Source organism: Erythrobacter sp. HA7-11, assembly GCF_055693605.1.
Map to the genome: position 1 here is coordinate 1,919,327 of NZ_JBVFUF010000002.1, position 54,392 is coordinate 1,973,718.

61 protein-coding genes, 1 other RNA gene and 4 pseudogenes (2 of these 66 running past the window's edge) are annotated in these 54,392 nt (G+C 58.6%); 41 read left to right on the forward strand and 25 right to left on the reverse strand.

The features are described 5' to 3' along the window. A protein-coding gene (locus ACZ1GU_RS09905) for a fatty acid desaturase (RefSeq protein ID WP_472647834.1) crosses the window boundary here: on the forward strand, window positions 1-9 show its final stretch. Its footprint begins 1,026 nt before the window's first position; only the last 9 of its 1,035 coding nucleotides appear in the window; its start codon lies off the left edge, out of view; the stop codon is at window positions 7-9. Here ACZ1GU_RS09905 and ACZ1GU_RS09910 read toward each other — a convergent pair. Next, the gene (locus ACZ1GU_RS09910) at window positions 6-989 is read right to left on the reverse strand and encodes a hypothetical protein (protein WP_472647835.1); all 984 of its coding nucleotides are present in this window, start codon (window positions 987-989) and stop codon (window positions 6-8) included. The two genes, ACZ1GU_RS09905 and ACZ1GU_RS09910, sit on opposite strands and share 4 nt — an antisense overlap. 422 nt (window positions 990-1,411) lie before the next feature. Between ACZ1GU_RS09910 and ACZ1GU_RS09915 the strand changes: the two genes are divergently transcribed. Further along, window positions 1,412-2,302 carry an OmpA family protein gene (locus ACZ1GU_RS09915; RefSeq protein ID WP_472647836.1) on the forward strand — a complete coding sequence of 297 codons (891 nt, stop codon included), beginning with the start codon at window positions 1,412-1,414 and terminating at the stop codon, window positions 2,300-2,302. A 57-nt stretch (window positions 2,303-2,359) separates the two neighbouring features. Here ACZ1GU_RS09915 and ACZ1GU_RS09920 read toward each other — a convergent pair whose 3' ends face one another. Together ACZ1GU_RS09920 and ACZ1GU_RS09925 are read right to left on the reverse strand one after the other, a co-directional pair. After that, window positions 2,360-3,109, reverse strand: a complete 750-nt coding sequence (locus ACZ1GU_RS09920; protein WP_472647837.1) for an isocitrate lyase/PEP mutase family protein — start codon at window positions 3,107-3,109, stop codon at window positions 2,360-2,362. A gap of 1 nt (window position 3,110) precedes the next feature. Further along, window positions 3,111-4,176: pseudogene (locus tag ACZ1GU_RS09925) on the reverse strand (bifunctional transcriptional activator/DNA repair enzyme AdaA). Between the two features lie 80 nt (window positions 4,177-4,256). On the opposite strand from ACZ1GU_RS09925, the gene ACZ1GU_RS09930 reads away from it, so the two are divergent. Next, window positions 4,257-5,843, forward strand: coding sequence for a trypsin-like peptidase domain-containing protein (locus ACZ1GU_RS09930; RefSeq protein WP_472647838.1), 1,587 nt, complete (start codon window positions 4,257-4,259; stop codon window positions 5,841-5,843). Window positions 5,844-5,951: 108 nt separating this feature from the next. Here ACZ1GU_RS09930 and ACZ1GU_RS09935 read toward each other — a convergent pair whose 3' ends face one another. Then, entirely contained in the window at window positions 5,952-6,779 is an 828-nt protein-coding gene (locus ACZ1GU_RS09935) for a TauD/TfdA dioxygenase family protein (RefSeq protein ID WP_472647839.1), read from the reverse strand. A gap of 207 nt (window positions 6,780-6,986) precedes the next feature. On the opposite strand from ACZ1GU_RS09935, the gene ACZ1GU_RS09940 reads away from it, so the two are divergent. Genes ACZ1GU_RS09940 through ACZ1GU_RS09970 form a run of 7 tightly spaced genes read left to right on the forward strand, consistent with a single transcriptional unit; the run spans window position 6,987 to window position 12,323 of the window. Then, window positions 6,987-7,541: a F0F1 ATP synthase subunit delta gene (locus ACZ1GU_RS09940; RefSeq protein ID WP_472647840.1), complete on the forward strand. Its 555-nt coding sequence runs from the start codon at window positions 6,987-6,989 to the stop codon at window positions 7,539-7,541. Between the two features lie 13 nt (window positions 7,542-7,554). Then, window positions 7,555-9,084 (forward strand): F0F1 ATP synthase subunit alpha, encoded by a 1,530-nt coding sequence (atpA, locus tag ACZ1GU_RS09945; RefSeq protein WP_472647841.1) that lies wholly within the window; start codon window positions 7,555-7,557, stop codon window positions 9,082-9,084. Between the two features lies 1 nt (window position 9,085). After that, complete coding sequence (locus tag ACZ1GU_RS09950) at window positions 9,086-9,316, forward strand: hypothetical protein (RefSeq protein ID WP_472647842.1); 231 nt, start codon at window positions 9,086-9,088, stop codon at window positions 9,314-9,316. Between the two features lie 5 nt (window positions 9,317-9,321). Beyond that, the gene (locus tag ACZ1GU_RS09955; RefSeq protein WP_472647843.1) at window positions 9,322-10,191 is read left to right on the forward strand and encodes a F0F1 ATP synthase subunit gamma; all 870 of its coding nucleotides are present in this window, start codon (window positions 9,322-9,324) and stop codon (window positions 10,189-10,191) included. Then, window positions 10,191-10,559, forward strand: a complete 369-nt coding sequence (locus ACZ1GU_RS09960; protein WP_472647844.1) for a hypothetical protein — start codon at window positions 10,191-10,193, stop codon at window positions 10,557-10,559. Before ACZ1GU_RS09955 ends, ACZ1GU_RS09960 begins: the two co-directional genes overlap by 1 nt. A gap of 23 nt (window positions 10,560-10,582) precedes the next feature. Further along, complete coding sequence (atpD, locus tag ACZ1GU_RS09965; protein ID WP_472647845.1) at window positions 10,583-12,040, forward strand: F0F1 ATP synthase subunit beta; 1,458 nt, start codon at window positions 10,583-10,585, stop codon at window positions 12,038-12,040. 25 nt (window positions 12,041-12,065) lie between these two features. Then, window positions 12,066-12,323, forward strand: a complete 258-nt coding sequence (locus ACZ1GU_RS09970) for an ATP synthase F1 subunit epsilon (RefSeq protein WP_472647846.1) — start codon at window positions 12,066-12,068, stop codon at window positions 12,321-12,323. A gap of 209 nt (window positions 12,324-12,532) precedes the next feature. Here ACZ1GU_RS09970 and ACZ1GU_RS09975 read toward each other — a convergent pair whose 3' ends face one another. Both ACZ1GU_RS09975 and ACZ1GU_RS09980 read right to left on the reverse strand, forming a co-directional pair. Beyond that, window positions 12,533-12,997 (reverse strand): hypothetical protein, encoded by a 465-nt coding sequence (locus ACZ1GU_RS09975; protein WP_472647847.1) that lies wholly within the window; start codon window positions 12,995-12,997, stop codon window positions 12,533-12,535. Between the two features lie 136 nt (window positions 12,998-13,133). Next, window positions 13,134-13,625 carry an RrF2 family transcriptional regulator gene (locus ACZ1GU_RS09980; protein WP_472647848.1) on the reverse strand — a complete coding sequence of 164 codons (492 nt, stop codon included), beginning with the start codon at window positions 13,623-13,625 and terminating at the stop codon, window positions 13,134-13,136. A gap of 62 nt (window positions 13,626-13,687) precedes the next feature. Between ACZ1GU_RS09980 and ACZ1GU_RS09985 the strand changes: the two genes are divergently transcribed. From ACZ1GU_RS09985 to ACZ1GU_RS10000, 4 genes are all read left to right on the forward strand, one after another. Continuing rightward, entirely contained in the window at window positions 13,688-14,314 is a 627-nt protein-coding gene (locus ACZ1GU_RS09985; protein WP_472647849.1) for a hypothetical protein, read from the forward strand. 73 nt (window positions 14,315-14,387) lie between these two features. Beyond that, a complete protein-coding gene (locus ACZ1GU_RS09990; RefSeq protein ID WP_472647850.1) occupies window positions 14,388-15,725 on the forward strand; it encodes a prolyl oligopeptidase family protein in 1,338 nt (445 codons plus the stop codon). A gap of 1 nt (window position 15,726) precedes the next feature. Then, a complete protein-coding gene (locus ACZ1GU_RS09995; protein ID WP_472647851.1) occupies window positions 15,727-16,587 on the forward strand; it encodes a prolyl oligopeptidase family serine peptidase in 861 nt (286 codons plus the stop codon). Window positions 16,588-16,818: 231 nt separating this feature from the next. Then, entirely contained in the window at window positions 16,819-17,058 is a 240-nt protein-coding gene (locus tag ACZ1GU_RS10000) for a DUF1153 domain-containing protein (RefSeq protein WP_472647852.1), read from the forward strand. A 45-nt stretch (window positions 17,059-17,103) separates the two neighbouring features. Here ACZ1GU_RS10000 and ACZ1GU_RS10005 read toward each other — a convergent pair whose 3' ends face one another. The 4 genes from ACZ1GU_RS10005 to glmU form a co-directional block, all read right to left on the reverse strand. Beyond that, window positions 17,104-17,757: an SOUL family heme-binding protein gene (locus tag ACZ1GU_RS10005; RefSeq protein ID WP_472647853.1), complete on the reverse strand. Its 654-nt coding sequence runs from the start codon at window positions 17,755-17,757 to the stop codon at window positions 17,104-17,106. A 62-nt stretch (window positions 17,758-17,819) separates the two neighbouring features. Then, complete coding sequence (locus tag ACZ1GU_RS10010) at window positions 17,820-18,095, reverse strand: HNH endonuclease (protein ID WP_472647854.1); 276 nt, start codon at window positions 18,093-18,095, stop codon at window positions 17,820-17,822. After that, entirely contained in the window at window positions 18,092-18,457 is a 366-nt protein-coding gene (locus ACZ1GU_RS10015) for a VOC family protein (protein WP_472647855.1), read from the reverse strand. The genes ACZ1GU_RS10010 and ACZ1GU_RS10015 overlap by 4 nt, the downstream gene beginning before the upstream one ends. After that, a complete protein-coding gene (gene glmU, locus ACZ1GU_RS10020) occupies window positions 18,454-19,815 on the reverse strand; it encodes a bifunctional UDP-N-acetylglucosamine diphosphorylase/glucosamine-1-phosphate N-acetyltransferase GlmU (protein ID WP_472647856.1) in 1,362 nt (453 codons plus the stop codon). Before glmU ends, ACZ1GU_RS10015 begins: the two co-directional genes overlap by 4 nt. Window positions 19,816-19,893: 78 nt before the next feature. Between glmU and ACZ1GU_RS10025 the strand changes: the two genes are divergently transcribed. From ACZ1GU_RS10025 to ACZ1GU_RS10040, 4 genes are all read left to right on the forward strand, one after another. Next, window positions 19,894-20,577 carry an HAD hydrolase-like protein gene (locus tag ACZ1GU_RS10025; protein WP_472647857.1) on the forward strand — a complete coding sequence of 228 codons (684 nt, stop codon included), beginning with the start codon at window positions 19,894-19,896 and terminating at the stop codon, window positions 20,575-20,577. A 137-nt stretch (window positions 20,578-20,714) separates the two neighbouring features. Then, window positions 20,715-21,644: an SDR family NAD(P)-dependent oxidoreductase gene (locus ACZ1GU_RS10030; protein WP_472647858.1), complete on the forward strand. Its 930-nt coding sequence runs from the start codon at window positions 20,715-20,717 to the stop codon at window positions 21,642-21,644. Window positions 21,645-21,734: 90 nt separating this feature from the next. Next, window positions 21,735-21,929, forward strand: a complete 195-nt coding sequence (locus tag ACZ1GU_RS10035) for a hypothetical protein (protein WP_472647859.1) — start codon at window positions 21,735-21,737, stop codon at window positions 21,927-21,929. Next, the gene (locus ACZ1GU_RS10040; protein WP_472647860.1) at window positions 21,930-22,367 is read left to right on the forward strand and encodes a DUF4328 domain-containing protein; all 438 of its coding nucleotides are present in this window, start codon (window positions 21,930-21,932) and stop codon (window positions 22,365-22,367) included. It begins immediately after the preceding gene. Between the two features lie 16 nt (window positions 22,368-22,383). Here ACZ1GU_RS10040 and ACZ1GU_RS10045 read toward each other — a convergent pair whose 3' ends face one another. Genes ACZ1GU_RS10045 through ACZ1GU_RS10065 form a run of 5 tightly spaced genes read right to left on the reverse strand, consistent with a single transcriptional unit; the run spans window position 22,384 to window position 25,431 of the window. Next, window positions 22,384-22,725 (reverse strand): DUF2794 domain-containing protein, encoded by a 342-nt coding sequence (locus tag ACZ1GU_RS10045; protein WP_472647861.1) that lies wholly within the window; start codon window positions 22,723-22,725, stop codon window positions 22,384-22,386. 17 nt (window positions 22,726-22,742) lie between these two features. Next, window positions 22,743-23,465, reverse strand: a complete 723-nt coding sequence (gene epsC, locus ACZ1GU_RS10050) for a serine O-acetyltransferase EpsC (protein ID WP_472647862.1) — start codon at window positions 23,463-23,465, stop codon at window positions 22,743-22,745. A gap of 41 nt (window positions 23,466-23,506) precedes the next feature. Next, complete coding sequence (locus ACZ1GU_RS10055) at window positions 23,507-24,115, reverse strand: P-loop NTPase family protein (protein WP_472647863.1); 609 nt, start codon at window positions 24,113-24,115, stop codon at window positions 23,507-23,509. Window positions 24,116-24,131: 16 nt separating this feature from the next. After that, on the reverse strand, window positions 24,132-24,776 hold the full coding sequence (locus ACZ1GU_RS10060; protein WP_472647864.1) for an RNA-dependent RNA polymerase family protein: 645 nt from the start codon (window positions 24,774-24,776) through the stop codon (window positions 24,132-24,134). Next, window positions 24,667-25,431 carry a hypothetical protein gene (locus ACZ1GU_RS10065; protein ID WP_472647865.1) on the reverse strand — a complete coding sequence of 255 codons (765 nt, stop codon included), beginning with the start codon at window positions 25,429-25,431 and terminating at the stop codon, window positions 24,667-24,669. The genes ACZ1GU_RS10060 and ACZ1GU_RS10065 overlap by 110 nt, the downstream gene beginning before the upstream one ends. 69 nt (window positions 25,432-25,500) lie before the next feature. On the opposite strand from ACZ1GU_RS10065, the gene purM reads away from it, so the two are divergent. The 3 genes from purM to ACZ1GU_RS10080 are packed head-to-tail and all read left to right on the forward strand — an operon-like array spanning window position 25,501 to window position 28,777. Beyond that, the gene (gene purM / locus ACZ1GU_RS10070; protein WP_472647866.1) at window positions 25,501-26,598 is read left to right on the forward strand and encodes a phosphoribosylformylglycinamidine cyclo-ligase; all 1,098 of its coding nucleotides are present in this window, start codon (window positions 25,501-25,503) and stop codon (window positions 26,596-26,598) included. Continuing rightward, window positions 26,591-27,556 (forward strand): phosphoribosylglycinamide formyltransferase, encoded by a 966-nt coding sequence (gene purN, locus ACZ1GU_RS10075; RefSeq protein WP_472647867.1) that lies wholly within the window; start codon window positions 26,591-26,593, stop codon window positions 27,554-27,556. The genes purM and purN overlap by 8 nt, the downstream gene beginning before the upstream one ends. A gap of 18 nt (window positions 27,557-27,574) precedes the next feature. Next, the gene (locus ACZ1GU_RS10080; RefSeq protein ID WP_472647868.1) at window positions 27,575-28,777 is read left to right on the forward strand and encodes a sulfotransferase; all 1,203 of its coding nucleotides are present in this window, start codon (window positions 27,575-27,577) and stop codon (window positions 28,775-28,777) included. Window positions 28,778-28,837: 60 nt separating this feature from the next. Here the strand turns inward: ACZ1GU_RS10080 and ndk are convergent, their stop codons facing one another. The 4 genes from ndk to ACZ1GU_RS10100 all read right to left on the reverse strand — a co-directional run bounded on the left by ndk (window position 28,838) and on the right by ACZ1GU_RS10100 (window position 31,497). Continuing rightward, window positions 28,838-29,260, reverse strand: coding sequence for a nucleoside-diphosphate kinase (gene ndk, locus ACZ1GU_RS10085; protein ID WP_472647869.1), 423 nt, complete (start codon window positions 29,258-29,260; stop codon window positions 28,838-28,840). A 181-nt stretch (window positions 29,261-29,441) separates the two neighbouring features. Next, a complete protein-coding gene (locus ACZ1GU_RS10090) occupies window positions 29,442-29,876 on the reverse strand; it encodes a DNA polymerase III subunit chi (protein ID WP_472647870.1) in 435 nt (144 codons plus the stop codon). Beyond that, on the reverse strand, window positions 29,873-30,016 hold the full coding sequence (locus tag ACZ1GU_RS10095) for a DUF2256 domain-containing protein (RefSeq protein WP_472647871.1): 144 nt from the start codon (window positions 30,014-30,016) through the stop codon (window positions 29,873-29,875). The genes ACZ1GU_RS10090 and ACZ1GU_RS10095 overlap by 4 nt, the downstream gene beginning before the upstream one ends. A gap of 20 nt (window positions 30,017-30,036) precedes the next feature. Further along, window positions 30,037-31,497: a leucyl aminopeptidase gene (locus ACZ1GU_RS10100; protein ID WP_472647872.1), complete on the reverse strand. Its 1,461-nt coding sequence runs from the start codon at window positions 31,495-31,497 to the stop codon at window positions 30,037-30,039. A 105-nt stretch (window positions 31,498-31,602) separates the two neighbouring features. Between ACZ1GU_RS10100 and ACZ1GU_RS10105 the strand changes: the two genes are divergently transcribed. The 6 genes from ACZ1GU_RS10105 to ACZ1GU_RS10130 all read left to right on the forward strand — a co-directional run bounded on the left by ACZ1GU_RS10105 (window position 31,603) and on the right by ACZ1GU_RS10130 (window position 37,943). After that, window positions 31,603-33,351 (forward strand): LPS-assembly protein LptD, encoded by a 1,749-nt coding sequence (locus ACZ1GU_RS10105; RefSeq protein WP_472647873.1) that lies wholly within the window; start codon window positions 31,603-31,605, stop codon window positions 33,349-33,351. Then, entirely contained in the window at window positions 33,314-34,039 is a 726-nt protein-coding gene (locus ACZ1GU_RS10110) for an LPS-assembly protein LptD (RefSeq protein ID WP_472647874.1), read from the forward strand. The genes ACZ1GU_RS10105 and ACZ1GU_RS10110 overlap by 38 nt, the downstream gene beginning before the upstream one ends. A gap of 221 nt (window positions 34,040-34,260) precedes the next feature. Further along, entirely contained in the window at window positions 34,261-35,601 is a 1,341-nt protein-coding gene (locus tag ACZ1GU_RS10115) for a peptidylprolyl isomerase (RefSeq protein ID WP_472647875.1), read from the forward strand. Window positions 35,602-35,612: 11 nt separating this feature from the next. Beyond that, window positions 35,613-36,635: a 4-hydroxythreonine-4-phosphate dehydrogenase PdxA gene (gene pdxA, locus ACZ1GU_RS10120; RefSeq protein WP_472647876.1), complete on the forward strand. Its 1,023-nt coding sequence runs from the start codon at window positions 35,613-35,615 to the stop codon at window positions 36,633-36,635. Next, the gene (gene rsmA, locus ACZ1GU_RS10125) at window positions 36,628-37,449 is read left to right on the forward strand and encodes a 16S rRNA (adenine(1518)-N(6)/adenine(1519)-N(6))-dimethyltransferase RsmA (protein ID WP_472647877.1); all 822 of its coding nucleotides are present in this window, start codon (window positions 36,628-36,630) and stop codon (window positions 37,447-37,449) included. The genes pdxA and rsmA overlap by 8 nt, the downstream gene beginning before the upstream one ends. A gap of 107 nt (window positions 37,450-37,556) precedes the next feature. Continuing rightward, window positions 37,557-37,943: a PilZ domain-containing protein gene (locus ACZ1GU_RS10130; RefSeq protein ID WP_472647878.1), complete on the forward strand. Its 387-nt coding sequence runs from the start codon at window positions 37,557-37,559 to the stop codon at window positions 37,941-37,943. 10 nt (window positions 37,944-37,953) lie between these two features. Here the strand turns inward: ACZ1GU_RS10130 and ACZ1GU_RS10135 are convergent. Further along, a pseudogene (locus ACZ1GU_RS10135) lies at window positions 37,954-40,052 on the reverse strand (malate synthase G). A 150-nt stretch (window positions 40,053-40,202) separates the two neighbouring features. Between ACZ1GU_RS10135 and ACZ1GU_RS10140 the strand changes: the two are divergent. The 5 genes and pseudogenes from ACZ1GU_RS10140 (at window position 40,203) to ACZ1GU_RS10160 (ending at window position 44,457) form a co-directional block, all read left to right on the forward strand. Next, complete coding sequence (locus tag ACZ1GU_RS10140; protein ID WP_472647879.1) at window positions 40,203-41,396, forward strand: hydrolase; 1,194 nt, start codon at window positions 40,203-40,205, stop codon at window positions 41,394-41,396. Continuing rightward, window positions 41,393-42,409 carry an arginine N-succinyltransferase gene (locus ACZ1GU_RS10145; RefSeq protein WP_472647880.1) on the forward strand — a complete coding sequence of 339 codons (1,017 nt, stop codon included), beginning with the start codon at window positions 41,393-41,395 and terminating at the stop codon, window positions 42,407-42,409. Before ACZ1GU_RS10140 ends, ACZ1GU_RS10145 begins: the two co-directional genes overlap by 4 nt. Beyond that, window positions 42,406-43,660 (forward strand): annotated as a pseudogene (locus ACZ1GU_RS10150) (N-succinylarginine dihydrolase). Before ACZ1GU_RS10145 ends, ACZ1GU_RS10150 begins: the two are co-directional and overlap by 4 nt. A gap of 128 nt (window positions 43,661-43,788) precedes the next feature. Then, a complete protein-coding gene (locus ACZ1GU_RS10155; RefSeq protein ID WP_472647881.1) occupies window positions 43,789-44,061 on the forward strand; it encodes a hypothetical protein in 273 nt (90 codons plus the stop codon). Next, window positions 44,062-44,457: a TonB family protein gene (locus ACZ1GU_RS10160; RefSeq protein WP_472647882.1), complete on the forward strand. Its 396-nt coding sequence runs from the start codon at window positions 44,062-44,064 to the stop codon at window positions 44,455-44,457. 39 nt (window positions 44,458-44,496) lie between these two features. On the opposite strand, the gene ssrA is transcribed toward ACZ1GU_RS10160, so the two are convergent. After that, window positions 44,497-44,854, reverse strand: a transfer-messenger RNA (tmRNA) gene (gene ssrA / locus ACZ1GU_RS10165). After that, window positions 44,841-45,377: a large conductance mechanosensitive channel protein MscL gene (mscL, locus tag ACZ1GU_RS10170; protein WP_472647883.1), complete on the reverse strand. Its 537-nt coding sequence runs from the start codon at window positions 45,375-45,377 to the stop codon at window positions 44,841-44,843. Before mscL ends, ssrA begins: the two co-directional genes overlap by 14 nt. A gap of 177 nt (window positions 45,378-45,554) precedes the next feature. Here mscL and ACZ1GU_RS10175 point away from each other — a divergent pair, with 177 nt between their 5' ends. The 6 genes and pseudogenes from ACZ1GU_RS10175 to ACZ1GU_RS10200 all read left to right on the forward strand — a co-directional run bounded on the left by ACZ1GU_RS10175 (window position 45,555) and on the right by ACZ1GU_RS10200 (window position 49,607). Next, window positions 45,555-46,157: a LemA family protein gene (locus tag ACZ1GU_RS10175; protein ID WP_472647884.1), complete on the forward strand. Its 603-nt coding sequence runs from the start codon at window positions 45,555-45,557 to the stop codon at window positions 46,155-46,157. Window positions 46,158-46,162: 5 nt separating this feature from the next. After that, window positions 46,163-46,675 carry a TPM domain-containing protein gene (locus tag ACZ1GU_RS10180; protein WP_472647885.1) on the forward strand — a complete coding sequence of 171 codons (513 nt, stop codon included), beginning with the start codon at window positions 46,163-46,165 and terminating at the stop codon, window positions 46,673-46,675. Then, a complete protein-coding gene (locus ACZ1GU_RS10185) occupies window positions 46,672-47,529 on the forward strand; it encodes a TPM domain-containing protein (RefSeq protein WP_472647886.1) in 858 nt (285 codons plus the stop codon). Before ACZ1GU_RS10180 ends, ACZ1GU_RS10185 begins: the two co-directional genes overlap by 4 nt. After that, complete coding sequence (locus ACZ1GU_RS10190; RefSeq protein ID WP_472647887.1) at window positions 47,530-48,204, forward strand: TPM domain-containing protein; 675 nt, start codon at window positions 47,530-47,532, stop codon at window positions 48,202-48,204. Window positions 48,205-48,215: 11 nt separating this feature from the next. Continuing rightward, window positions 48,216-48,828, forward strand: a pseudogene (locus tag ACZ1GU_RS10195) (NUDIX hydrolase). Beyond that, entirely contained in the window at window positions 48,825-49,607 is a 783-nt protein-coding gene (locus ACZ1GU_RS10200) for an SDR family oxidoreductase (protein WP_472647888.1), read from the forward strand. Before ACZ1GU_RS10195 ends, ACZ1GU_RS10200 begins: the two are co-directional and overlap by 4 nt. 212 nt (window positions 49,608-49,819) lie before the next feature. On the opposite strand, the gene ACZ1GU_RS10205 is transcribed toward ACZ1GU_RS10200, so the two are convergent. Together ACZ1GU_RS10205 and ACZ1GU_RS10210 are read right to left on the reverse strand one after the other, a co-directional pair. Next, window positions 49,820-50,035 carry a PspC domain-containing protein gene (locus ACZ1GU_RS10205; protein WP_472647889.1) on the reverse strand — a complete coding sequence of 72 codons (216 nt, stop codon included), beginning with the start codon at window positions 50,033-50,035 and terminating at the stop codon, window positions 49,820-49,822. Between the two features lie 306 nt (window positions 50,036-50,341). Next, a complete protein-coding gene (locus tag ACZ1GU_RS10210; protein ID WP_472647890.1) occupies window positions 50,342-50,455 on the reverse strand; it encodes a recombination protein F in 114 nt (37 codons plus the stop codon). Between the two features lie 242 nt (window positions 50,456-50,697). Here ACZ1GU_RS10210 and recF point away from each other — a divergent pair, with 242 nt between their 5' ends. Then, window positions 50,698-51,774 carry a DNA replication/repair protein RecF gene (gene recF, locus ACZ1GU_RS10215; protein ID WP_472648757.1) on the forward strand — a complete coding sequence of 359 codons (1,077 nt, stop codon included), beginning with the start codon at window positions 50,698-50,700 and terminating at the stop codon, window positions 51,772-51,774. 6 nt (window positions 51,775-51,780) lie between these two features. Here the strand turns inward: recF and ACZ1GU_RS10220 are convergent, their stop codons facing one another. Next, a complete protein-coding gene (locus ACZ1GU_RS10220; RefSeq protein ID WP_472647891.1) occupies window positions 51,781-52,521 on the reverse strand; it encodes an arylesterase in 741 nt (246 codons plus the stop codon). A 59-nt stretch (window positions 52,522-52,580) separates the two neighbouring features. On the opposite strand from ACZ1GU_RS10220, the gene ACZ1GU_RS10225 reads away from it, so the two are divergent. Beyond that, window positions 52,581-53,294 (forward strand): ABC transporter ATP-binding protein, encoded by a 714-nt coding sequence (locus ACZ1GU_RS10225; protein ID WP_472647892.1) that lies wholly within the window; start codon window positions 52,581-52,583, stop codon window positions 53,292-53,294. Beyond that, window positions 53,291-54,392 carry the start of an ABC transporter permease gene (locus ACZ1GU_RS10230; protein ID WP_472647893.1) on the forward strand. 1,445 nt of this gene lie beyond the right edge of the window, so the window shows 1,102 of its 2,547 coding nt (coding positions 1-1,102); its start codon is at window positions 53,291-53,293; its stop codon lies beyond the right edge, outside the window. The genes ACZ1GU_RS10225 and ACZ1GU_RS10230 overlap by 4 nt, the downstream gene beginning before the upstream one ends.

Below are 54,392 nucleotides of genomic sequence, written 5' to 3' on the forward strand. Positions count from 1 at the left end.
GCTGCTTAGCGGCGGTCACTCAACGCGGCGATGAATGCCGCGCTGTCATCGAGCCGCAAACCGACGCCGGTCAATTCGCGGGTCCCACCGAAGAAGGTTGGGATCACCACCGGCGAGGCGAAACGCAGGCTCACATTCGGAGCCGACAAGATCGCGAGGTTGAGCACTGATTTCGCGTCCAGTTCTTCGCTGGTAAAGCCGCGCTCATAATCAGCGATCCGATCAAGCGGAACTTCGAAGTCGTAGATCATCCCGCTGCGCACCCGCACGCTGGTGTCGTCAAGCAGCACGGGATAGATGCGGAAACTCTTGATCAGAGCGATGGTCCAGATCACGCCCCAGACACTGAGTGCAAGCAGCACCCATGCGACAGTCGGGTTCCATAACATCAAGAGGAAATGCACAACGCTCAGCTCGATCAGCTGCAACACGACAAAGGTGATCAGCATCGGGGTAAGATAGGTGTGATAGATAAAAAGGCGCGTCCCGTGAGGCACGTCTGCCGGAGCGCCCCAACGCAGCAGTGCAAGGTGCAGCATGCGCGCCTCCTTGATCGCCGGACGCACGAGTTTTGGCGGCAAGACGTCTTCAAGCGCCTGAGCAATTGATCCGTTCTCGCGAGCAAGTTTGGTCACGCGCAAGGTGGTCCAACCAGCAAAGAGCGCGAGCGTCCCTGCCGCAGCGACCAAGACCGGCGGCATGCTCAGGTAAATATCGCGCACAGGGGAGGCGGCTCCGACGATAATGACAATGCTGGCTAAAGCGAGCACGCCAACCACGTCGAATAAGGGCGGCTTGTGATCGGCGGCTTTGAACATCAAAGCAAGCATCAGCGCATCTGCCACGATCCAAGCGAACAGCAAAGCGGCCCATCCCGGATGCGCCTCAGCCCAAGAGGAATAAGTCAGCAGCCTCGCCAACCCAATCGCGGCGAGCGGAAGCATGATCGGCAATGCTTTGAACAAGGGAGCAGTCAGCGAACGGGTCATAGTCTTACCTCTTGTTGGCTCGCCGATAATACAAAATGTGCAACGCCACAAACGCACCCGTCGCACCCATTGTTGCAAAACGCGCTGCGTTTCGCGCGACCGATTCTCTCAGCCGCGCCAAACGTAATCGCGGCCACTATCGCCAATTCTCCTCGAACTATGATTTTGATGCAACAACGGTTCGCCGCAACGTGCGCTCCGATTACCCGCTCAAACTAACATGCTGTCGATCTTGTTCATCTGGCAGAAAGGTTGTTCTGAAAGGTCGGGCGCGGAAATCGCGAATGTCCGCATCGCAACCGGACTATGATCGCCTACACATTTGGGGGTTCCCACAGCCATACACGCCATTGAACAGGGGCGGAGAAGATTAAAGACCGAATGGGCGCACGGTCGGCTGATGAATTTTGAAGGAGTATATAATGACTATCATTTCTAAACGGCAGAGTGTCTTCGCTGTGCTCGCCAGTGCGGCAATCGCTGCTCCGGCCAGCCTGTTCGCACAGCCTGTGCCGGTTCCAGAAACTGACGCACCTTTAACCACCGTTTATGGTGAGAGCGTTGCACCGACAGACCTGTCCAGCCTCCCCGAAGGCCCGGAAATCGAAGGATTCATCTCTGCGCGCAAAGGTGACCGGATGAAAGTATCGACGGCCAATGGTGAAGCGACCACCGTTTGGATCAGCGATACGACTGATATCCGCGCAAAAAGCGGCTTTCTCGGCATCAACCGCAAGGCTCTGACCAAAGCATCGCTGCTCAACGGTCTGCCCGTGACCGTGCGCACTGTGCAGTGGGATGGCGGCCTGATCGCAAGCCGCGTAAATCTAAGCGGCAACGACCTTGAGACGGCTCAGATGATCCAAACCGGTACAGCACAAGGCTTTGCCGAGCAGACCGCTGCCACCGATGCGCTTCGCAGCCGCGTTGCCAACATCGACGAATACAACATCAAGGGCACGACGAACGTGTTCTTCGACACCGGCAAGCACAACCTCTCCGGTCAAGCCCAGGCCGAGCTGTGTCAAACTGCTTCACAAGCCGAGGCAACCGACAACGCATTGTTGCTGGTCGTGGGCTACACCGACTCCGTGGGTGACTATGATTACAACCAGGTGCTGAGCGAAAAGCGCGCCAGCCGGGTTGTGAATTATCTGCAGCAGCAGTGCGGCTGGAAGCCTTATCGTATGCTGACCCCAACCGGCATGGCTGAAGCCGACCCGCTGGCTGATAACGAGACCGAAGCTGGCAAAGCGCAGAACCGCCGCGTCGCGGTGAACATTCTGGTGAGCAAGAGCGTCGAAGGCCTTTGAGGCTGCGCTCTCTCAATTAGACAGAAACGGGGTGGGCTTAGCGGCCTGCCCCGTTTTTTATGCGTCGAAGGCCTCCGCAGCTGCAGCCTCTACGCTTGCCATCGCATCGCGCCAGGGTCCGGGTCCATAGCTGATCCTGGCGACGCCGAGTGAGGCGAGTTCAGCGTTGGTTATCATGTGCGGCAATCGCATAATGTTGATCGCAATCTCGACGCTCCCACACAGCCGTTGGATCAATGCAGGATCGCTTAGGCCCGGGACGAAGAAACACCCTGCTCCCGCCTCGTGATAGGCAGCCGCGCGATCCAGCGCGGCATCGACCAGTTCGGAGCGGTTTGGGTCTTCGCCTCGCATGAGAGGTCCAAGGAAGATGTCAGTACGCGCGTTCACGAACAGCCCGGCCTCGGCGACTGCGGAAATGCGTTCAGCCTGTGCGGCCACCTCGCGAAGGGCACTTTGGCCAATCAATTGATCTTCAAGATTGCAACCCACCGCGCCGGCGGTCCGCAATTCTCTCGCATTGCTCGCAAGCGCGCTTGCATCATCGGCAAAACCGCTCTCAATATCTACCGACAGCGGCACATCACCGGTCGCTTCGGCGATTTGCCGCGTTGTGAGCAAAAGCTGGTCAAAAGGTATAGCCTCGCCATCTTCGAAGCCCTGCGCTCCAGCGAGCGCTAAACTTCCGGTCGCAACCGCCTTTGCCCCCGCGCTAACGACGGCGCGAGCGCTCGCCGCATCCCAGATGTTGAACAGCACCAACGGCTCGCCGCCGACATGCAGCGACGCGAAATCATCTCGTGTCATCTTAAAGTAAGTCCTTCTGCTCGGGCTGCGTAGCCGCACCTTCGCGCTTCAAAAGTTCGGATTTGATTGTCGTGCCATAGGCGTAGCCGCCCAACCCGCCATCGTACCGCGATCACCCGGTGGCATGGGATGAGCACGGCGATGTTGTTCGCTCCATTTGCGCTGCCAACCGCGCGGCTGGCCTTAGGGTTGCCAAGCATGGCCGCCTGCTCGCCATAGCTGCGCGTCTCGCCAGCCGGAATTTCGCGCAAGGCCTGCCAACAGCGCTGCTGAAAGGCGGTGCCCTTCACATCCAACGGGATATGCGCATTGTCGAGGGTCGGATCTTCGACCACCTTCACCACGTCATCGAACAGCGCCCGAAAATCTTCACCTGCCTCGACCAAATCCGCCTTAGGAAAGCGCGCGCGCAGCTCTGCTTCGCCCTCGTCAAAGGAAAGGCAGCACACGCCTCTCTCCGTTGCCGCGACGAGCATCTCGCCAAGGCTGGTCGCAATCACAGCCCAATGCACCACGCGGCCTTCGCCGCCATTCGACCAATCGCTTGGCGTCATTCCCATCCTGTTCCTTGTCCCCTCATAGAAGCGCGAAGGCGTGGAATAGCCTGCGTCATAAATTGCCTCGGTCACCGATGCGGCCTCAACCAACGCCAGCTTGGCACGTTCTTCCTTAAGCGCGCGGGCATAGGCAGCAGGCGACAGACCCAGCGCGCGCTTGAATACGCGCTGGAAATGCGTGGGCGAATAGCCGGTTAATCGCGCAAGCTCGTCCAAAGTAGGTGCGCTCTCGCTCGATTTGATTTCGTCGATCGCCGCCAGCACCGCCGCTTCATCGCGCCCGACATCATCAGGCAAGCACCTTTTGCACGCGCGCAGGCCAGCGGCCCGCGCCTCTTCTCCAGTCGCGAAAAAGCGCACATTGCGGCGATCCGGGTGGCGCGCCGCGCAAGATGGCCTGCAGTAAATGCCCGTCGTCAGCACGCCGGTCACAAAGCGCCCGTCAAAGCTGCGATCGCGCCGCTGCACAGCATTCCACGCTTCATCAGAGGTGAGGGTCAGTTGGTTCATGGGTGCATCACTAGCCATAGGCGGGGTTTGTCGCATCCCGAAGCTTGCGGTCAAAGCGATTGCTCGTCAAACACGCATTTATGACACGTCTTGTTGCTGCGCTGGCGAGCCTCTTGGCTCTGCTCGTCCCAAACCTCGCCCATGCCGATTCCGGCGATGTCGATGCCGCTGCGCGCGGCGTAGTGCGCGTCGTAATAGTGGGCAGCAATGGCGAGGAAGTCTTCCCTGTCAGCCACGGCACGGGGTTCGCCGTAACACCGACCAAGATTGTCACCAACGCCCATGTCGTGCGCGAAGCATTGCAGGATGACACTTTGCGGATCGGCATCGTGCCCAGCGAGGGCGAGGAAGGCGGATTCGGCAAAGCAATAGCCGTCAGCCCCCGCAATGATTTGGCTTTGATCGAACTCACAGAAGGCAATCTGCGTCTGCCCCCGCTCACAATGGCTGGACAGGTCAATGGCGATATGGGCGAGGTTTCCGCGGTCGGCTATCCGATGAATGTCGATCTCGCGCAGGGCCTGGAGTTCAGCGATATTTTCCGCGCGCAGCCGCCAGTGAAAAGTCGCGGCTTTCTTTCGGGCCAACGACCAAGCCGCCAATTCGACACAATCCTGCACACCGCGCCGATCGCACGCGGCAATTCGGGCGGACCTTTGCTCGATGGTTGCGGAAGGGTGCTGGGGGTTAACAGTTTTGGCGCCGACTCGAACGGATCGGATGCGGAATTTTACTTCGCAGTCTCGCTGCGCGAACTGCTCCCCTTTCTGCGCGAAAACAATGTGGAGCCGCGCACCAACGCGCTGCCCTGCCGCTCGATCGACGAATTGAACGCCGCTGAGCGCGCCAGGTTTGAAGCCGAGCGCGCCGAGGCACGCGAACTGGTCGCCGCGCGCGAGGCTGAAATCGCGGCCAAGCGTAGCGAGACGCGGATGAAGGCTCAGCTCGAAGTCCTGCAAGAACGCGAGAATGCGATGATGCTCACTCTCGTCCTGCTACTCATCGCGCTCGGCGGCATGTATGTCGCCTATCAGACCCGCCGCGATGGCGAGACGGGCAAAGTGCTGATGATTGCCGCCGGCATGGCGGGATCAGCGTTGTTCGGCGCTCTGCTCGTCTGGCTAACGCGGCCATCCTTTGCCGAAATCGATGACCGGGTTGCCGCTGCACTGGAAGAGACCGAAGCGCCATCGGGCGAGACCCCCTCAACTCTGGCTGGCGATGGCACTCTCGTGTGCACCTTTGTGCCGGAGCGCAGCCGGGTGACAGGCGCACGCACCGATGATGTGGAGTTTGACTGGGCAGCGGATGGATGCGTCAATGGCCGCACGCAATATGGCCTGTCGGGCGGTAAATGGTCGCGTGTGTTCGTGCCAAATGATGAGGCAGCAGTCGCGGTCAATTCCTACGATCCTGAGACACGCATTTTCCAGACCGACCGCTATCTGCTTGGCCGAAGCGCGATGCAGGAAGCGCGGCAGGCGCGCGGCAAATATTCCCCGCCAGCTTGCGGCGTGACCGACGCGGCAAACCAGCTGGGTGACCAGCAATCGAGCGTGCTCGGCCTCCTGCCAGACCGCCCGAATGAGCGACTGGTCTACACGTGCGAAACGAAGCAAACGACTCCGCTTGAAGCGGCGTTCGATGCTGAATTTGGTGGAGAGTAGCACCTGATTCACTCGAACCGTATCGCGGTTCGCAAGGCCGACCGTACCGTCGCGGCTACCGCCGCACCTCTCGGAGCGAACAGCAATGCCGCTTCGCGCGGGAGAATATCAAGCCGCCAGTGCCTCTCCGCTCAGCGTGATGCGGTGCATTTCGCGGCGGTGGCCTTGGTAGTCGTTGATCGCGTTATGCCACGTCGTGCGGTTGTCCCAGATCGCGATCGTGCCTGGCTTCCACTGCAAGCGGCACTGATTGTCCTCAGTCAAAGCAGCATCGCACAGGCGCTGGAGCAGCGGCAGGCTCTCTTCGCGCGTTTTACCTGCGAAGTGGATTGTGAAAGCTGTGTTGACATAAAGCAGTTTGCGCCCGGTATGCGGATGACGGATCACGACAGGATGGATCGCGCCCGTCTTGAGGTCCTGCCCGCGCAAGCTGTCGCCCATATCGGTCTGTGCATAGAGCCCGCCTTCCTCATAGACGTGGTCAGCTGTGTGATAGGCCTCAAGCCCTTCGATCTCAGCTTTTAGATCATCAGGCAGCGCATCATAGGCCGCGCCCATATGCGCCCATTCGGTGTCACCGCCACTCGGCGGAAGCTCGCGAGCCACCAACACCGATCCCATCGCAGGGATCTGGTCATAGGAATGGTCGGTGTGCCACGCGCCGCCAATATTGGTTTGCTGGTCTGCCTCTTTCTTGACGACTGCGATTTCGTTGAAGTCTTCCTGAAGCGGGAAATAGTTGTTCACATCAATCCCGCCCCAACGACGTCCGAACTTGATGTGATCTTCCGGCGAGAACTCCTGATCGCGGAAAACTGCAACGCCGTGTTCGTAGATCGCCTGCTTGATCTGCTCCATTTCCGCGTCGCTGCACGAAGCGAGTGAAACACCTGAAATCTCCACCCCGCATTTGGGGGCCATTGGCGTAAGTAGCATCTATTCCTCTCCCGTAGGTGTTTGCACCTATCACCGCGTGTTCTGCCCTAAGCAACGAATGATGTCCATAATTCACGCCGCACTCGCTTGCGGAATCAGAAAGACATTGCTAGGCGCGCGCCAGCTTTGACACGGACCCTCTCCAGGGCCCGGAACTCATAAAGCGATGCATCGTTATCTCGTCAGATCCAGAAGGACGTCAAACGCGTGGAAATTTCCGCCGGTATTCAGGCTAGCCTAGCAGGGCGCTACGCTTCGGCATTGTTCGAGCTGGCCGCCGAAAATGGCACCGTCACAGCGGTAGAGAGCGACCTCGACGGGCTCTCCGCCGCGCTTTCTGATTCGCCGGAACTGCGCGAAGTCACCACCAACCCGCAATTGTCGCGCAGCCAACAGGCCGACGCGATCAAGGGCGTGGGCGCGCATCTCGGCCTTAGCCAGTTGACCCAGAACTTCCTCGGCGTGCTGGCGAGCAATCGCCGCCTCTCGGCCCTGCCCGACATGATCCGCGCTTTCCGCATGATCGCTGCCGCCCAGCGCGGCGAAGTTACCGCTGATGTCACGAGCGCTCACGCGCTCTCCGACGCCCAGCTCTCCGCTCTTAAAGATAAGCTGACCGCACGCGAAGGTCGCACTGTCAAGGTGAACCCAAGCGTCGACCCCGACCTGCTCGGTGGGCTTGTCGTCACCATTGGATCGCAGCGCATTGATGGCTCGATCCGCACCCGCCTCAATTCACTTGCCCAGGCCATGAAGGCTTAAAGGACTGCAAAACATGGAAATCCGCGCAGCAGAAATCTCCAAGGTCATCAAAGACCAGATCGCCAATTTCGGCACCGAAGCTGAAGTCAGCGAAGTCGGCTCAGTTTTGAGCGTTGGTGACGGTATCGCCCGTATTCACGGCCTCGACAAAGTTCAGGCCGGTGAGATGGTCGAATTCGCCAACGGTGTTCAGGGCATGGCCTTGAACCTCGAAGCCGACAATGTCGGTGTCGTGATCTTCGGCTCCGACGCTGAGATCAAGGAAGGCGACAGCGTCAAGCGGACCGGCACGATTGTGGACGTTCCGGTTGGCAAAGGTCTGCTGGGCCGCGTTGTAGACGCTCTGGGTAACCCGATCGACGGCAAAGGCCCGATCGAAGGTGCTGAGCGCAAGCGCGTCGAAGTGAAAGCGCCGGGCATTATTCCGCGCGAATCTGTTTCCGAGCCGGTACAAACCGGTCTGAAAGCCGTGGACGCTCTAGTTCCGGTTGGCCGCGGCCAGCGCGAGCTGATCATTGGTGACCGTCAGACCGGTAAAACCGCTGTCGCAATTGACACTTTCATCAACCAGAAGACCGTCAACGAAGGCGACGACGAAAAGAAGAAGCTTTACTGCGTCTATGTCGCGGTTGGTCAGAAGCGTTCGACTGTCGCTCAAATTGTGAAGCAGCTCGAAGAAAACGGCGCGATGGAATATTCCATCGTTGTCGCCGCGACCGCTTCGGAGCCTGCCCCGTTGCAGTATCTTGCACCTTACACCGGCTGTGCAATGGGTGAGTTCTTCCGCGACAACGGCATGCACGCCGTGATTGTTTACGACGACCTTTCCAAGCAAGCTGTTGCCTATCGTCAGATGTCGCTGCTGCTGCGTCGTCCTCCAGGCCGTGAAGCTTATCCGGGTGACGTTTTCTATCTCCACAGCCGCCTGCTTGAGCGTGCGGCCAAGATGAGCGAGTCTGAAGGTCACGGTTCGCTTACCGCACTGCCGATCATTGAAACGCAGGCTGGCGACGTGTCGGCATACATCCCGACCAACGTGATTTCGATTACCGACGGTCAGATCTTCCTTGAGACCGACCTGTTCTACCAAGGCATCCGTCCCGCAATTAACGTGGGCCTTTCGGTTAGCCGTGTGGGCGGCGCCGCTCAGACCAAGGCGATGAAGAAGGTTTCGGGCTCGATGAAGCTGGACCTCGCACAGTACCGCGAGATGGCGGCCTTCGCTCAATTTGGTTCGGATCTCGATGCCTCGACGCAAAAGCTGCTTAACCGCGGTGCGCGCCTGACTGAGCTGCTAAAGCAAGCTCAGTTCTCGCCAATGCCGTTCGAAGAGCAGACCGTGTCGATCTTCGCCGGCACCAACGGTTATCTCGAAGATGTGCCGGTTGATCGCGTGACCGAATATGAAGAGCAAATGCTTGCCTTCATCCGGTCTGAGCACGCCGACATCCTCAGTGAAATCCGCGAGAGCAAGAAGTTCGAGGACAATGTGAAAGACAAAACTGTCGCAGCACTCGACACCTTCGCCAAGCAGTTCGCTTGATATGAGCCAGCGTGTTCTTCGGATTGCCAATGACGCATCGCTGAAATTGGATGACGAAGATATCACGCTGAGCGAGTTTGAAGCCGTTCTTTCAGAGGAAAAAACACAAGGAATTACCGAACCGTTCAAAGTCTATGCACCGATGATGGCCGATCCGAATTTGATGACTGCCATCCTCGAATTGAGTGACAAGTATCGGACATCGGAAATTGTGATGGGAAATGTTGAGTAAGCGAAATGCCTAGCCTCAAAGAACTCAAGGATCGGATCGGGTCGGTTAAGTCGACTCAGAAGATCACCAAGGCCAAGCAGATGGTCGCCGCAGCGAAGCTTCGCCGTGCGCAGGCTGCTGCTGAAGCCGCTCGCCCCTATGCAGAGCGTTTGTCTGCCGTCATGGCGTCACTCGCCAGCAAGGTCTCAGGCGATGGCGCTCCAAAGCTGCTCGCTGGCAACGGCAAGAACCAGCGTCACATGCTGGTGCTGGTCAACACCGATAAGGGTCTGTGTGGCGGTCTCAATTCAAACCTCGTGAAAGAGGCGAAGGCTCAGGCGCAAAAGCTGATTGCCGAAGGTAAGGATGTCTCGTTCTATCTTGTCGGTAAGAAAGGCCGCGCGCCGATCAAGCGCGAATATCCGAACGACATTGCCAAACACTTCGATACATCCACGGTGCGCACGCCCGGTTTTGAAGAGGCCGATGCGATCGCGGCTGAACTGATTGAAATGTTCGACGCTGACCAGTTCGACGTCGCGCATTTGATCCGCCCGGAATTCCAATCCGCGCTCGTTCAGAACCCGATCACCACTCAGCTAATCCCCGTCCCCTCACCAGAGGTAAGCGAGGATAACGGCGCAATGGTCGAATATGAGCCGGGCGAAGAAGAAATCCTCGAAGAGCTGCTTCCGCGCTATGTGAAGACGCAGCTGTTCGGCGCGCTGCTGGAGCGCGAAGCGTCTGAACAAGGCGCGTCGATGACCGCGATGGACAATGCGACCCGCAATGCCGGCGATCTCATCAATAAGCTGACCATCCAGTACAACCGCAGCCGTCAGGCCGCGATCACCACCGAACTCATTGAAATTATAGCAGGCGCCGAGGCACTCTAATGAAATTTGCAGCCCCCCTTATCCCCGCTCTCCTTCTCACGCTCGCCGCATGCGGCGAAGAAGCTGCTCCAGAAGTGGTTGAAGAGACACCTTCAGTTGAAGAAAGTCTGGCTGCCGAAGCTGAGGACAAGCGTGAACCGGCAGACCGTGACGCATTTGCAGCTGCCTATGCCGCTGCTTGCCCAAGCTCAAAGCCAGTCAACAATGCCAGCTGCACAGCACTTGGCATGGGAAGCCCAAGCTTCCTGTGCGAGTATGGCCTCGGCGATGACGAATATCTCCGCCACGAAGGCGTAGTCACTCAGAGCGATGGCGAACTCGCCTACACGCTCGACGATCCAGAAAAAGTTTGCGCGCAAGGCGCTTAATTACACCTAGCAGGAAACCAATCATGGCCACCGCACCAGTACTCAATCAGACCACAAACGGCACCATCGCCCAGGTCATCGGCGCTGTCGTCGACGTGCAATTCCCCGGTGAACTGCCCGCCATTCTGACCGCGCTCGAAACCAAGAATGGAGACAATACGCTCGTTCTTGAAGTTGCCCAGCACCTTGGTGAGAACACCGTTCGCACTATCGCTATGGACGGCACTGACGGTCTCACCCGCGGCCAGGAAGTGATCAATACCGGCGCGCAGATCTCTGTGCCGGTTGGCCCAAAAACGCTTGGCCGGATCATGAACGTCGTTGGTGAAGCGATTGACGAGCGCGGCCCTATCGGTGCCGATCAAACCGCTCCGATCCACGCAGAGGCGCCTGCGTTCATTGATCAGTCGACTGAAGCGGCAATTCTGGTCACCGGCATTAAAGTGATCGACTTGCTTGCACCTTACGCAAAGGGCGGCAAGATCGGCCTGTTCGGCGGTGCCGGAGTGGGCAAGACCGTTCTCATTCAAGAACTCATCAACAACATCGCAAAGGGCCACGGCGGCGTGTCCGTGTTCGCTGGTGTTGGTGAGCGTACCCGCGAAGGTAACGATCTCTACCACGAATTCCTCGACGCCGGCGTTATAGCGAAGAACGACGCTGGTGAAGCCATCAGCGAAGGTTCGAAAGTGGCTCTCGTCTTCGGTCAGATGAACGAGCCTCCCGGCGCGCGTGCCCGCGTTGCTCTGTCGGGTCTGACCATGGCGGAATACTTCCGTGACCAAGAAGGTCAGGACGTGCTGTTCTTCGTCGACAACATCTTCCGATTCACTCAAGCGGGTTCGGAAGTGTCGGCGCTGCTCTACCGTATTCCTTCGGCTGTGGGCTATCAGCCAACCCTGTCGACTGACATGGGCAACCTGCAAGAGCGCATCACCTCGACCACCAAGGGTTCGATCACCTCGGTTCAGGCCATCTATGTGCCTGCCGATGACCTTACCGACCCTGCGCCAGCGACCTCGTTTGCTCACCTTGACGCGACGACAACGCTGAACCGCGCAATCTCTGAGCTGGGCATTTACCCGGCGGTTGACCCGCTCGACTCCACTTCGCGCGTTCTTGAACCACGCGTTGTTGGCCAAGAGCACTATGAGACCGCGCGTAAGGTTCAAGAGACCCTTCAGAAGTACAAGTCGCTTCAGGACATCATCGCAATTCTCGGCATGGACGAGCTTTCCGAAGAAGATAAGCTCACCGTTGCCCGCGCGCGTAAGATCCAGAAGTTCCTCTCGCAGCCGTTCCACGTGGCTGAGGTCTTCACCGGTATCCCAGGCTGCTTCGTGCAGCTCGAAGACACCGTGGCTTCGTTCAAAGCAGTTGTCGAAGGCGAATACGATCACCTCCCAGAGCAAGCCTTCTACATGGTCGGCGGCATCGAAGACGTGGTCAAAAAAGCCTCTGACATGGCAGACGACGCGTAAGCGCGGGTTCCAAGGGTAAGCAGACATGCCACTTCACTTTGAACTCGTAACGCCGGCCAAACAGGTTCGCTCTGAGGAGGTCCACATGGTGGTTGTCCCCGGAACCGAAGGTGAATTTGGCGTGCTCGAGGGCCACGCGCCTTTCATGTCGACCATCCGCGACGGCGCTGTGCAGGTCTACAAGAGCGAAGGCGCAGAGCCGGAGTTAATCGAAGTGCGCGGCGGATTTGCCGAAGTGGGCGATACGGGCCTCACGGTCCTGGCGGAACACGTCGAGGCGTAACTTCGTCAGCATACCGAGATTGAAAAGGGCGATCCTTGCTGGTCGCCCTTTTGCGTTGGCGGTGGTCGAAAAGTGGCGGCACTCCCATCCACCCGCATGGTTCGGGAGGGGCGGGTGGAGGGAGCACCAGCGGGGAGAGAGAACGTGGGATCCCCGCATATTTGAGCCGGCATGCAGCGTCAGCCGCGCTCAAGAATGTCTATTTGCGATCAGGCCGCTTCGAGCACGCAGTCGCAGTTCAAGCTGCCACAGCAATCGATTTGACCGCTCATTCCCAGATCGGCGTCATCGTCGCTGTTCTCTCGGAGCCAGGCTTCCATCTCGGCAAGCCGGTTGCCCGGCATCGCGCGCTCTTCGAGGTGCTCGATCATGCCCATGATGCCTGCGCCCGGCATTTGGCGCATAATCATCTGCATAACTGATCGGTGGATCATGTTGTCAAATTGGACGCTGACATGCTGGCGACAGGTGCTTCTGACGCGCAAGGGGAGCGTCACGAAGTCTGCAATCACCAGCATAAGCTTCTGCCCCTCGCCAAGCGACACGCCTTGCTCGACCAGCAGTTCAGCGTCGGTTTGCGAGAGCCAGATAACGCTAGCTCCAATGCTCCTCCCATCTGCCCAAAGGGAGATCGCGTTTGCCGGCCCGGATTTAGCTTTTGCATCTGCGATCATTGTTATTCCTTTTTATTCGCAGCCTCTCGCGACGAACCCGCGATAGCGCGCAAAAAATTAACGCCGATTCACTTTCACCCGTAAAATGCTGTAAATTCGCCAAGGCCGCTCACGCGGAGGCGTATCTGTGGCAAGGCTATTTTTGCGTCTGATCAGTCACCCAAGAAGCAATGTGAGTGAGATGCTCGGGCAAGGAATTGAGCGCCGCTTCTTGCATGATCAATGCGAGTGAGTGTTCCGCCAATGCATCGCGATAAATCTGCTCCGCCTGCGCGAACGCAGCCGCCACTTCGCAGGGGCGCTTGCAGTCTTTTCGTCGCAAACCACACGGGCCGTTTTGGCGGATTTCGGTGCAGCGAAATGCAGGCATCGGACCCTCAATCGCAAGGACAATGTCGAGCAAGCTGATTTGCTCAACCGTTCGCGCGAGTCGATACCCGCCGCCCTTCCCGCGCACTGATTGGACAATCCCGGCGCGTCTCAAGAGCTGCATTTGCTTGGAGAGATAGGCCGCCGGCACTTCAAAGAATTCAGCTAGAGCATCGACGCTCAGCCCACGCTCAGCAGGCACAATCGCCAGCATAGTGCAGATATGCGTGGTCCATTCGACACCTTTACCGAGCTGCATGCTTGACTCCTTAATTGGACATCTTTTATCCGGATAAAGAATATCCGCTTTAGGAGCATGACATGACGAGGATCGCCAAACAAGCGCATCGCAACCTCGCTGCGTTTCTCGGACTGTTCCTGGTGATTCATTTCGCGACACACTTTTCAGCTCTGCTGGGTCTCGAAGCTCATCAAAGCGTCCTGAATGCAGGTCGCCAGATCTATCAATTCCCACTGATCGAGATCGTGTTGGTGACGGCATTCGCCGTGCAGGTGTTCCTTGGCATCGCGCTGCTGCGCATGATCGGAAAGCGCAAACGCAAGGACGGTTGGCACTGGGTCCAATTTGCGAGCGGCTGCTACCTCGCATTCTTTGTCGTCATGCACACCGGAGCCGCGCTCAGCACGCGGCTGCTCATCGGGCTCGATACGAACTTTTATTGGGCAGCTGGCACGTTGACGCTTACGCCGCTAAAATACGGTTTCGCTCCTTACTATGTGCTTGCCGTTACCGCGCTGTTCGCGCATTTGATGGCGGCGCTACACTTCAGGAAGCCGAGTGCTTGGCATTCGCGCGCGCTGATCGCCGGACCTATCGTCGGTGTAGTCCTCGTGCTAGTATATGGAGGCGCATTCTTCCCCGTCGAACTGCCCGGCGATCACCTTCAATATTTCTCCGAGTTTCCCGGAGTAGCACTGCAGAAATAAGGTGCTTTTCCTCTTCACAAATGCGCGGGTGCACGGCACATTCTTCGTACGAAATCCCCCAAGGAGAGGACCTTTGAAACTTGTTTCCACACTTGCACTTGGCGCTGCAATCGCGATGACAGCGACTACTCCTGCAGCAGCTGACGGCCACGGCGAACACACTCAAACCACTGAGACCGTCGCAGACGGCGTTCCCGGCCCCGAACAAGATCCATACATCTGGCTCGAAGATGCGCGCAGCGATCGCGCGCTCGAATGGGTGCGCGCCGAAAACGAGCGGACCCTTGCTCATATGGAAGCAGACCCCCGATTTGACGAGCTCAAAGCCGAGGCTCTGGCGATTTTCGACAGCGAAGACCGCATCCCTTACGTCAGCTTCCGCCCGGATGGCCTCTACAATTTCTGGCAGGATAAGGAGAACCCGAAGGGCCTTCTCCGCCGCACGACCCTTGAAAGCTATCAGACCGATGAGCCGGATTGGGAAGTCATCCTTGATGTCGATGCGCTTGCAGCGGCTGAGGGCAAGGAATGGGTCTATAAGGGTTCGACCTGCCTGCCACCGGACTTGAGAAAATGCATGATCGCGCTGTCAGACGGCGGCGAAGATGCGACGATCCTGCGCGAATTTGACATGACGACCAAGAGCTTTGTCGAAGGCGGCTTTGCCATCGAAGAGAAGAGCCAAGGCGGCATTCAGTGGGTTGATGAGGACACGCTGATGGTAGGCCGTGACTTTGGCGAAGGCACGCTTACTGAAAGCGAATATCCCTTCACCACGCGCGTTTGGAAACGCGGAACTGACTTGGCGGATGCCAAGGAAATCTTCCGCGGTGAAGCGAGCGACGTTTGGGCAGGCGCCAGCCTGCTACGCGACAGCACTGGTACAATTCATGCGACCACCGCGTTTCGCGGCGTCAGCTTTCACGAGACGGAGTACTTCTGGCTCAATCCGGCGAACGACGAATGGGTCAAACTCGACATTCCCAAAAAGGCCTCGCCCTACGGGATTGTCGATGGTCATTTGCTCTACTCGACCGATGTCGATTGGGAGACGGATGGGCAAACATTCCCCGCAGACAGCCTGATCGCGGTCGATCTGGAAGAGTGGAAGAAAGACCCGAACGCAGCAGCAAAGACGTTGGTTTGGGCTCCTATGGAGCGTCAGACCAAGCGTGGCGGCGCGATCACCGCCAATGCGCTTTATGTTGGCCTGCTCGACAATGTCGTCGGCAAAATGCTCAAATTCAACTTTGCCGACGGCGCTTGGACAAGCGAAGAGGTTGCGCTTCCTGACAATGCGACGGTCGGGATTGCAGCCAGCTCAAGCGAGAGCGACCAGGTGATGTTTACAGTCACCGACTTCCTCAATCCCACCACGCTTTATTACACAGATGGCTCAGTACGAGCCTGAGGTGCTCAAGACCTCTCCCAGCCGTTTTGACAAAGCAGGTATGGAGGTTGAGCAGCACGAGGCGACGAGCAAGGATGGGACCAAGATCCCCTACTTCATCGTCAAACCTGTCGGCATGGAGATGGATGGCAGCACAGCCACTTTGATGACCGGCTATGGCGGCTTCCAAATCCCGCGCCTACCAGGCTATCTCGGAACGACAGGCAAGCTTTGGCTGGAAAATGGCGGTGCCTATGTCGTCGCAAACCTGCGCGGTGGCGGTGAGTTTGGCCCCGGCTGGCACCAGACCGCGATCCGCGAAAACAAGCAACGGACCTGGGATGACTTTATCGCGGTAGGTCAGGACCTTGTCGACAAAGGTTTCACTTCGCCGCAGCATCTCGGCATCCAAGGTGGATCGCAAGGTGGCTTGCTGGTCGGCACCGCCTTTACGCAGCGCCCCGACCTGTTCGGCGGTGCAATTGTGCAGATCCCGCTGTTCGACATGCTGCGCTATCACCTGATCGGTCGCGGAGCTTCATGGATCGGTGAATATGGCGATCCGCGTATCCCCGAACAGCGCGAATGGATTGAAGGGTACTCGCCTTATCAGAAGATCGTCGAAGGCGTGGACTACCCTACACCGTTCCTGTGGGCTTCGACCGCGGATGACCGAACGCACCCGGCTCATGCTCGCAAAGGTGCCGCGCGCCTCAAGGAATTGGGCCAGCCCTACTTCTATTTCGAAGATATGACCGGCGGGCATTCGGGCGGCGTCGATAACGAGCAACGCGCGAAGCTTCAGGCGCTGCAATACGTCTATCTGATGCAGCAATTGATGGGCGAAGCGAAGGCAGATGGAGAGCCCCAATCTGGCGGGTGAACTAACTGAAAACTAACCCGATTTACGAATGGGCGGGAGGCGTGATTCGCGCTTCTCGCCTACTTTATTGAGCGCGTTGTAAACAGTTCCGACACTTTACCATCCATTCGTCGCAGGGTCAGCACGTATGGGGTGGTTAGGTCTATCTTAACCGCGTTTCTTAGGTCGGTGTTAACCTTCTGAGCCAAAATTCCATTTCACCGGGGGCGGAAAGAAATGGAGATTTATCAAATGGCTTATCCCCGCGACATATCCATCGCCGAAGCAATCAAGCGCGCAGGCTTGCCGCATTCGCACCGCGTTCACTGGTCAAAGGCCCGCAAGGCCGACGTTGTTCGCGCTGTGCGCGAGGACGTGATCAGCTTCAATGAAGCGCGAGAACGCTATCTGCTGAGCCGCGCAGAGTTTGAGGAGTGGGAACGCGAAACCGGCGGCAACGTCTATCGCATCCAACAGCTTGAAGACGCGTAATCACGCCTGCTGAGACCCGGTAAAGAGTTAGCGGCGGAGACACCCTCACTCCGCCGCGACCTCGATCATCACTTCGTTGCGCCGCAAGGGGCCGGGAACCAGCGGCGCGTCGTAAAATGCATATTCGGCATCGGCGACCGCAATCAGGCCTTGCTCTTCGATCCAGCCGCGCAAGGCGCTCTCTTGTTTTGACAATTCGCTCGCTGGCGCTGTTCCACTGAACCTTACGGCTGCGATTTTCCGGCTTGGAACTGTTGTCAGCGTGATGTCTTCAGGAGCCGGCGGCAAAGTATCTAACGTGTACTTCGACGGCATGACAAAGCGCATGCGCCACTCGCCCTCACCAGCCTGATCCTGCAAAACTGGAGCCGTCATAGCGATCTCTTCGTTCGCTTGGCTCGGTTGATCCATCATGACCGGTGCTGTCATGGCGATTTCTTCGCCACCAGCCGGGCGGTCCTGGGCGAAAATGTACGCAGCTAGACGGCGAAAGCTTTTGCCTGACGCAGCATTGCGATCACCCGAATGCGTGACCTCGGCGACCATGATTTCGGGATAGTCGCGCAGCTCAAAATCGCCTTCGCTCTTTACGAGAGCATAGCTGGTCTCTTCGATGTTGCGATATTGCGCCCATGCCACCGCGCCGCCGAGGGCAATGACACCGACGCCAAGACCAATCCATTTTTTCGTGCCCATCATCGCACCTCGCTGCTGTCATTGACTACCAAGCAGTTACGCAGGCGCTTTGTTCCCGGATGTGATCAGGTGCGCGTCGGGGCGTGGAAATCGGGCGGCTTATTGGCCACCCAGCTCACGAATTTCGCGATGGGCGGATTTTCACGCAGACGATCTGGATCATCACCGATGCGAGCAAGCTCGGCATTGGTAAAATTGGTGTGGATCGCTTTGTGACAAATGGGATGGACCGGGACGGTTTCGCGCCCCTTCTTCGATTTAGGCACGGGATGATGCCATTGGATCAAAGTTTCAAACGGGCGACCGCAAAGCCAACAGGAGAGTGGTTCTTCCTTGCTCACTCAGGCCACTGTGTTAGCGACAGCGTGTTGCCATCCGGGTCCTTGAACCAGCAGACTTTTGCGCCGTCGGGCGCGGTCCAGATGTCATCCTCATCCTGCTCCAGACCCTCGAAATGAAGGAAAACCGCGCCGCGCGCTGCGAGCCTTTCGCGCTCCATAGCAATGTCCGGGACCCGCCAGCCAAGCTGAGTGAAGGCGTGCGGTTGCAGCTGCTCAACCTTCTGGATGCGCAACATCGTCCCAGCCGCGTCAAATTCGAGCGAGAAGAGATTATCGTCCGTGAGCCTGAACTCCATCACCTTTTCGTAGAACATACGTGCTTCGCCAGGCCGCGTCGTTGCTGTGAAGAGGATCGGGGTCATTTCTTGTCTTTCGCCGCTGCCTTTTTCTTTTTCATTGTATCGTGGAAGCGGTCGGCCCAGCCCGGTTTCACCAGCTGCTCACCGCGAACCATCCGCAGCTCGCCATCGCCGACATCGCGACTGACCGCGCTGCCCGCAGCGACGATCGCATCTGCGCCAACCTTTACAGGGGCAATCAGCGCGCTGTTCGATCCGATGAAGGCACGCTCGCCAATGACGGTCTGATATTTGAAATAGCCATCGTAATTGCATGTGATCGTGCCGGCGCCGATATTGGCGTTCGCACCAACGGTCGCATCGCCGAGATAGGTGAGATGGCTCGCCTTTGCCCCCGGCCCGAGAACCGCCTTTTTCATCTCGACGAAATTGCCAACAAACGCGCCCTCTTCGAGCACTGCGCCAGGGCGGAGCCGCGCGAATGGCCCAGCTTGCGCACTCATGCCAATCGTCGCGCCTTCGACATGACTGAACGCTTTGATATGTGCGCCATCGGCAACTGTCACGCCGGGGCCGAAGACCACGTTTGGCTCGATCGTGACATCGCGGCCAATCTTGGTATCCCAGCTGAAGAACACCGTTTCAGGAGCGCGCAAAGACGCACCATCCGCCATCGCCTGTTCGCGGCGCACGGCTTGCCAACGCGCCTCGGCCTGCGCCAGCTCGCTGCGCGAATTGATGCCTGCCACCTCGCCTGGATCATCGGTGCTGACGACGGCACACACGCGCCCATCTGCAATCGCGATATTGACGATATCGGGCAGGTAATACTCACCTTGCGCGTTATCATTGCCGACCCGTCCGAGCAGCGCGAACATATCCTTTGAGCTTGCTGCCATTAGACCGGAATTGCACATGCGGCAGGCGCGTTCCTCCTCGCTCGCATCCTTGAATTCGACCATTTTGCTGATCGCGCCATTTTCATCAGCAATGACGCGGCCATATTGGAGCGCATCTTCTGGTTCAAAGCCGAGCACGACCACCGCAGGCGCATCATCCGCATGCAGCCGATCGAGCATGGCCCGCATAGTCTCAGCACGCACAAACGGCACATCGCCGTAGAGCACAAGCACGTCGCCTTCGAAGCCCGTGAGCGGAGCCTCGGCCTGCTGCACAGCATGCCCAGTGCCGTGCTGCGGATCTTGCAAAGCGGTGTCGGCGCGGCCCTCTACTGCCGCTTCGATCTGATCGCGGCCAGCGCCAACCACAACAACACGCCGTGCTGGCTTCAATTCATCAACCGACGCCATAAGGTGATCGAGCATCGGACGCCCCGCAATCGGATGCAGCACTTTGTGCGTGTCGGACTTCATCCGAGTGCCCTTGCCCGCAGCAAGGATAATGGCAGCAAAATCAGTCATGCGTATCTCTCATAGTCTTTTGCGCGCCTTGCCAGCAAATGCTTGCGATTTGAAGAGCGCTGCGCCACCGCCATGCGCATGGCTGACTTTCCATTCGATGCCATCGGTTTCGACCTTGATGGCACCTTGCTCGATACGTTCCGCGACCTCGGTGCAGCAGTGAACTATGCGCTTGAACAAGGCGGTTTCGACCCTGTACCCGTCGGCACTTCGAAAGACTCGATCGGCGGTGGTGCCAAGATCATGCTCAGCCGCGCGGTCGAGGCGCAAGGCGGCATGCCACCCGAAGACTTCCGTAAGCTCTACAAAGTCATGCTGCGTTACTACGCAGAGCACAATGCGGTGCACTCCGCGCCCTACCCTGGCGTCATAGAGAGCTTGGATGCTTTGGCCGCTCGCGACGTGAAAATGGCGGTCGTAACCAACAAGTTTGAAGAGTTTGCGACGCAAATCCTCACCACGCTAGGCCTTGCAGACCGTTTTGTCGCGATCATCGGCGGCGACAGCATGGGCAAAGGAGCAGACGGCAAATACCTTTCGAAGCCGAACCCCGAGCCAGTCCTCGCCGCGCAGGAAGCCTGCGGCGGCGGCAGCTTCGCGTTTGTTGGTGACAGCTCTTACGATGTGAACGCAGCCAAAGCCTCAGGCGTGCCGGTGGTGGTCGCAGCCTATGGCTATTGCGACAAACCTCCGCATGAGCTCGGCGGTGATGCTGTCATCGATTCGTTCGACGGCCTGATTTCCGCCCTAGAATCGCTGTAAGAAGCCCCACTGCCGTTACGACGCCCTGCGTCACGCACTCCCCCTGTTGCAGCGCAGCACGAAAGCTGCCAAGCAGCGCCGGTCATAACTTTACGCGCGCGTAAACCGCGCCAATTCATTTGCAGGAGACACAATCCATGAGCATCGATTTCAAAGACAAGGTCGCCATCGTCACCGGCGCAGGCGGCGGTCTGGGCCGCGAATATGCGCTGGAGCTGGCGCGGCGCGGCGCGAAGGTCGTCGTGAATGACCTTGGGGGTGCGCGCGACGGCACTGGTCATTCTGACATGGCGCTCAAAGTCGTTGAAGAAATCGAAGCGATGGGCGGCGAAGCCATGTCCAACGGCGGTTCGGTTACCGAATACGAGCAAATGGAAAAGATGATCGCCGATGCCAAGCAGAAATGGGGCGGCGTCCATGTTCTGATCAACAATGCGGGCGTCCTGCGCGACAAAACCTTCCACAAAATGAGCCCGGAAGACTTTGAGTTTGTTCTCAAAGTCCACCTCACCGGCTCGGCATTTGTGACCAAGGCGTGCTGGGAAACCTTCCGCGAGCAAGCCTATGGCCGCGTTTTGATGACCGCATCTTCAACCGGCCTGTTCGGCAACTTTGGCCAGGCAAACTATGGCGCGGCCAAGCTGGGTCTCGCTGGCCTGACCAAGACGCTGCAGCTCGAAGGCGCAAAGTACAACATCCGCGTCAACACGCTGTCGCCTGTTGCCGGCACGCGCATGACCGAAGACCTCTTCCCTGAAGAAGCGTTCAAGCTTTTCGATCCGGTAAACGTGGTTCCTGCCGCGCTCTTCCTCGTGAGCGAAGACTCACCGAGCAACGCTATCGTCGGTGCTGGTGCTGGCGGCTTCCACTCGTCGTGGACAGTGATGAACGACGCTGTTTGGCTGCCCGATGGCGAGCGTACCGTTGAAGGTTTCGCTGCTAACTGGGACAAGATCAGCGAATTCTCAAACCTTAAAGCCCCGCAAAGTGGATCTGAGCAGTCAGGCGCGATCCTTACCGCGATGCAAAAGGTAACCGGCACCGGTCCCGACAGCGCACGCAGGTAATCACCAAGTCAGTTGATTGATTGGCTTGAAAAGAATGAAGGTCCCTGCCCTTATGGGCGGGGATTTTCTTTTTGGGGGTATAGTTTAGTCGTGCAAACAGAACAACCGATCGACGGACGTCGCAAGTTTGCCACGAGTATGGCTTGGATCGTGTTTGCCTTGGCGCTCGCAAGCGCAGTGTTCGAGCTTTTGGAAGCGCAAGGCACCATCAGTCTTGAAGAGATGGAGTTGGCGCCGCTCGCGGCTCTCGCAGCCATCGTCTATCTCTTGCTTGCTGGCGCATAAGTGGTTTCAATTGTTGCAGTTGCCATGTGGATTCACCGCTCTCACGCAAAAATCTCGGCTTCGGGCATGGAAGGGCTTGAATTTACTCCGGGGTGGGCCGTGGGGTGGTACTTCATTCCTTTCGCCAACCTCGTCAAACCGTTTCAGGCTATGAAGGAGCTCTGGAATGCAGTGATGCATGGCGACGAGCATTTGAATGAAAGCGCACCATCTCTACTTGCAATCTGGTGGACGACCTGGCTCGTCGGAAACTTCGCGAGCAACATCAGTGCTAGACTGGTTCTGTCCGAGACGGGCAGCACAGTTACGGCAGGCCTGTATCTCGGCGTTGCCGGATCGATTGTGACCGCAGCCTGTGCGTTTGTACTGGTCCAAATCATCCGGCAAGTGAGCCACGCTTTGGAGGCTGGCCACATCAATTCAAACGTGTTCACCTAGGCCGGGGTTGCGCAACCTAATCGTCCACGGCCTTCACCAGTCGCCGTTCGACCGGTGCGAGGACACCCGCGAGATCATGGCCGCGCTTAAGCGTCTGCCCGTGCTCTCCGAATAGCGTCCACATGCCTTGCTTGTTGCGCATGGCTGGCCGTTTCTCGATCCGCGTTTGCGGGCGTTCTGCCGCGCGGCGAAAGGCCGAGAAGGTCGCGGTGTGTTTGTCAAAATCCATCGCATAATCGCGCCACTCACCGGCGGCGACCATTCGGCCATATAGATCGAGAATACGCTGAAGCTCGTCGCGCTCAAATCCGACCTGCCCGACCGCGCGACCGGGAAACTGCACAATAGAACCGGACATGCCGGGGTCTGATCGCATCAGTCGCTGGTTCCGCTACGTTTGGGATTTGGGCCGCCGAACAGATCGCCAGTTGGCGCTTGAGCGGCCTTTAAAGCTTCGATTTCCGCCTTCATCGCAACCAGCTCGCCTTCAAGCTTTTCAATGCAGTCGATCCTGTTGCCATCAGCATCTTCACATTCGGGCGAAGTTCCATACGGGATGAATTCCTTGATCCATTCTTCTGCCGGGACGAGCGTCGAACGCGCCTTGAAGCCGACCATGGTCGCCCCATCCGGCACATCTTCCATGACCACCGCGCTCGCGCCGACACGGGCCCTTTCGCCGACGGTGATCGGCCCAAGAATTTGCGCACCTGAACCGATAATCACGTTGTCGCGCAGGGTCGGGTGACGCTTCCCGCCCTTGCCATTGGTGGGATTTGTCCCGCCCAAGGTGACGCACTGATAGATCGTCACGTTGTCGCCGATTTCGGCGGTCTCGCCAATGACAGTAAAGCCATGATCGATGAAGAAGTTTCGCCCGATCCGCGCGCCGGGATGAATGTCGATAGCGGTCGCGAAACGAGAAAAATGGTTCACGAAACGAGCGAGAAAATACAGCTTTGCTTCAAACAGCCAATGCGCGATCCGGTGGAAGAATACCGCCCAAACCCCTGGATACAAGAGGATTTCCCAGCGCGAACGCGGTGACGGGTCGCGCGCACGGATCGAATCCAAATAGGATTTCAGCCGATCAAACATGGCACCTTCCTTCCACCAAATGCGCGCCAATGCAAATCACCTCACAAGAGGTTATGTTGCTCTGGACCAAGAATTGCTTCCAAGGCGTCGCGCCAAACCGACATGGTGGCAGGGACTTTTCGTTCAAGGCTGATCCGATCGATTGCGACCACAAGTCGCTCAATGGCAGCAAAGCTGCGCTCCATCCGCGGGACAAGATAGTCGGTTGCGCCCATGCCCAACGAAAGGCCTCGCTGGACTGCAATAGCCTCGATCAATTGTGCGACCATCTCATCGTCCGGCTCGCCAATTTCCAACTGTAGCGAACCACCCATGCGCGAGCGCAAATCGGGCAGAGTGATCTCCCAAGGCTGTTTATCAGAGATCAGGAGCAGCGGTTCCCCGCTCTCTTGCGAAGCATTCCAGCGATGGAACACTGTAGTTTCATCCAGAGCATCAACCCCGTCGATCACTTGCACGCCTTGGCCTTTCATCCAGCGGCCAAGGAGCGATTTGCCCGATCGCGCCGCGCCGGTAAGCACAGCTGTCCGAAACGGCCAGCTTAATGGGTCGCTCAGCGCCTCTACCACTTGCGCATTGGCGTTCCCGACGATGATACGCGAAGGGTCACCATCACTGTGAGTTTCGAGCGGAAGTGCAATTTGCGACATAAGCGCCAAGGCCTGGCTAGCGGCTGATTGCGAGTGCGTTTGCGCCTTGGCGTACGTTAAAGCCGCGCGCCCGCAATGCTGCGGCCAACTGGCTCAGATCTCCGCCATAGCTGACGCTCATCACCGATGTTCCGCCAATTGCAGTGCTGGTGACAGCCGCACCGCGAACACCACCTGTTCCGCGCACCGCGCCAAGCGCCGCGTCAAAGCTGGCCGCATCAGGCGTGGCAAATTGGACAACAAAGCTATTGATCACCGCTGGCGCTTCAGTCGCGGTCGCGACGGGAGTCGATGGATCGCTGCTGGTCCGAGCGCCACCGCCCCTTGCCGCGGCTTCGCGTGCCTGGATCGCGCGGCCAATCTGGATCAGGCGCTGGATCGCAGGATCGGCATCGCCGCTGCCGACATTGAGCGTTGGATCCGGGCGCAATTTGCCGTCGACCAGAGCCTGCTCAAAAATGCCGTCCATGCGTTCAACCGCTCGATTGAGCATCGTAGGCAATTCGCGCGGGTTGTCCGCAGTCAACTCAAAGCTCTCGAGAAACGTGCTATCAGGACCATAACGCGCGGTAAACGTGCCTGTGACGGGCCCGCCAGGATACTGGTAGGTTAGGCTCGCGATCGGCACGATAACATCGGCGGCACTGTATTGATCGAGCACTGTGCGCCACCATGTGCGGCTGCGACGACTGATCTGTCCGTAATTGAGCAGCAGGGAATCGCCCCCTGCCCCGCTCGTACCGCACATAATCGATCCTGCTGGTGCCCGGGTTGTATTCCGCCCAGGCGCGCTGCCACGGATTGCGCACCTCGAAGATAGTGTAAGCACCGCCGCTTTCCGACACCGGCATCAACAGCATCGGCGCGGAGGCGCGTTTGCGCGCCTGCCCACCCAGATAACGCCCAGCACGTTGGCGATCGAAGACGACACCCAAGGTCGCGATATAGCGCTTGGGCCCGATCCGCTCGCGCTCGATCACAATAGCCGACACCATGCTCGCCAGTTGTCCGTCCGATACCGGAGGCCCGTTGACCTGTGCCCAAGCCTTGCGCTGCGCCTCGCGCCACGCCTTGTCGCGCGCTTCCTCTCCGGTCTCCGCGCTCACGTCGACCTCAATTCCGCGCACATCGACATCGCTGCTAGACGCCGTTGGAGCAATTCCTCGCTCGCCGCCTACCTGAGCAATGGCGATCGCCAAACCGATGCCGAGCGATGCGAACACGCCAATTACCGCTGCGGCGCGCGCAAATGCGCGGTTCCAGCGCGGTAGCTGCAGGGTCGGCATAGGGCCGGTCGAGGCAAAAACATCGCTCATCGGGGAAAACGATGTGCCTTTTGCCTAAAGGCGAGTGGAATTCCAAGCGCGAAAGGCTAAACGTGGCGCATGAGTGGCAAGAATTCCCCATATACCTACGAACAAGCGGGCGTTTCGATCGCTGAGGGCAATGCTTTGGTCAAAGCCATCGCTCCTTTGGCCAAGGCAACCGCGCGCCCGGGCGCCACTAGCGAGCTCGGAGGATTCGGCGGTTTCTTCGACCCCAAGGCGGCAGGCTATGAGGATCCCCTGCTGGTTGCAGCCAATGATGGCGTCGGAACCAAGCTCAAGCTCGCAATCGAGCATGACCGCCACGACACCGTGGGGATCGACCTTGTCGCAATGTGCGTCAACGATTTGATCGTGCAAGGCGCAGAGCCGCTGTTCTTCCTCGACTATTTCGCGACCGGGAAGCTCGACAATGGCGTCGCAGAACGCGTCGTCGCAGGCATTGCAGATGGCTGCAAGCAAGCAGGCTGCGCGCTAATAGGCGGCGAGACGGCTGAAATGCCGGGAATGTATTCGCAAGGCGACTATGACCTGGCAGGCTTTTGCGTAGGCGCAGTCGAACGCGGCGAGCAACTGACCGGAGAAGCGGTCGCTCCCGGCGACGTGCTGTTGGGCCTTGCCAGCTCGGGAGTTCACTCCAACGGTTATTCGCTGGTCCGGCGCCTGGCCGACGATTTCGGCTGGAAGCTTGACCGGCCTGCGGTGTTTGATCAGGAACGGCTTTTGATCGACGCTCTGATCGAGCCAACCCGCATCTATGTTGCGAGCCTCTTGCCGCTCGTACGCGAGCGCAAGATCAACGCATTGGCGCATATCACAGGCGGCGGCTTGCTCGAAAACATCCCGCGCATTTTGCCCGAAGGCGCGCACGCGATGGTCAATGCCGATCAGTGGGATCAGCCTCGCCTAATGGCTTTCCTACAAGCGCAGGGAAGTATTGAGCCGGAAGAGATGGCTCGTACGTTCAATTGCGGCGTGGGCATGGTGCTTGCAGTCGATGCCGACGAAGCGGCGGATGTGACCACGAGGCTGGAAGCGGCAGGCGAAACCGTGCTTCCAGTTGGCGAGATTGCAGGCGGCCCGCGCGGCTGCACTGTGATCGGATCGCAAGGCACCTGGTCTGCAACAAGCGATTGGGAAGTGACCCATAGTGGCTAACAAAGCCAAAGTTGCGATCTTTATCTCCGGCGGCGGGACCAACATGGCTGCGTTGCTCTATGCCAGCAGGCTCGTGGGCAGTCCTTATGAAGTGGTGCTAGTAGCCAGCAATAAAGAGGATGCGGGCGGGCTCGAGATGGCAGCGCTCGAAGGCGTTTCGACATTCGCCCACTCGCACAAAGGCATGTCGCGCGAGGACCACGACGCGGTGATGGAAAGGGCAGTACTTGATTCGGGCGCTGAGATTATCGTGCTCGCTGGCTATATGCGCATCTTGTCCGAGGCGTTCGTGATCCGTTGGGAGGGTAAGCTCATCAACATCCACCCCTCGCTGCTGCCAAAGTACAAAGGGCTTGAAACCCATGCCCGCGCGATTCAGGCTGGTGACAGCCATGCGGGCGCGAGCGTACATTTGGTCGAGCCCGAACTGGACGCGGGCGAAGTGCTGGCACAAGCCAAAGTCGCGATCGCGCCGAACGATACGCCCGACACGCTCGCGGAGCGGGTGAAGATCGCCGAACATCAACTCTACCCGCGCGCGCTCGCAGACTATGTCTCGCGCGACTATGACCCACAGCATCTGCTTGCAAAGGTGCGCGAGCTCGCACTCGCGCTTCCCGAAAGCTCCGAACGCGAAAGCCACGGATCACCTGGATTTCGCGTCGGGCCAGAGAAAAGCGGCAAGTTCTTCGCTCATTTCAACGACCAACATCACGGCATTAAGCATATCGCTGTTCTGGTAAAAACTGGCAGCATGGATGAGTTGATGAACCTCATCGAAGCGCAGCCCGAGAAATACTTTAAACCAGCCTATTATGGCGCAAGCGGATGGGTTGGCGTAATCCTTAACCGTCCGGGTGTAGATTGGGACGACGTGGGCGATTGGCTCACACGCAGTTGGCGCAGCGTCGCGCCAAAACGACTGACCAAGCTGCAGGATGCAGCCGAAATGTTTTGAAGGTAAGCTAAAGGTTCAATGCAACCACGCCCTCACCCCCTCGCCCGCAGTTCTCTGGTCGATCGGTCCAGCGCGTTTCTGGGCCAGGCATGGGGCAAGGGCTGGCTTCCTGATCCTGATTTGAGCGCTGATGCGCTTTGGGAAAAGGCTGCGAAACCCTTCGGAACACAGGCAAATGCGTTTGAAATCGCCGGGCGTCAGCCGCAGGACGTCGATGATTTCCGCCTGCGCCTAACCAAGCTCACTGAGAGCATTGTGAGCGAGGCAAATCTCAATCCGCTCGGCACCGCCATGGCTTATGGCCAGCTGGTCCGCGTGATCCGCAATCGCTTGAAGTTCGGCGCGCTCTGGACGCGCAAGCCGCATGTTCTCGCCACAAAGCTTGCACCTCCAATTATAGTGATTGGGCATATGCGCAGCGGCACGACTCGGATTCACAAGCTGCTCGCCGCTGACCCTGCACATTCGCACACGCGATACTGCGATGCCTATCATCCCGTCCCTACACGCTTTGGCTTGAATCGGGTACGAAGCGCGTTCGATCTTGCGATGCTGGGCGCGCTCAATCCTTGGCTTCAGTCGATCCATCCAATGGCCCCGGCAGAGGTCGAAGAGGAACTGGCCTGGATCGCAGCATCTCTCAACCACTCGATTTACGAATCGCAGTGGCACATCCCGAGTTTTTCGGCGTGGAGCGAGGCGCGCGACCCCGATCCGATCTATCGTGAGTTCGCGCGGATCCTGAAAACCGACGCAGCGCACCGCGACAATGCCGACAAGCCGCGCGTGCTTAAGGTGCCCGCCTTTTCCGAAGATCTACAAACTTTGCTCAAGCAATTCCCGGACGCTCGGCTGGTGCTGGCCGAGCGCGAACACGAAGCCGTGTTGCGCAGCGCTGTCTCACTCGCCGCCAACCAGATGGCAATCCAGTGTGACGACTGTGACCTGACCACCATCAAAGCGATGTGGCAGCGCAAGATTGAGCTTCGTGAAACGAGAATTGCGGACGCACTGAAGGACTGGTCAGGACCGGTTTCGCGGCTGAATTTTGACGCGCTTAATGCCGATTGGGAGCGGGAGATTACGCGCACCTACGAAGACCTCGGCATCGAACTTACGCCAGCAGCGTTGGCCGTTATGCGCGCGAAGATGGCACACAGCGAGACCGGCCATCACCGCGCCCATTCTGAACAATTGCAGCGGTTCGCCGCGCAAGCCTGAGCCGCGAACGAAAAAGGCCGCCCAAGCGGACGGCCCTTTCCAAGTCAGATTTAGGCCGGATTACCCGACGATTTCGTCTGCCGAAAAAAAGAAGTCGATTTCGATCTTCGCGTTTTCTTCGCTGTCCGAACCGTGGACGGTGTTTTCACCGATCGAGAGGGCGTGCTCCTTGCGGATGGTACCTGGCTCGGCTTCGGCAGGGTTGGTCGCGCCCATGATGTCGCGGTTGCGCTTCACAGCGTCCTCACCTTCGAGAACCTGCACGACCACCGGCTCGCTCATCATGAAGTCGACAAGTTCGCCAAAGAACGGACGCTCTTTGTGAACGGCGTAAAAGCCTTCGGCCTGCTCGCGGCTCATGTGGATGCGCTTGGAAGCGACGACGCGCAGGCCAGCTTCTTCCAGCATTTTGGTGACGGCGCCGGTCAGGTTGCGCTTGGTCGCGTCGGGCTTGATAATCGAAAAGGTGCGGGTGACCGCCATGACAAATATCCTTGAATTGAGGGGGCTGGTCGCGATCGACATGCCCGAGAGGGGTGTGCGCGTTGCATGGGCGCCGCGCGGGATTTCCGGCGCGCCCAATAGCCCTCGTAGTGCACCGTGGCAAGACAGCTATCGATGAAGGGAATGTAGACGCGAATTTGCCCGTGCCGTCACAGGCTGGTCATGCGACCTTTACCCATTTTCCGTCCTCTTGGCGGAAAAAGGATCGTTCGAGAGCATCCTTTTCATCGAGTGAGCGCCAAGTTGAGCGCGCCGCTTCAACTGTTGCATCACCGAACAACAGGAAAGTACGATCAAAACCCTCTGCCTCTCGCCATTCGCCATCGGCGAATATGACGTGGCTTGCGCCATTGGCCGCTTCGCAATTATCCGAAAGTAAGACAGGCTGCTCGTCAGGCGAAGCGCCTGAGGCCTCACCGTTTGCGAGGAAGCTCTCCGCACCTGCCTGCCACAATTCACGAGAGATCGCCTTTCGCTGATCGGCATCGGCAGCGACCACAAGCAACCGCTCGCCCGAGTCGAGCACACGGCCCGCGATCAGCGCCACGACCTTTTCAACCGGATCGCGCGATATCTGCCAGAAATCGACCTTCACGCAGGTTTGCCCTTCTGCCGCTTACAACGCTCAGAACAATACCTCACATTATCCCAGTCGCGCTCCCACTTCTTGCGCCAGGTAAAAGGCAGACCGCATGCCTCGCAAATCTTGCTCGGCAGGTCGGACTTCTTGCGCATTTTTGGAATGGGATGGCCCCCTACTTCTCGCAATTGTCCTTAACGAACTGGTCGATCAGGCGTGCGCCAAAACCGGTTGCGCCCTTATCCCAGCTGTGTCCGGGCTTGTCGGCCCAGACCATGCCAGCGATGTCGCAATGCGCCCACTTCGTACCTTTCTTGATGAAGCGGTGGAGGAACTGCGCCGCAGTAATCGAGCCAGCCGGGCGAGGGCCAACATTCTTGATGTCCGCAATCGGGCTGTCGATCAGCTTGTCGTAAGCCGGACCAATCGGCATGCGCCACATCTTGTCTCCGGTCGTTTTACCCGCTGCAGTGATGCTATCGGCCAAGTCATCATCGTTAGAAAACAATCCGCCATGCTCATTACCAAGCGCGATAATCATTGCGCCGGTTAGCGTTGCAAAATCGACGATCTTTTCTGGCTCAAAAGTCTCCTGCGCCCAGTGAAGAGCGTCGCACAACACGAGGCGTCCTTCGGCGTCAGTGTTGATCACTTCGACGGTTTGGCCATTCATCGTGGTGACGACATCGCCGGGTCGCTGCGCTTTGCCGTCAGGCATGTTCTCGACCAGGCCGACCACGCCGATGACATTGGCCTTGGCCTTGCGCTTCACCACGGCAAGCATGCCGCCTGCGACAGCGCCTGCGCCGCCCATATCCCACTTCATGTCTTCCATACCGCCCGGCGGTTTCAGGGAGATACCGCCAGTGTCGAAGGTCACGCCCTTACCGACAAAGACCATTGGCTTGTCACCATCGTTGCCGCCGTTCCAGCGGATCGCGAGGATGCGCGATTCCCGCTCAGAACCCTGGCCGACGCCCAGCAATGCACCCATGCCGAGCTTGGTCATTTCCGCTTCGTCGAGCACGATCAGCTCAGCGCCGGTGTCTTTGAACGCCTCTTTGCAAAGCTCAACGAAGCTTTCCGGGTAAACCACATTGGCAGGCTCAGCGACAAGCGTACGGGTGAACTCGGTGCCGGTGGCGATTGCAGCCGCAATTTCCCAAGCCGCCTCGGTGCCGTCAGGTGCATTTACGACCACGACCTTTTCAAGCGAGATGCGCTTTTCCTTGGCAAGCTTGGTGCGATATTTCTCGTGACTCCAGCCGCGCAACCGCAGGCCAAGCAGAACCGCTGCTGCTTCCTCTCCCGAGAGGTCGGCGTGTCCTAAATCAACCACCATTTCGGTTTCGCCGGAACGCAGATATTTCGCCATCAATGCAGCACCAGCGCGCTCGACATTCTGTCGGCGATCAGCAGAATTGCTCTCACCGGCACCGGTCAAAGCAACGCGGCGCAGCGCGCCATCGTCCATCGCAAAACTTTCAAACACCTGCCCGGCGCGACCCGCAAACCGGCTAGCTTTGGCCCCATCGGCAAGCGCGGCATCGAGATCGGTAAGGTCATCGCCCTGGTTAACAACCCGCGCGATCAGGCGGATGTTCGTGGGGACGGAAGCGCTAAAGTCGATTTGCATAGTTACTCCGAAAATTCGAGCCGGACATAGCCGGTGCATAAGGCAATCTAACCACCATCCGAATGCGATCATCGACAGGTGGCGGAATGGCGATTGCGATTAGGCGTGAGCGGTGCGATAGGCAAGGCCATGTCGGGAGGTTCTTTGAGCGACAAACGGGTCGTGCTTCCAGTTTTTGCGCGCAATGCATCGCGTCCAGCCGCTTACGCAGCGTTGCTGGCGATGGGGTTGTGCGCGGCGGCTACGACAGCTGCCGCTCAAGAAGGTGGGCAAGCCTCGGCAACAGGTCGCATCGAGGTAGCGAGCGCTCCCAGCGACAGCGCAACCAAGGTCGACTTTTCCCAGCCGGTAGCGGTCGATACAGCACAGTCGGATGATCCACCGCCAACCGAGGACGAGCTACCCGAAGAGGAGCAGGCAGAGCTAGACGCAGCAGCGGACCGCCGGATCGACTTTGAAGCGGACGAACTCGCTTATGACAACGAAGCCGACGTCGTAATCGCGCGCGGCAATGTCATCCTGCGCAACCAAGACCGATCAGTGCGCGCCAATGAAGTACGTTGGGATCGCCGGGCCGGCTCCATCCTCGCTACCGGCAATGTTCGCTTGGTCGACGAAAACGGCAACCAGCTGTTCACAGAGAGCACCGAACTTACGGACACGTTCGAAACAGGAGCGATGGAAGATCTCTTGCTTGCCCTAAGGGCTGGCGGACGATTGGCCGCGCGGTCCGGCGCGCGCGGTGAAGACGGCACTGTTATCCTGACCGATGCTGCTTACACCGCCTGCGCGCTCTCCTATCAGGAGGAATGCGCGAACAATCCCAGTTGGCGAATTACTGCGGATCGCGTCACTTATGATCCGGAGGACAGTCGAGTTAGGTTCAGAGGCGCCGTGCTTGAACTTTTCGGCGCGCGCATCTTGCCACTGCCAGGCCTCGCAATCCGCACTGATGGCCAGGCAGTGTCAGGCCTGCTGGTTCCTGATGTAAGAGTTTCGGAGAGTAACGGACTTGAACTGTCCAGCAGGTATTATTGGCGGCTTGCCGACAATTACGATCTGACGCTCGGCGCTTTCGTCTACACTGAAGTGGCACCGATGATCTCCGCCGAATGGCGTCACCTTACCGAAAAAGGCGCCTACCAGATCACCGGCTATGCCACCCATTCGCGCCGCATTGTCGACAATGACGGCACATTGGCTGGAGAAAGCGACCCGCGCGGTTATCTCGACGCCAATGGCAAGTTTCAATTTTCGCCTGAATGGAGCCTAACCGGATCGATCAGGCTCGCAAGCGACCGTACATTTTTGCGGCGGTACGACATCAGCCGCGATGATCGGCTGCGCTCAACCATCAATCTCGAGAGGATTGATGAGAATTCCTACCTCTCCATCGCCGGATGGGCGACGCAGACACTGCGACTGGGCGCAGATCAGGGGCAAGTTCCCTTGGCCCTGCCCGTCATCGATTATCGCCGCCGGATCGACGAGAATGTGCTCGGCGGCGAGATCGAATTGCAGCTCAATTCACTCGCCCTGCTGCGACGCGACGGGCAAGATACCCAGCGCGCATTCGCTGGGGCGAAGTGGAAAATGCGGCGGCTGACAGATCTGGGGCAAGTGGTGACGGTAAGCGCGCTTGCTCGTGGTGACCTGTATCATACCGATGGCACGCAATTCACCGCCACCGAGATTTATCGCGGCGAGCCCGGTTGGAACGCGCGCGCCATCGCACTCGGTGCGGTTGATGTCGAATGGCCATTTGTCGGCGAGTTTATGGGCGGTACGCAGGTCCTGAAACCGCGCGTGCAAGTGGTTGCCAGCCCGAAGATTCTGCAATCTCGCTGTCCCTAACGAAGACTCACGCGCCATCGACCTGGAGGATTCCAATCTCTTCGCGCTCAACCGATTCCCCGGATATGACCGGGTTGAGGACGGTGTGCGGGTCACATGGGGCGTAGACTGGGAACTTCGCCGTCCCGGCTGGCGGGTAAACACAACGATCGGCCAATCCTATCGTTTCGACGCTGCGCGCGAAATCTTCCCTGACGGCACGGGCCTTTCAGAGCGTGTGTCCGACTTTGTTGGCCGCACCGAAGTTCGCTTCCGCGATTTCGTAAAATTCACTCACCGCTTCCGGCTCGACAAAGACAATCTCGCAGTGCGTCGCAACGAGATTGACGCAACGGTTGGCAGTCAGCGAACCTACCTGGAGCTCGGCTATTTGCGGCTTGATCGCGATATTCAGGACCTCGAAGACTTGCAGGACCGCGAAGAAGTGCGCGCCGCCGCGCGCCTCGCGATTGATCGCAAATGGTCGGTCTTTGGTTCGGGCGTATTCAACCTCACCAACGAGGATGAGGACCCGACTTTTGCACCCGACGGTTTCGAGCCGATCCGAACGCGCCTCGGCGTTGCCTATCAGGATGAGCAACTCGAATTCGGCCTCACTTGGCGCCGCGATTATATCACCGCCGGCGATGCGCAGCGCGGGAACACTTTCCAATTGTTCTTCAGCCTCCGCAATCTGGGCTTCCGCTAAACGGGCAAAGCGTTGCCACAGCGATTGGCACGCCGAGACAAAGCCGCTATTAGCCCGCGATAAGCGAGGGGGATGCTGGTTGAAGTGCAGATCTGCGCTACTCAGCGCGCGTTCAGCCACCTCCTGCCAATGGTAGAAATGTATGGTTTCCCGTGCAGCATTACGCATGCCGTAAGCAGCAGGAAAACAAGCAGAATATTGAATAAACTCGGGATTTACACGTGACACGTAATTTTTGGTCGAAATTTCTGAAACCGGCAGCGCTGGCTGGCATAGCCGCCGTGCCTGCGACTTTGCTGGCGCAGGCAGCCGCCCCAACCAACCCATTCGGCATCCCGGATGACGTGCAGATAATCGGCAGCTCGAACCCCAATATCCGCACAGCCACTGCGGTTGTGAACGATTTTGTCATCACCGGAACCGACATAGATCAGCGCGTCGCGCTTGTTGCTGCGGCTTCAGAGAACCAGATTTCCGACGAAGAATTGTCGCGCCTGCGCCGACAGGTTCTGCGCAACTTGATCGACGAAACGCTCAAGATTCAGGAAGCGAACAATCTGGAACTTCCTGTCGACCCGGCTCAGGTTGAACAGCAATACGCGCAACTGGCCGCGCAAAACTTTGGCCAGAACCCTGAAGCAATGGATGAGTATCTGCGTTCGATCGGTTCTTCCCCCAACGCATTGAAGCGCCAAATCACCGGTGAGATCGCTTGGCAGAATGCGCTGCGCCGTAATGTCATTCCGTTCGTTAACGTCGCCGAGGAAGAAGCGCGCGAGATCCTTAGCCGGCTTGAGGCTGATCGTGGCACCGACGAATATCGGCTAGGCGAAATCTATCTGTCTGCGACCAGCGAAAATCGCGAAGCCGTGATGGAGAACGCTCGCCAGATTGTGCAGCAATTGCAGCAGGGCGGCAGTTTCGTTGCCTATGCCCGCCAGTATTCCGAGGCTTCGACCGCGGTCGTGGGCGGGGATACGGGCTTCTTGCGGATTGGAACCCTGCCCGGCCCGATGGCGGACGCCGTGCGCCAAATGCAGCCGGGCCAATTGGTCGGCCCGCTGGAGATTCCGGGCGGCTTCACCATCGTTTATCTGATCGAGAAGCGGCAGGTTTTGACCGCTGATCCGCTGGAGGCTTTGCTCAACCTCAAGCAAATCTCGATTACTTTTCCGGAAGGAACGACCGAACCAGATGCAGCAGGGCGGGTTGAGCAATTTAACGCCTTTATAGGCGGCTTGCGCGGCTGCGCTGATGCCGAAAGCGCGCGCGACGCGATTGGTGCGAATGTCGTCTCGAATGAGCAAATTCCTGCCAAGCAATTGCCGCCGCAATTGCAGAACATCATTCTTGGACTTCAGATCGGTCAGACCACGCCTCCGTTTGGATCGGTTGAAGATGGAGTGCGCGTTTTGATGCTGTGCGACCGCGACGATCCACAGGTTGCTGGCAGCCCGACGGTACAATCGGTCATGAACCAGATCGAGGAAGATCGGATTCAAAAGCGCGCGCAGCGCTACCTGCGTGACCTGCGCAACGATGCCTACATCGAGTACAACTGAGCGCGGGCTTAGTGACAAAAGCCTCGATCCCCCTCGCCGTTTCGCTGGGCGATCCGGCGGGCATCGGGCCTGAACTTATCGCGGAAAGCTGGGTGCAGCGGGAGACTGAAAATCTCTCGCCGTTCTTCGTTATGGGCGGGTTTGACGTACTCCGCGCTGCCGCCGAGGCGCGCGGAGTCAGATGCCCGCTCATCGCCATTGACGACCCGAGTGAAGCAGTGGACGCGTTTTCAAGCGGCCTGCCAGTCCTCGTCAGCGAGGATTGCGAATATCGCCCTGCCGAGCCCGATGAGCAAGGCGCGGCGCTAGCGCTCTATTCGCTCGCGGAGGCGACGCGAATGGCGCTCTTGGGTCAGGCATCCGGACTGGTGACTGCGCCAGTTGCCAAAGGCCAATTGGCCAAAGTCGGCTTTGAATTTCCCGGCCAAACTGAATTCCTCGCCGCCGCCTGCGGATTGCCTCAAGATGATGCGGTGATGATGCTCGCGGGGCCTACTTTGCGCACTGTCCCGCTAACAGTCCATATCGCGCTCGCCGATGTAGCAAGCACGCTGTCGAGCGATCTCATCACCCACAAAGCTCGGATTGTCGCTGCCGCATTGGCGCGCGATTTCGGTGTTGCTGATCCCCACCTCGCGATTGCCGGACTAAACCCGCACGCGGGCGAAGACGGAAAGTTTGGCGATGAGGAAGCACGCATGATCGCGCCTGCTATCGAGGAACTTCGCGAGGATGGCATTGATGCGAGCGGCCCGCATCCGGGCGACGCGCTATTTATGCCGCGCACACGCGCCGGGTATGATGCGGCGCTTTGCATGTATCACGACCAGGCGCTGATCCCGATCAAGGCCATCGAGTTTGATCAAGGCGTCAACGTAACGCTCGGCCTCCCGATCATTCGCACGTCGCCCGATCATGGCACGGCCTTCGACATTGCCGGACGAAAGATGGCCGATCCCGGCGCGATGATCGCAGCGATCCGCATGGCCGCCGAGTGCGCCAAAAACCGCCTAAAAACGCCGATCGATGCCTGATCTGCCTCCATTGCGCGAAGTGATCGCGCGCCACGGACTTTCAGCGTCAAAGAAGCTGGGACAAAACTTCCTGTTCGACGAGCAATTGCTCGACCGGATTGCCGCCATTCCAGGCGATTTAGATGGCGAGAATGTGCTCGAGATTGGACCTGGACCCGGAGGGCTGACACGGGCGCTGCTTCGAGCGGGCGCCAAGGTGACTGCGATCGAAATGGATGAAAGATGCCTGCCCGCCTTGGCAGAACTAGCGGACGCCTTTCCCAGCCAGCTCACGGTCATCCATGGCGATGCGATGAAGCTGGACCATGCGGAACTGGTGCAAGGCGAACCATACCGAGTGCTCGCGAACCTGCCCTACAATGTCGGCACGGCTCTGTTCGTCAATTGGCTCAGCGGGGAGAATTGGCCGCCACTCTGGCGCTCGCTCACGCTAATGTTCCAACAGGAAGTTGCGCAGCGGATCGTCGCCCCGCCAGGCGGCTCAGCTTATGGAAGGCTGGCCGTGCTCGCGCAATGGCGCGCTCAGGCAAAACTGGCGATGAAAGTCCACCGCAGCGCCTTTACACCTCCCCCGAAGGTCATGAGTGCAATTGTGCACGTTGAACCACGCGATGCGCCGGATGATGTTTCGGCCAAAACGCTCGAACGCCTCACCGAGGCCGCCTTCGGTCAGCGGCGGAAAATGCTGCGCCAAAGCCTGAAAGGCATACCTGACGCTCTCGACGCCCTACGCGTGGTCGGGATCGATGAAACCCGCCGGGCTGAGACCGTCAGCGTCGATGAATTTGTCGCCCTCGCCCGCACTCTTGGTTAATTTCAGGTAAGCGTGTTTGCGAACCAGTTGGCGAATTTTCGCGTTTAGCCCGACTCTCATGAGACCGTTACCGGGCTAACCAACCGGGCAGACATGCGAGAGCCGAAATGAGCTTTCTTGAAGCACGCCGTCAGAGCGTGCATGCCGATCAACGCCGATCTGGGCGTTTCGTTGTTGCCATTCCTGCTGTCTTCCGCACAGCAAGCGGCAACCGAGAGTGCCGGATGGCCAATATCTCGGACAATGGTGCGAAGCTGGAAACAGAATCGCCCCCGGCCCAAGGCGTGTCCGGTATGCTGATCCTCGGCGATGATGAGATCTATTGCACTGTCATCTGGTCGAATGACGAGGCTTGCGGCGTCGAATTTGAACGCAGCATTGGCGTGGCTGCGCTGAGCGAGATCGCAGGCGAGCAATTGCAGAAAGGCGGCCCTGTCGCCAACTGCAACAATATCCAGATGGGCCGCAAACGCGGCGCTCTCGTCTCGAGGTGATCGGGGAGCGCTAGCCTGCTTTCTTCCTGAGCCGCCAAGCGTGAAGCAGCGGCTCGGTGTAACCGCTCGGCTGTTCGATGCCCTTGAAGATCAGGTCTTTGGCCGCACTGAATGCTGCGCCGTCTTTATTGCCGATCAGCGGCGTGTAGCCCGGATCGCCCGCATTCTGCGCATCAACCTTGGCCGCCATTCGGGTAAGCGAATCCATCACCTGATCCTTGCTGACCACGCCATGCAGCAGCCAGTTAGCAATGTGCTGCGATGAAATGCGCAAGGTCGCACGGTCTTCCATCAGGCCGACATCGTTGATGTCCGGAACCTTTGAGCAACCGACGCCGGCATCAATCCAGCGAACCACATAGCCGAGCAGACCTTGGCAATTGTTATCGAGCTCGTCGCGCAGCTCATCCTCGGACCAGTTTGTCCCTTCGGCGAGCGGAATACGAAGCAGCGTATCGACGCTCGGAATTTCGCCGAGCCCTTGCTGGATGTCGAACACATTCTCTTGGTGGTAATGCAGCGCGTGCAGCGTAGCCGCCGTTGGTGAAGGCACCCAGGCGGTGTTGGCGCCGGCGCGCAGATGGCCGATCTTTTCGACCATCATCTGCCCCATCAAGTCAGGCGCAGCCCACATGCCTTTGCCGATTTGCGCCTTGCCAGACAGGCCATGCTTCAGCCCTATGCCAACATTGCGCGCTTCGTAGGCGGTCAACCAATCCGAGCCCTTCATCGCGCCTTTGCGCAGCATGGGACCGGCGCGCATAGAGGTGTGGATCTCATCACCCGTGCGATCAAGGAAGCCAGTGTTGATGAACACGATCCGGTCACGAACCGCATGAATACACGCGCCGAGATTTGCGCTCGTACGGCGCTCTTCGTCCATCACGCCGACCTTGATCGTGTGGCGCGGCAGGCCAAGAAGGTCCTCAACCGCATCGAACAAATCGTTGGTGAAAGCGCATTCGTCCGGTCCGTGCATCTTTGGCTTCACAATGTAGACCGAGCCCGCTCGCGAATTGCCGTACTTCGCATGACCTTCGACATCGATCGTGCTGATCGCGCTGGTAAAGACGGCATCCATGATGCCTTCCGGAATTTCGCTTCCGTCAGGAAGATGGATCGCCGGATTGGTCATCAGATGCCCGACATTTCGCACAAACATCAGGCTGCGCCCGGACAGCGAATGCGCAATACCTTCGCTATCAGCATAGGCCTTGTCGCCATTCAGAGCGCGGGTCATCACCCTTCCGCCCTTCTCAAAGCTCTCTTCGAGATCGCCGCGAATAATGCCCAGCCAATTCGTATAGGCGAGCAGCTTGTCCTCAGCATCCACCGCCGCGACAGAATCCTCGCAATCTGCGATGGTCGTCAGTGCGGCTTCGACATTGATGTCGGCGATGCCAGCCTTGTCGTCTTTGCCGACAGGATGGTTTCGATCAAACACCACCTCGATATGCAGGCCATTGTTGACGAAAAGCAGGCCGTTGTCTGTCTTGCCGACATACTGGCTTTCATCCTGCAACTTGCCGTCATTCTCGTCAGCCATATCGGCCCAGCTTTGATCCACCAGCGGCAGCGCTTGATTGAGGAACTCGCGTCCGCGCGCAATCACGGCATCGCCGCGCTCCTTGTCATATCCGCCGGGCTTGGCTGGCGGCGCATCTAGCGCATCGGTACCGTAGAAAGCGTCATAGAGGCTGCCCCAGCGTGCGTTTGCGGCATTAAGCAGGAAGCGCGCATTGAGGATCGGGACCACCAGCTGCGGCCCGGCCATGGTCGCGATTTCGGGGTCGACGTTCTGAGTGCCGATGGTGAAGTCACCCGGCTCGGGCACAAGATAGCCGATCTCATGGAGGAACGCCTTATAGGCAGCGGCATCATGCGGCTGCTCTTGGCGTTCGCTATGCCAAGCATCAATCTTCGCCTGAAGCTCGTCGCGCTTCGCCAACAGCTTCGCATTGCGCGGCGCATATTCGGACAAAAGCCCAGCAAAACCTTGCCAGAACTCACCGACATCACGGTACCGAGTGGCGTCAGAACTTTGGTTTCGAGAAAAGTCGCCAGCCGCTCATCAACAACAAGGCCAGCGCGATCAACTTTAGTGGTCATTTATTGTCCTCATGACTCGAAAAATCGGTGCCTGGGGAGGAGGACGAGGCGGGCTATGGCGAAGCTCCCGCGGAATTGCAACGGGCCTGTTAACATCGAAACGCCAAGGTGGGTTGGATGATCGCCTGCACCCAGCTAGAGCGGTGGCTAATGACCGGGAACATTCACGACACAATCGATCAATCCGCCATGCTTGCGCAGGTACAGGATTGGTGTGCAATCAACACCGGCACAGGCAATCTTGAAGGGCTTTCGCGTCAGGCGGGCGCGCTGGCTGATGCGTTTTCAGCGCTTCCTGGAGAGATAGAACTGGTCGACCCGGCTCCTGTGAGCGCGATGGGCGCAGATGGGCAGGAGTTTGACAAAGCCAATGGCCAGCACCTGATTGTCCGCGTGCAGCCGCAGGCGAACGCGCGTATCCTGCTGACAGGGCATATGGACACGGTGTTTCCGAAGGATCACTCGTTTCAGCAGCTGACCTGGCTTGAAGATGATGTCCTCAATGGTCCAGGTGTTGCCGACATGAAGGGCGGTATAGCGGTTATTCTGCACGCATTGATGACGTTCGAGAAAAGCGCGTCTGCCGGATCGCTCGGTTACGATGTTCTGATCAATTCAGACGAAGAAACAGGCTCGCTCGCCAGCTCCGATTTGATCGCAGACATGGCACGCGGAAAACTCGCAGCGCTCACCTATGAGCCAGCCGCTTTGCCGGATGGCACGCTCGCCCATGCGCGCGGAGGGACCGGCAATTACTCTATCGTGATAAGCGGCAAGTCGGCCCATGCCGGACGCAACCCGCATGAGGGTCGCAATGCAATTGTAGCCGCTGCTGATTTAATCCTGCGCCTAAAGCAAATGGAGCGGGAAGACATCACCGTGAACCCTGCCAAGCTGGAGGGCGGCGCGGCCAATAATGTCGTTCCTGATCACGCCGTTTTGCGCTTCAACATCCGTCCGAAGAGCACTGACGCGATGGAAAGTTTCGATAGCAATCTTAATGCTTTGCTGCGCAGCATAGAAGCGCAACATGAAGTGCAAACGCATCGCCATGGCGGCGTTACCCGGCCACCCAAACCAGTCGATGATCGCGCGCAAAAACTGTTCGATCTTGTGCGCGAATGCGGCGCACAATTGGGTCATGATATTCGCTGGAAATCGACCGGCGGCGTGTGTGACGGCAACAACATCGCCGCCTGCGGAGTACCTGTCGTCGACACGATGGGAGTGCGCGGCGGCAGCATCCACTCACCAGACGAATTCCTGATTGTCTCAAGCCTTGCCGAACGCGCCGCGCTCTCATCCTTAGTCCTTTCCCGCATCGCCGCTGGAGACATGCATTGACCTTCCGCATGCGCGCCTCGCGCACATCCGATCTTGAACACCTTTATGAAATGGCAAAGTTAACGGGCGGCGGGTTTACGAACCTGCCCGCCGATCGTGATGCGCTGGCCAAAAAACTCGCAGTCTCGGCCAAGGCGTTCGCCAATACCGGTGATGAACTCACCAACGAAACCTTCGTCCTTGTGCTCGAGAATGTCGAGACCGGCGCGGTTCGCGGCACATGCCAATTGATGACGATGGTGGGCCAGCAATGGCCGTTCTATTCCTATCGCCTCAATACGCTGACGCAGTACAGCCAGGAGCTGGATCGCACAGTCCGCGCTGAATTGCTCAGCCTCGTCACCGACCTTGAGGGCTCGAGCGAAGTTGGAGGCCTGTTCCTTCACCCAAATGAACGGGCAGGCGGGCTAGGCTTGCTCTTGGCGCGTACGCGCTATCTCTTCATCGCGATGCACCGCGCGCGTTTTGCCGATCGCATCCTAGCTGAACTGCGCGGGATTATTGATGAGCGCGGTGGCTCGCCATTCTGGGACGGTGTCGCAGGCCGCTTTTTCGGAATGGGCTTTCAGGAAGCGGACTATTTCAACGCAATCAACGGCAACCAGTTCATTGCCGATTTAATGCCCAAGCATCCCGTCTATGTCGCGATGCTCGACGAAGAAGCGAAGAAGGTTATCGGCCTGCCCCATCCCACGGGGCGCGCGGCCATGCGGATGTTGGAAAAAGAGGGCTTCGCGTACGAGGGCTATGTCGACATTTTCGACGGCGGCCCAACTATGCTCGCGAAGACCGATCAGGTGCACAGCGTGGCTGGTTCGACATCAGCGACAATTAGGGGGATCGAAAACACCGAAGGCGAAAAAGCGATTATCGCTACCGGCGCCCTCGCCGACTTCCGTGCCTGCTATGGCGCGCGAGACATTGCCGAAGACGGTTCGGTAGCAATCGATGCGATCGCGGCGGACACGCTGGACGTTGCCATCGGCGACACTGTCTGGAGCGTCGGGCGATGAGCAAATTGGTCGAGATCAATTTCGACGGCATTGTTGGACCGAGCCACAATTATGCAGGGCTTTCGCTCGGCAATATTGCGAGCGCGAGCCATGGCGGCGACGTCTCCTATCCAAAGGCCGCTGCGCTTCAGGGCATCGAGAAGATGCGCGGAAATCTTGCGCGCTTCGGGCATCAGGGCTTCCTGTTGCCCCTGCCCCGCCCGAACGGAGCCCTGCTCAACCGTCTCGCTGTGGATCGCCACAGCCCGCGCCAATTGCTCGCAGCCGCATGGTCAGCCTCCAGCATGTGGACCGCGAATGCTGCGACCGTCAGCCCGGCGCCAGACACTGCGGATGGCAAATGCCATCTCACCCCCGCCAATCTTGTGACCATGCTTCACCGCGCGCAGGAATGGCCCGACACCAAACGCATGCTCGACATCGCGTTCGGCGATAGCGAACACTTCACCGTGCACGATGCGGTGCCGGGAAGCTTCGGCGATGAAGGCGCGGCGAATCACATGCGCCTTAGCGAAGGGCATGGCAGCAAAGGCGTCGAAGTGTTCGTCTACGGCAAGCCCGGCGGCAAATTCCCCGCGCGCCAACACGAACAAGCCAGTCGCGCGGTCGCTCGGCTGCATGGTCTAGACCCGGCAAAATGCGTCTTCATTGAGCAAAATCCGTACCGCGATCGAGGCGGGCGCATTTCACAATGATGTGGTTGCAGTAGCGAATGAAAATGTGCTGTTCACCCACGCGGAGGCCTTCGCCGATCAGCAAGGCGCGTATGCAGCGATGCGCGCTGCCTTCCCCGCGCTTGAAGTGGTCGAAGTGCCGAGCGATGCAGTGCCCCTCACCGAAGCGATCCGCACCTATCTCTTCAACGCGCAATTAGTCTCGCGACCCGACGGCGGCATGGCTCTGATCGTTCCGGAAGAATGCCGCGAAAGCGCCAGCGTTTGGGCATGGTGTGAAGGCATGCTCGCCACCAACGGTCCAATCCGCGAGGTCATTCCGGTCGATGTTCGCCAGAGCATGGCCAATGGCGGTGGCCCTGCATGTCTGCGGCTGCGCGTGGTGTGCGATCCGGCGACCGTCGATCCGCGCTTTTTGCTAAGCGAAGCGAAGGCTGACTTGCTCGAGAAGGTGATCGGTGAGAACTGGCTCGAACAGATTGACCCCGCAGACCTCGGTAGCGAAACGCTCGCAGACGCGGTGATCGCCGCGCGGCAGGCACTGCTCACCGCAGTCGACCTCACCGAGCTTGGTTAAACAAAGTTAACGCGTTTGGCCTTTGCGTCGGAGCCGCTTACACTTCGTCCCACGTTAACCACGCGGGCCCGCAGCCAACCGTTCTTGGCACGGCCTTTGCAAACCAAAAGGTTAATCAAGGAGAGCGCATGCTGCGGAAAATCGGAAGGCTGTTTGTCATCAAGACTCGCTTTGAAGCCTTCGTGATCATTTACGCTCTGGCTCTCGGCGCGACGACACGCGGCGCAGCGTACTTGCAGGAATATCCGGGCCTCGGCGGACAATTGTTGTTCTTGGCGACGACGGGCGCTGTTTTCCTAGGCGGCGCAGCGATCCTTGACGGGTTGAAAGCGAAAAAAGAGCTCGAAAGGCTTAAGTCGCAAGACACGCAAGAAAACGCCGCTCCTCTCGAACAATACTGAATGTTCGCGGCTGGGGTGATCTTGGCGCTTCAAAGCGCGCCGGTGCTGATTGAGCCGGCTGAATCGACGCAGCCTGAGGTTTACGAAACGAGCGAGGAATGGCGCGTCGCAGCGCGGCGCTGGAGCGCGAAGGTAACTTTGCGCGCAACTTCAATGTATCAGGGTGGCCCGGTCCAGGAAGGCGTCCAAGGTGTTGTAAAGGTCCGTTTTAAGATCGCGGACGACGGGACGACAAACACTTGCCATACCTACACAAGCAGCGGCGATGAGGCGCTCGACCAGATCGGCTGTAAAGCCGTGGCAGCCGCCGGCATTGCGCCTGTGCTGAAGGTGGATGACGAAAGCAAAATGCTCACTTGGATCATTCTGCCAGTTCGGTTTGTGCTCGTCGATTAGAGGGTGGGGGATTCTGTTGCTAGGCTCCCCCGAGCCCCCGGAATCCGCTTCTGTTGCCCGGTGGGTCCAACCGCGCTTTAGCTTTGTAAATTCAGGCCGTTAGGCCGTCACATTACGCTGCAATAGCGAGTGCTTCATTATCATTGGCACTTGTGTGTTTTGAACAGTTTTACGGGTTACTCAGCCCGGGCAAAAACTACGCTTTTCAGCCCACGTCGATCCTAGTTCGGCCCCGTCAGAAACCCCTGAAAACACGAATGCAAACAGAGAGTTATGGTGGAGCCGCCGGGTACTGCCCCCGGGTCCGTTGTGCCTATTGCACGCAGCAATTTATCGCCATAGTCGGTACCGAAACCGACATGCCCTATATAGCGATCAAACGCTTAATGGGAAGTGGATGGGACTTTTGGGTGCCGACGGGCGCATGCGCAGAACAGAAAACGCCCGCCCCGCATCGCTGCAGGACGGGCGCTCGACTTTGTAAAGGAACCTACTTCTTGAGCGCGTCGCGGATTTCCGTGAGCAGCTCGATTTCGGTTGGGCCGGCTGGTGCCTCTTCCTCGGCTCGGCTCATCAAAGCGCGCCTTCACCTTGTTCGCATAGCGGACCAGCATGAAGATGATGAATGCCAGGATCAGGAAGTTGATGATCGAGGTCACAAACGCGCCCCATGCAAGAACGTTCGCACCGGCTTCGCGCGCCGCTTCGAGCGACATGCCGGGCTCAATCAGCTCCGCACCGGACAGAACAGTGTACTTGCTAGAGAAGTCGACATCACCGAAGATCATTCCCACTATCGGCATGATCACATCGTCAGTCAGAGATGCAACGATAACGGCGAAAGCACCTGCGATGATGACCGCGACAGCGAGCTCCATCACATTGCCTTTGGCAATAAATTCTTTGAATTCTGTCAGCATCTTGATCCCCTCAAATAATCCCAACGCTAAGGCTTTTGACATGGTTAACGCAGATTGCCAAGCGTGTTAGTCTGTGGCGTCCACGCCTTGAACGCGGACCTAGGTGTGCTATATACACAATACAGATAGGGACGACACCGGGCAGACATGCTCTCGGTGTTATGGAAAGGGATGCTCATGAATTTCAAAAACATTCGCCGCTTTGCTTTGGTTGCAGCGGCTTCGCTGGGCCTGGCCGCCTGCGGGATCAATTCTGTTCCAGCAGCAGAAGAAAACGCCAAGGCGAAGTGGGCTGATGTCGAAGCCCAGTTTCAACGCCGCGCGAACTTAATCCCCAATCTGGCTGAAATCGTTCAGGGTGCTGCTGAAAATGAGCGCGCGATCCTTACCGAAGTGACTGAAGCACGTGCCCGCGCAACCAGCGTGAATATTTCCGCAGACAATCTCAGCGATGAGCAAGCAATGGAGGAATATGCCGCTGCGCAAGGCCAAATCAGCCAAGGCATCGGGCGACTGCTCGCCAGTTTCGAAGCCTATCCCAACATTCAGTCGAACCAGAATTATCTTGCCTTCCAAAGCCAATACGAAGGCACTGAAAACCGCATTGCGGTCGCCATCCGCGACTACAATGAAGCGGTGCGCCAATATAATACGACGATCCGCACCTTCCCGGACACGATCGGTGCCAACATAATCCACGGCGCAGAACCGCTTGAGCCGTACACGTCCGTGACAGAAGGCGCAGAAGAAGCTCCTCAGCTCGATATGACGTCGAACTGAGCAAGGTGCTCCGACTGCTCGCGATTGTTGCTTCTGGCCTCGCACTCTTGGGGTGTACGGCTGACGCGCATGTCGCAGAGGAAGCGCCCAAACTTGAGCTCACGGGGCGCGTCGTGGACGCGGCGGATATCCTCGACCCTGAATTTGAGGATTTTCTGAGTGCAAAACTGACAGCTTTGGAAACCGAAACAGAGGTGCAGTTGGTTGTAGCAACCACACCAGATTTGGGCGGCGAAGAAATTCTGTTTTACTCGGTCGATTTGGCGAATGCGTGGGGCTTGGGCAGCAAAGAAAGAAACGACGGCCTTCTGCTGTTGGTCGCGCCGAATGAGCGCCAGGTGCGGATTGCGGTTGGCAAAGGGCTTGAAAACACGGTGAAAGATGAAGAGGCGGCAGCGATAATCCAAGAAAGCATTCTGCCAGCATTTCGCCGAGGAGACTTTGAGTCTGGTATCGACGATGGCGTGAACGATCTAATTCGCGAAGTGACCCAATTTGATCTGAAAGAGGCCGCATGAAGCGAATTTCCATCTTGTTCGCGGCGCTATTTTCGCTGCTTGCCGCCCCGCTCGCAGCTCAGTCCGAATTTCCGGAGCTGACTGGGCGGGTGATCGACAATGCGGATATCATTCCCGCTGATGTCGAGGAGCAACTAATAAGCCAATTGGAGGAACTGGAGACGCAATCGCAGCGGCAGTTAGTCATTGCAACGGTTCCATCGCTCGAAGGCTACGACATCAGCGATTACGGCTATCAGCTGGGCCGTGCGTGGGGAATTGGCGACGCTGAGCGGAATGACGGAGCAATCCTGCTGGTTGCGCCCAATGATCGGAAAGTCCGGATCGAAGTCGGCTATGGCCTTGAGGGCTATCTGACCGATGCGCTCTCCTCGCTGATTATCCAAAACGAGATCATCCCGCGTTTTAAACAGGGTGACTTTCCAGGCGGCATTGTCGCGGGCACGGATGCCATCGTGACCCAGTTGCAGCTTCCCCCGGATCAAGCTGCATTGGTGGCGCAAGAGGCGAGCCAATCGCGAGAACGTGGTCAAAACTCCGGCGGCTTCCCGTTTGGCGGGCTCATCTGGCTCGGGTTCCTGTTCTTCTTTTTCATCCTCCCGATGCTTCGGCGTGGGCGGCGCTATCGCTCGAAAAAGGGCAAGGGTCCCTGGGGCAGACGCTCGCGCGATATCGGCGACACGGTCGGCGATATCATCCTGTGGGAGGTCGGTAGCGCAATCGTTCGCGGCGCAATGAGCGGCGGCGACGATTGGGGTGGCGGTGGCGGCTTCGGCGGAGGCGGCGGATTTGGTGGAGGCTTCTCTGGCGGCGGCGGATCATTTGGAGGCGGCGGCGCCTCGGGGGGCTGGTAAATGGCCTATTTGAACGCACAGCAGCACAAGATAGTCTCCGACGCGGTCGGCGAAGCAGAGCTGCAAACCTCGGGCGAAATCCTGACCGTGCTCGCCGATCGATCGGACGGCTATTCCGATGTGTCACTGCTTTGGTCAGCGGCTCTTGCATTCACGACGATGAGTCTCTTCGCGGCCCTGCCTCAGCCCTTCCTCGATTTCTGGGACGGTCTGTCGGGCGGATGGGGCATTGATTGGAGTACCGGACAAATTGCCAGCATGACCATTGCGCTCGGCCTACTGACCTTTGTGATCGCCTGGGCGGCGCAATTGTGGGACCCGCTCAAATTCGCGCTCGTGCCCTCTCCTATCAAGACGAGCCGTGTTCACGCACAAGCGATCAAGCACTTCAAAGTCGGCGCAGAGCGCCGCACGCATGGGCGCACCGGCATCCTGATCTACCTGTCGATGAGCGAACACCGCGCAGAAATCGTGGCCGACCAGCCTATTGCCGAGCAAGTCTCTGCCGAGATCTGGGGCGAGGCGATGGCGGACATGCTCTCCGAAATCAAAGCGGGGAATATCGCCGAAGGCATGGCGATCGGCGTGCGCGATGTGGGCGAAATCCTGTCCGAACACTTCCCCCGCGCAGAAGACGATGAAAACGAGCTTCCCGACCGCTTGATCGAAGTCTAAGCATTGCGGCCATGAGCGCTGACAGCCCCGGATTCGATATTCCCGATGCCGCCGACCTTGTCCGTGATCCGGATGCCGACCTGCCAGAAGAGGTGAATTGGCAAGGCCGCTTCATCGCGACGAAGAAGCGCGGGCGGTGGGAATATGTCGTACCGGACACGCGGTATTCGCGCCGCCGCTATCCTCGCAATCGACGAAGACGCTGATGGAATGCGCCATGTGCTGCTTGTCAGCCAGTACCGCGTTCCGCTCGGCAAGTTCTGCCTCGAAATTCCGGCAGGTTTGATCGGCGATGATGCAGGCAAAGAAGGCGAAGCCGCCGAAGATGCTGCGTTGCGCGAGTTGGAAGAAGAAACCGGCTACACGGCCGAGCGTATGGAAAATCTCGGCGAGTTTTTCAGCTCTCCTGGCATGGTGAGCGAAGCCTTCACCCTGCTGCGCGCTCACGGCCTCAAAAAGATCGGTGAAGGCGGCGGAACTGATAGCGAAAACATTTTGGTGCATCGCGTTGCGCTGAGCGACCTCGCACAATTTGTAGACCAATGGCGCGCGCACGGACACGGTGTGGATGTGCGGATCGCAATGCTGATGATGCCCGGATTTCTAGGAGAGGATTTAAAATGACGAAACGCTGTGAGGGAAAACTCGCTTTGGTAACTGGTGCCGCGCAGGGCCTCGGCGCGGCCCATGCGACCCTGCTGGCCCGAGAAGGCGCGCGCGTGCTGTGCACAGACATCAATGGTCAGGGCGCGGAGGACACGGCGGCGCGGATCAATTCGGAATGCGGCGCAGGTCATGCTCACGGTATCGCGCACGATGTAACCGACCCCGATGCGTGGGAGGCGGTCGTCGATGCAGCGCGCGAGGAGATCGGCGGGCTCAACGTGCTGGTCAACAATGCAGGGATTGGCGTCGCGGGCAATATCGAGACCTGCGACTTTGACGATTGGAAGCGCTGCTTCTCAATCAATGTCGATTCGATCTTCCACGGCTGTCAAAAAGCTTTGCCGCTGATGCGCGAGCACGCACCCGGCTCAATCATCAATATCAGCTCGATCGCTGGCCTGATCGCCAGCGATACGATGCCGGCCTATAATGCCTCGAAGGCGAGTGTGTGGATGCTGTCGAAGTCGATCGCTCTGCACTGCGCGAAGAATAACATGCAGATCCGCTGCAATTCTGTGCATCCGACCTTTGTCGATACGCCGATTCTCGACGGCACGGCTCAGCATCACAATATCGAAAAAGGCGTGTTGATGGACAAGCTCGCACGCCAAATCCCGCTGGGCTTCGTCGGCCAGCCGAACGATATCGCAAACGCGGTGGTCTATCTGGCGAGTGATGAAAGTCGGTTCATGACCGGCGCAGAGATCAAGCTGGATGGCGGCATCAGCGCGATGTGATCTTGGCCTATACCGTTTGGTTTCGGGCCTGAAAGGCCCGCAAGGGCGACTGCTCGCCCGCAGCGATGCGACCCCCGGGTCGCGTGAGCGAGGAAATCGCACACTGGATAGTGTGCGGAAATAAAAGAAAAGGGGCCGATGTGGCCCCTTCCCGGTTTGATTAGTCGGTCTTGGCGTCCCGAAAACCGGGAACCGCTTTTTGAACGCCAAGCTCAGTCGATGATCAGTGCCATCGCAATGTAGATCAGGATCGGAAATCCGATACCTAGAAGCGTGCAGCCAACAAAGCCGATGCGCCAGATCAGTGCATCAACACCCGACCAATTGGCGAGGCCTGCGCAAACACCGAAAACTTTGCCGTTATGCTTATCAAGGCGAAGGCCTCTGCTTGGCGGCGTGCCGTTTGGCGTATTCGTCACGTTGCTCATGCCAGAACTCCAAGAGCTGGTGAGGCCGGGACGATTGCGGTGGCCATGAATACGGCCGAGATGGCCAGGGCGGACACAGCGGCGAAAACGCGGCTGGAAAGGTCAACGGAAGCGAACATTTGTATTGTCTCCTGTATGTGTTGGATTGCGGGTTTGAATTAAGCGACCAGACCGGGCGAGCCGGGGATGATGGCGCTGGCGAAGAAGATTGCGGAGATGGCTACCGAGAAAACGGCGGCGACTGCGCGGGATCCGATATCGTTGCTAAACATGATTGGGGGCTTTCCTTTGAATGGAGCTTCGTGATTAAGCGAAGAGTTGTGGGCTGGCTGGGAGGATCGCGGTGGCCATGAATGCTGCCGAGATGGCGAGCGAGAAGGCTGCGGCGAGAAAACGGTTTGTGGTATCAACTGTGAACATTTTTTGTCTCCTACTTGGGTCTTTCGTGTTTCTGAGAGAGTGTTTCTCTCGATGCCCAACACATTGCAGGGACCGTGCCAAACTCGAAAAACGGCGGAATTCTGCGGCTTGTCGATTTTACATGATGAAACACTTTGTTCACCATTCCGAAAGGTTAGGAATTTTTCCCATCTATTAGGATCGGTGATTTTCCGCCCTGGGTGACTGGTGATAAATGCCGCGCGTGCTACCGCCATCTGACCATGGCGCTTGACCGGATTTCCCTTGAAAACTTCCGCAATCACGCGGCGAGCGAACTAACCGGCACTGCGCAGTTTAACCTGCTCGTGGGCGAAAATGGCGCTGGGAAGACCAATGTGCTGGAGGCACTGTCGCTTCTTAGTCCAGGGCGCGGTATCCGCCGCGCAGCGCTAAGCGATCTCCCGCGACAGGATGGCAATGGTGGCTTTGCGATTGGCGCGAGCCTGATCGAGCAGGGCGAGGTGAGCGCGCGCATCGGCACCTATATTGATCCCGATCAGCCTCGTCGGCGTCTCGTGCGCATCAATCAGTCCGAAAGCAGCGCCAGCGCGCTGAGCGAATGGCTCGCGATATCCTGGCTCACCCCGGCGATGGACGGCCTGTTCATGGATTCCGCTGGCGCACGGCGACGCTTCATCGATCGCATGACTTTGGCGATAGAGCCCGGCCACGCCAAATCGGTCGCGAGCCTTGAGACCGCGCTGCGCGAGCGCAATAAACTGCTCGAAGAGCGCGGTGATGCCCGGTGGCTTGACGCGATTGAAGCGCAAGTCGCGCAGCACGGCTCGCAAGTCTCGGCCAATCGCCTGGGCCTGATCGAAGCGCTGAGTGTTGAGCTATCCGCCCTGCCTGCGCAGCCCTTCGCCAAGCCCGTACTTACCTACCGCGCCGGCGGACCGACAGAACCGGAGGCGCTGCGTGATGAGCTGACGCGGCAACGCGGACGAGATCGTGCTGCGGGACGCGCGCTTACCGGGCCGCACCGCGACGAGCTTGACGTGGTAATGGCGGGATCGGGTCAGGCAGCGGCGTCTTGCTCTACAGGCGAGCAGAAGGCGATGCTGATCGCCATCACGCTCGCGCATTCGGTGCTCGCAGCCGAAGGGCGTCCATCTGTGCTACTGCTCGATGAGGTCGCCGCGCATCTTGATCCGGTGCGAAGAGCGGCGCTGTTCGAGCGGCTCGGTCAGGGCCGCGCGCAGGTGTGGATGACGGGCACGGAACTTTCCCCCTTCGAGGGGATGCAAGAAACAGCCGCTATTTGGCGTGTGAGCGGAGGATCGCTCGAACGCGCCTAGACGCGCTCAGTCCGCGCTCGCTGCATTCTCATCATCTTGTGGAAGAGCAGCTTGCACTTGCTCCAGTGTCGAAGCGACCAATCGCTCGATCCCCTCTTCCGTCGGGTGGATACGGTCCGACTGGAATAGATCGGGCTCCTGATAGATCTCCTCAAGCCAGAACGGGATAAGTGCCGCGCCATATTCGCGCGCCAGATCGCCATAGAGCGCATCGAAATCGCCTTGATATTCAGGTCCGTAATTGGGCGGCGCGCGCATTCCCAAAATCAGCACCGGGATCTCGCGTACTTTTAACTCATCGAGCATAGCCGATAGGTTTGCGCGCGTTTCCTGCGGTTCAATGCCGCGCAGTAAATCGTTTCCGCCAAGCTCAAGAATGAAAAGGTCAGGCTTTTCCTCCTGCGCATCTAGCGTGAAGGCCAGCCGCTGACGCCCCGCCGCACTTGTATCGCCCGATATGCCCGCATTCGCGACCTCAGCATTCACGCCAGCTTCGCGCAGAGCGTCCTGCAGCTTCGATGGATAGCTATCCCCTGGTGCTACGTTGTATCCGGCAAACAGGCTGTCCCCAAATGCGACGATGCGTCGCTCTGGCCCTTCTACGGGAACCGCAGCCTCGCTCTGGGAGTTGGCATTTTCAGAACTATTGCTTTGCGGATCCGCCGCAGGAGTTTCCCCGCCGCACGCTGCCAAAGTGAGCGCCAACAGGCCCGCCAGCGCATTCTTCGACCAAACGCCCATTTGCATCTACCAGCCTCCGAGTTGGGTATCTTGTTTGCAACCCACCCCTATGCCATTTGGATCCTGTGACAAACTCTTCTTTTACGCCCGCCCTCGCGATCTCCGCCCGCAACCTGACCCTTACACTTGGGTCGGACCAAGCACCTGTCGAGATCCTGCGCGGCATCGACCTCGACATTGCCGAGGGAGAGGTGGTGGCTCTGCTAGGTCCTTCGGGTTCGGGCAAAAGTTCGCTTATGGCGGTTCTGTCCGGCCTTGAACGTGCGAGCGGCGGCAGTCTGGAAGTCGCAGGTCAGGACTTTGCCAGTCTTGACGAAGACGGTTTGGCGCAGGCGCGGCGCGGCCGGATCGGGATCGTGTTGCAAGCTTTCCACCTGCTCCCAACCATGACTGCGGCAGAGAATGTCGCGACGCCGATGGAGCTTTCAGGCGGCGAGCACCCTCGCCAGCGCGCCGAGGCGGAGCTGACCGCCGTCGGTCTGGGGCACCGGATCGGCCATTACCCCACCCAGCTTTCGGGCGGCGAACAACAGCGCGTTGCGATTGCCCGCGCGATTGCTCCGCGCCCCAGTCTGATTTTCGCCGACGAGCCAACAGGCAATCTCGATGCCGCGACTGGAGAGGAAATCGTCGAACTGTTGTTCGAACGCCGCGCAGAAACGGGCGCGACGCTTCTTATTATCACGCATGACCCTAAGCTTGCTGAACGCTGTGACCGCGTGATCACGATGGCGGATGGCGTGATCGCCTCTGACACCAGAGTAGCCAAGGCCGCATGAGCAAGGCCGCGTCTCCTACCCGCCTTTCATGGAGCGGCGCATGGCGCATTGCCCGGCGCGATCTCAATGCGCGCTTTCGCGGACTACGGCTGCTGCTCGTCTGTATCTTCCTTGGCACGGCAGCCTTGGCCGCCATTGGAACCTTAACCGCCGCGATCGAACGCGAGCTGGAATCGAGCGGTCAAGAGCTCCTCGGCGGCGATCTTGAAGTCGAAATCTGGCAGCGCGCACTGAACGAGGAAGAGCTCACAGCCCTGTCCGAATATGGCGAGGTTTCGGGCGGCACGCGGCTGCAAGCGATGGCGACAACTGAGGAAGGCGCTGCTCCGGTCGAGCTAAAGGCGGTCGACATCAAATGGCCGCTCTACGGCGCACTGACCCTGAAGGATGGGCGCGAAGAAGGGGCGCCAACGGGCAACACCGCCTGGCTTGGCCAAGGTGCGCTCGACCGGCTGGACATTGCAGTCGGCGACACCTTTACTGTTGGCACGGTCGAGCTGGTCGCTGGCGGGATTATCGACAACGAGCCGGACAGGCTATCAGAGGGCTTTCAGCTCGGCCCTACCGTAATCGTCGCCGAAGATGTGCCAGGCCGCGCTGGATTGCTTGAACCCGGCGCGCTCTACGAGAGCAAATATCGCGTCGCCTTTGAAAACACCTCGCTCGACCCTGACGATGTTCAAGAAGCACTGACGGAACAATTTCCCGAAGCCGGGTATGATTTCCGAGACCGCGAGCGCGCGTCCCCCGGCGCAGACCGCTTCGTAGGCCGCATGAGCGACTTTCTGACGCTTGTGGGGCTAGCCGCTCTGGTGATCGCCGGCATCGGCATTGCTGGCGGCGTGTCGTCCTATCTTGATGCGCGGCGCGGCAGCATTGCCACGTTCAAAGTTCTCGGCGCGTCGTCGTCCGATATCGTGCGCATCTACGCACTACAGATCGCTGTTGCAGCCCTGATTGGAAGCGCAGCGGGTCTGGCGGTCGGCATCTTGGTGACGCCTCTACTCGGTGGGGCTTTGCGGGGATTGCTCCCCGTAGAGACCGGATTTGTGATTGAACCTGCTCCATTGATGCTGGCAGCAGCTTATGGCTTACTGG

Excerpts from the sequence above, each read along its gene's own strand:
- ACZ1GU_RS10045 (WP_472647861.1), bottom strand. The coding sequence starts at position 22,725 with ATGTCCGGTTCTATTGTGCAGTTTCCCGGTCGCGCGGTCGGGCAGGTC.
- recF (WP_472648757.1), top strand. The coding sequence starts at position 50,698 with ATGGCGCTTGACCGGATTTCCCTTGAAAACTTCCGCAATCACGCGGCG.
- rsmA (WP_472647877.1), top strand. The coding sequence starts at position 36,628 with ATGCCTGATCTGCCTCCATTGCGCGAAGTGATCGCGCGCCACGGACTT.
- ACZ1GU_RS10160 (WP_472647882.1), top strand. The coding sequence starts at position 44,062 with ATGTTCGCGGCTGGGGTGATCTTGGCGCTTCAAAGCGCGCCGGTGCTG.
- atpD (WP_472647845.1), top strand. The coding sequence starts at position 10,583 with ATGGCCACCGCACCAGTACTCAATCAGACCACAAACGGCACCATCGCC.
- ACZ1GU_RS10015 (WP_472647855.1), bottom strand. The coding sequence starts at position 18,457 with ATGACCCCGATCCTCTTCACAGCAACGACGCGGCCTGGCGAAGCACGT.
- glmU (WP_472647856.1), bottom strand. The coding sequence starts at position 19,815 with ATGACTGATTTTGCTGCCATTATCCTTGCTGCGGGCAAGGGCACTCGG.
- ACZ1GU_RS09955 (WP_472647843.1), top strand. The coding sequence starts at position 9,322 with ATGCCTAGCCTCAAAGAACTCAAGGATCGGATCGGGTCGGTTAAGTCG.
- purM (WP_472647866.1), top strand. The coding sequence starts at position 25,501 with ATGAGTGGCAAGAATTCCCCATATACCTACGAACAAGCGGGCGTTTCG.
- ACZ1GU_RS10140 (WP_472647879.1), top strand. The coding sequence starts at position 40,203 with ATGACCGGGAACATTCACGACACAATCGATCAATCCGCCATGCTTGCG.
- ndk (WP_472647869.1), bottom strand. The coding sequence starts at position 29,260 with ATGGCGGTCACCCGCACCTTTTCGATTATCAAGCCCGACGCGACCAAG.
- ACZ1GU_RS10190 (WP_472647887.1), top strand. The coding sequence starts at position 47,530 with ATGGCCTATTTGAACGCACAGCAGCACAAGATAGTCTCCGACGCGGTC.
- ACZ1GU_RS10200 (WP_472647888.1), top strand. The coding sequence starts at position 48,825 with ATGACGAAACGCTGTGAGGGAAAACTCGCTTTGGTAACTGGTGCCGCG.
- ACZ1GU_RS10155 (WP_472647881.1), top strand. The coding sequence starts at position 43,789 with ATGCTGCGGAAAATCGGAAGGCTGTTTGTCATCAAGACTCGCTTTGAA.
- ACZ1GU_RS09930 (WP_472647838.1), top strand. The coding sequence starts at position 4,257 with ATGACACGTCTTGTTGCTGCGCTGGCGAGCCTCTTGGCTCTGCTCGTC.
- mscL (WP_472647883.1), bottom strand. The coding sequence starts at position 45,377 with ATGCTGACAGAATTCAAAGAATTTATTGCCAAAGGCAATGTGATGGAG.
- ACZ1GU_RS10000 (WP_472647852.1), top strand. The coding sequence starts at position 16,819 with ATGGCTTATCCCCGCGACATATCCATCGCCGAAGCAATCAAGCGCGCA.
- ACZ1GU_RS10130 (WP_472647878.1), top strand. The coding sequence starts at position 37,557 with ATGAGCTTTCTTGAAGCACGCCGTCAGAGCGTGCATGCCGATCAACGC.
- ACZ1GU_RS10030 (WP_472647858.1), top strand. The coding sequence starts at position 20,715 with ATGAGCATCGATTTCAAAGACAAGGTCGCCATCGTCACCGGCGCAGGC.
- ACZ1GU_RS09985 (WP_472647849.1), top strand. The coding sequence starts at position 13,688 with ATGACGAGGATCGCCAAACAAGCGCATCGCAACCTCGCTGCGTTTCTC.
- epsC (WP_472647862.1), bottom strand. The coding sequence starts at position 23,465 with ATGTTTGATCGGCTGAAATCCTATTTGGATTCGATCCGTGCGCGCGAC.
- atpA (WP_472647841.1), top strand. The coding sequence starts at position 7,555 with ATGGAAATCCGCGCAGCAGAAATCTCCAAGGTCATCAAAGACCAGATC.
- ACZ1GU_RS10205 (WP_472647889.1), bottom strand. The coding sequence starts at position 50,035 with ATGAGCAACGTGACGAATACGCCAAACGGCACGCCGCCAAGCAGAGGC.
- ACZ1GU_RS09950 (WP_472647842.1), top strand. The coding sequence starts at position 9,086 with ATGAGCCAGCGTGTTCTTCGGATTGCCAATGACGCATCGCTGAAATTG.
- ACZ1GU_RS09910 (WP_472647835.1), bottom strand. The coding sequence starts at position 989 with ATGACCCGTTCGCTGACTGCTCCCTTGTTCAAAGCATTGCCGATCATG.
- ACZ1GU_RS09970 (WP_472647846.1), top strand. The coding sequence starts at position 12,066 with ATGCCACTTCACTTTGAACTCGTAACGCCGGCCAAACAGGTTCGCTCT.
- ACZ1GU_RS10065 (WP_472647865.1), bottom strand. The coding sequence starts at position 25,431 with ATGAGCGATGTTTTTGCCTCGACCGGCCCTATGCCGACCCTGCAGCTA.
- ACZ1GU_RS09975 (WP_472647847.1), bottom strand. The coding sequence starts at position 12,997 with ATGATCGCAGATGCAAAAGCTAAATCCGGGCCGGCAAACGCGATCTCC.
- ACZ1GU_RS09980 (WP_472647848.1), bottom strand. The coding sequence starts at position 13,625 with ATGCAGCTCGGTAAAGGTGTCGAATGGACCACGCATATCTGCACTATG.
- ACZ1GU_RS10025 (WP_472647857.1), top strand. The coding sequence starts at position 19,894 with ATGGCTGACTTTCCATTCGATGCCATCGGTTTCGACCTTGATGGCACC.
- ACZ1GU_RS10100 (WP_472647872.1), bottom strand. The coding sequence starts at position 31,497 with ATGCAAATCGACTTTAGCGCTTCCGTCCCCACGAACATCCGCCTGATC.
- ACZ1GU_RS10005 (WP_472647853.1), bottom strand. The coding sequence starts at position 17,757 with ATGATGGGCACGAAAAAATGGATTGGTCTTGGCGTCGGTGTCATTGCC.
- ACZ1GU_RS10055 (WP_472647863.1), bottom strand. The coding sequence starts at position 24,115 with ATGTCGCAAATTGCACTTCCGCTCGAAACTCACAGTGATGGTGACCCT.
- ACZ1GU_RS10080 (WP_472647868.1), top strand. The coding sequence starts at position 27,575 with ATGCAACCACGCCCTCACCCCCTCGCCCGCAGTTCTCTGGTCGATCGG.
- ACZ1GU_RS09915 (WP_472647836.1), top strand. The coding sequence starts at position 1,412 with ATGACTATCATTTCTAAACGGCAGAGTGTCTTCGCTGTGCTCGCCAGT.
- ACZ1GU_RS10210 (WP_472647890.1), bottom strand. The coding sequence starts at position 50,455 with ATGTTCACAGTTGATACCACAAACCGTTTTCTCGCCGCAGCCTTCTCG.
- ACZ1GU_RS10095 (WP_472647871.1), bottom strand. The coding sequence starts at position 30,016 with ATGCGCAAGAAGTCCGACCTGCCGAGCAAGATTTGCGAGGCATGCGGT.
- ACZ1GU_RS10175 (WP_472647884.1), top strand. The coding sequence starts at position 45,555 with ATGAATTTCAAAAACATTCGCCGCTTTGCTTTGGTTGCAGCGGCTTCG.
- ACZ1GU_RS09920 (WP_472647837.1), bottom strand. The coding sequence starts at position 3,109 with ATGACACGAGATGATTTCGCGTCGCTGCATGTCGGCGGCGAGCCGTTG.
- ACZ1GU_RS09935 (WP_472647839.1), bottom strand. The coding sequence starts at position 6,779 with ATGCTACTTACGCCAATGGCCCCCAAATGCGGGGTGGAGATTTCAGGT.
- ACZ1GU_RS10220 (WP_472647891.1), bottom strand. The coding sequence starts at position 52,521 with ATGCAAATGGGCGTTTGGTCGAAGAATGCGCTGGCGGGCCTGTTGGCG.
- ACZ1GU_RS09960 (WP_472647844.1), top strand. The coding sequence starts at position 10,191 with ATGAAATTTGCAGCCCCCCTTATCCCCGCTCTCCTTCTCACGCTCGCC.
- ACZ1GU_RS10185 (WP_472647886.1), top strand. The coding sequence starts at position 46,672 with ATGAAGCGAATTTCCATCTTGTTCGCGGCGCTATTTTCGCTGCTTGCC.